The organism is Flavobacterium psychraerolatum, from assembly GCF_025960985.1.
In the GTDB taxonomy this organism is placed as follows: Bacteria; Bacteroidota; Bacteroidia; order Flavobacteriales; family Flavobacteriaceae; genus Flavobacterium.
Map to the genome: position 1 here is coordinate 115,343 of NZ_JAOQMX010000003.1, position 57,169 is coordinate 172,511.

Annotated in this window: 44 protein-coding genes, 1 tRNA gene and 1 pseudogene (1 of these 46 only partly in view); 21 read left to right on the top strand and 25 right to left on the bottom strand. The window is 34.7% G+C overall.

The window, feature by feature from the left end:
- Window positions 1–1,290 carry the start of an outer membrane protein assembly factor BamB family protein gene (locus tag M2326_RS02360; RefSeq protein ID WP_264617948.1) on the bottom strand. Its footprint begins 1,569 nt before the window's first position, so the window shows 1,290 of its 2,859 coding nt (coding positions 1–1,290); the start codon lies at window positions 1,288–1,290; its stop codon lies off the left edge, out of view.
- Window positions 1,291–1,755: 465 nt separating this feature from the next.
- A complete protein-coding gene (locus M2326_RS02365; protein ID WP_264617949.1) occupies window positions 1,756–3,093 on the bottom strand; it encodes a T9SS type A sorting domain-containing protein in 1,338 nt (445 codons plus the stop codon).
- Between the two features lie 1,132 nt (window positions 3,094–4,225).
- Between M2326_RS02365 and M2326_RS02370 the strand changes: the two genes are divergently transcribed.
- The 4 genes from M2326_RS02370 to M2326_RS02385 all read left to right on the top strand — a co-directional run bounded on the left by M2326_RS02370 (window position 4,226) and on the right by M2326_RS02385 (window position 10,425).
- Window positions 4,226–5,566 carry an N-6 DNA methylase gene (locus M2326_RS02370; RefSeq protein WP_264617950.1) on the top strand — a complete coding sequence of 447 codons (1,341 nt, stop codon included), beginning with the start codon at window positions 4,226–4,228 and terminating at the stop codon, window positions 5,564–5,566.
- Entirely contained in the window at window positions 5,563–8,043 is a 2,481-nt protein-coding gene (locus M2326_RS02375) for a type ISP restriction/modification enzyme (protein WP_264617951.1), read from the top strand. Before M2326_RS02370 ends, M2326_RS02375 begins: the two co-directional genes overlap by 4 nt.
- A 9-nt stretch (window positions 8,044–8,052) precedes the next feature.
- A complete protein-coding gene (locus M2326_RS02380) occupies window positions 8,053–8,862 on the top strand; it encodes a hypothetical protein (protein ID WP_264617952.1) in 810 nt (269 codons plus the stop codon).
- 291 nt (window positions 8,863–9,153) lie between these two features.
- A complete protein-coding gene (locus M2326_RS02385; RefSeq protein ID WP_264617953.1) occupies window positions 9,154–10,425 on the top strand; it encodes a HigA family addiction module antitoxin in 1,272 nt (423 codons plus the stop codon).
- 367 nt (window positions 10,426–10,792) lie between these two features.
- Here M2326_RS02385 and M2326_RS02390 read toward each other — a convergent pair.
- The 5 genes and pseudogenes from M2326_RS02390 to M2326_RS02410 form a co-directional block, all read right to left on the bottom strand.
- A tRNA-Ser gene (locus M2326_RS02390) sits at window positions 10,793–10,879 on the bottom strand.
- Window positions 10,880–11,156: 277 nt separating this feature from the next.
- Window positions 11,157–12,836 carry a hypothetical protein gene (locus M2326_RS02395; protein WP_264617954.1) on the bottom strand — a complete coding sequence of 560 codons (1,680 nt, stop codon included), beginning with the start codon at window positions 12,834–12,836 and terminating at the stop codon, window positions 11,157–11,159.
- Between the two features lie 17 nt (window positions 12,837–12,853).
- Window positions 12,854–14,602, bottom strand: coding sequence for a RagB/SusD family nutrient uptake outer membrane protein (locus M2326_RS02400; protein ID WP_264617955.1), 1,749 nt, complete (start codon window positions 14,600–14,602; stop codon window positions 12,854–12,856).
- A 3-nt stretch (window positions 14,603–14,605) separates the two neighbouring features.
- The gene (locus M2326_RS02405) at window positions 14,606–17,683 is read right to left on the bottom strand and encodes a SusC/RagA family TonB-linked outer membrane protein (protein WP_264617956.1); all 3,078 of its coding nucleotides are present in this window, start codon (window positions 17,681–17,683) and stop codon (window positions 14,606–14,608) included.
- 702 nt (window positions 17,684–18,385) lie between these two features.
- Window positions 18,386–19,415 (bottom strand): annotated as a pseudogene (locus M2326_RS02410) (asparaginase).
- A 291-nt stretch (window positions 19,416–19,706) separates the two neighbouring features.
- Between M2326_RS02410 and M2326_RS02415 the strand changes: the two are divergent.
- Window positions 19,707–20,927, top strand: a complete 1,221-nt coding sequence (locus M2326_RS02415; RefSeq protein WP_264617957.1) for an MFS transporter — start codon at window positions 19,707–19,709, stop codon at window positions 20,925–20,927.
- Between the two features lie 23 nt (window positions 20,928–20,950).
- On the opposite strand, the gene M2326_RS02420 is transcribed toward M2326_RS02415, so the two are convergent.
- The 5 genes from M2326_RS02420 to M2326_RS02440 form a co-directional block, all read right to left on the bottom strand.
- Complete coding sequence (locus M2326_RS02420) at window positions 20,951–21,982, bottom strand: asparaginase (protein ID WP_264617958.1); 1,032 nt, start codon at window positions 21,980–21,982, stop codon at window positions 20,951–20,953.
- On the bottom strand, window positions 21,966–23,108 hold the full coding sequence (locus M2326_RS02425) for a 1-acyl-sn-glycerol-3-phosphate acyltransferase (protein WP_264617959.1): 1,143 nt from the start codon (window positions 23,106–23,108) through the stop codon (window positions 21,966–21,968). The genes M2326_RS02420 and M2326_RS02425 overlap by 17 nt, the downstream gene beginning before the upstream one ends.
- Before the next feature lie 61 nt (window positions 23,109–23,169).
- Window positions 23,170–23,937 (bottom strand): TatD family hydrolase, encoded by a 768-nt coding sequence (locus M2326_RS02430; RefSeq protein WP_264617960.1) that lies wholly within the window; start codon window positions 23,935–23,937, stop codon window positions 23,170–23,172.
- 169 nt (window positions 23,938–24,106) lie between these two features.
- Entirely contained in the window at window positions 24,107–24,835 is a 729-nt protein-coding gene (locus tag M2326_RS02435) for a tetratricopeptide repeat protein (RefSeq protein ID WP_264617961.1), read from the bottom strand.
- A 7-nt stretch (window positions 24,836–24,842) separates the two neighbouring features.
- Window positions 24,843–25,421: an RNA polymerase sigma factor gene (locus tag M2326_RS02440; protein WP_264617962.1), complete on the bottom strand. Its 579-nt coding sequence runs from the start codon at window positions 25,419–25,421 to the stop codon at window positions 24,843–24,845.
- A 368-nt stretch (window positions 25,422–25,789) separates the two neighbouring features.
- Here M2326_RS02440 and M2326_RS02445 point away from each other — a divergent pair, with 368 nt between their 5' ends.
- From M2326_RS02445 to M2326_RS02455, 3 genes are all read left to right on the top strand, one after another.
- On the top strand, window positions 25,790–27,739 hold the full coding sequence (locus M2326_RS02445; RefSeq protein WP_264617963.1) for a DUF7849 domain-containing protein: 1,950 nt from the start codon (window positions 25,790–25,792) through the stop codon (window positions 27,737–27,739).
- A gap of 104 nt (window positions 27,740–27,843) precedes the next feature.
- Window positions 27,844–30,507: a CHAT domain-containing protein gene (locus tag M2326_RS02450; protein WP_264617964.1), complete on the top strand. Its 2,664-nt coding sequence runs from the start codon at window positions 27,844–27,846 to the stop codon at window positions 30,505–30,507.
- Window positions 30,452–30,886: a retropepsin-like aspartic protease gene (locus M2326_RS02455; protein ID WP_264617965.1), complete on the top strand. Its 435-nt coding sequence runs from the start codon at window positions 30,452–30,454 to the stop codon at window positions 30,884–30,886. The genes M2326_RS02450 and M2326_RS02455 overlap by 56 nt, the downstream gene beginning before the upstream one ends.
- Before the next feature lie 13 nt (window positions 30,887–30,899).
- Here the strand turns inward: M2326_RS02455 and M2326_RS02460 are convergent, their stop codons facing one another.
- The 8 genes from M2326_RS02460 to ureA are packed head-to-tail and all read right to left on the bottom strand — an operon-like array spanning window position 30,900 to window position 36,571.
- Window positions 30,900–31,598: a hypothetical protein gene (locus tag M2326_RS02460; RefSeq protein ID WP_264617966.1), complete on the bottom strand. Its 699-nt coding sequence runs from the start codon at window positions 31,596–31,598 to the stop codon at window positions 30,900–30,902.
- Window positions 31,585–32,364 carry an urease accessory protein UreD gene (locus M2326_RS02465; protein WP_264617967.1) on the bottom strand — a complete coding sequence of 260 codons (780 nt, stop codon included), beginning with the start codon at window positions 32,362–32,364 and terminating at the stop codon, window positions 31,585–31,587. Before M2326_RS02465 ends, M2326_RS02460 begins: the two co-directional genes overlap by 14 nt.
- Window positions 32,361–32,996, bottom strand: coding sequence for an urease accessory protein UreG (gene ureG, locus M2326_RS02470; protein ID WP_264617968.1), 636 nt, complete (start codon window positions 32,994–32,996; stop codon window positions 32,361–32,363). The genes M2326_RS02465 and ureG overlap by 4 nt, the downstream gene beginning before the upstream one ends.
- 9 nt (window positions 32,997–33,005) lie before the next feature.
- On the bottom strand, window positions 33,006–33,692 hold the full coding sequence (locus M2326_RS02475) for an urease accessory protein UreF (protein ID WP_264617969.1): 687 nt from the start codon (window positions 33,690–33,692) through the stop codon (window positions 33,006–33,008).
- On the bottom strand, window positions 33,692–34,183 hold the full coding sequence (locus M2326_RS02480; protein WP_264617970.1) for an urease accessory protein UreE: 492 nt from the start codon (window positions 34,181–34,183) through the stop codon (window positions 33,692–33,694). The genes M2326_RS02475 and M2326_RS02480 overlap by 1 nt, the downstream gene beginning before the upstream one ends.
- A complete protein-coding gene (ureC, locus tag M2326_RS02485) occupies window positions 34,184–35,899 on the bottom strand; it encodes an urease subunit alpha (RefSeq protein ID WP_264617971.1) in 1,716 nt (571 codons plus the stop codon).
- Window positions 35,900–35,915: 16 nt separating this feature from the next.
- The gene (locus tag M2326_RS02490) at window positions 35,916–36,272 is read right to left on the bottom strand and encodes an urease subunit beta (protein ID WP_264617972.1); all 357 of its coding nucleotides are present in this window, start codon (window positions 36,270–36,272) and stop codon (window positions 35,916–35,918) included.
- Window positions 36,269–36,571, bottom strand: coding sequence for an urease subunit gamma (ureA, locus tag M2326_RS02495; RefSeq protein ID WP_108739533.1), 303 nt, complete (start codon window positions 36,569–36,571; stop codon window positions 36,269–36,271). Before ureA ends, M2326_RS02490 begins: the two co-directional genes overlap by 4 nt.
- A 251-nt stretch (window positions 36,572–36,822) precedes the next feature.
- On the opposite strand from ureA, the gene urtA reads away from it, so the two are divergent.
- From urtA to M2326_RS02525, 6 genes are all read left to right on the top strand, one after another.
- Window positions 36,823–38,031, top strand: coding sequence for an urea ABC transporter substrate-binding protein (gene urtA / locus M2326_RS02500; protein ID WP_264617973.1), 1,209 nt, complete (start codon window positions 36,823–36,825; stop codon window positions 38,029–38,031).
- Between the two features lie 100 nt (window positions 38,032–38,131).
- Window positions 38,132–38,908: a hypothetical protein gene (locus M2326_RS02505; RefSeq protein ID WP_264617974.1), complete on the top strand. Its 777-nt coding sequence runs from the start codon at window positions 38,132–38,134 to the stop codon at window positions 38,906–38,908.
- A 70-nt stretch (window positions 38,909–38,978) separates the two neighbouring features.
- Window positions 38,979–39,869, top strand: coding sequence for an urea ABC transporter permease subunit UrtB (gene urtB, locus M2326_RS02510; protein WP_264617975.1), 891 nt, complete (start codon window positions 38,979–38,981; stop codon window positions 39,867–39,869).
- Between the two features lie 17 nt (window positions 39,870–39,886).
- Window positions 39,887–40,918, top strand: coding sequence for an urea ABC transporter permease subunit UrtC (gene urtC / locus M2326_RS02515; protein WP_264617976.1), 1,032 nt, complete (start codon window positions 39,887–39,889; stop codon window positions 40,916–40,918).
- Window positions 40,911–41,681 (top strand): ATP-binding cassette domain-containing protein, encoded by a 771-nt coding sequence (locus M2326_RS02520; RefSeq protein WP_264617977.1) that lies wholly within the window; start codon window positions 40,911–40,913, stop codon window positions 41,679–41,681. The genes urtC and M2326_RS02520 overlap by 8 nt, the downstream gene beginning before the upstream one ends.
- Before the next feature lie 57 nt (window positions 41,682–41,738).
- Entirely contained in the window at window positions 41,739–42,437 is a 699-nt protein-coding gene (locus M2326_RS02525) for an ATP-binding cassette domain-containing protein (RefSeq protein WP_264617978.1), read from the top strand.
- Between the two features lie 107 nt (window positions 42,438–42,544).
- Here M2326_RS02525 and odhB read toward each other — a convergent pair whose 3' ends face one another.
- The gene (odhB, locus tag M2326_RS02530) at window positions 42,545–43,762 is read right to left on the bottom strand and encodes a 2-oxoglutarate dehydrogenase complex dihydrolipoyllysine-residue succinyltransferase (RefSeq protein ID WP_264617979.1); all 1,218 of its coding nucleotides are present in this window, start codon (window positions 43,760–43,762) and stop codon (window positions 42,545–42,547) included.
- Window positions 43,763–43,848: 86 nt separating this feature from the next.
- Window positions 43,849–46,641: a 2-oxoglutarate dehydrogenase E1 component gene (locus M2326_RS02535; protein ID WP_264617980.1), complete on the bottom strand. Its 2,793-nt coding sequence runs from the start codon at window positions 46,639–46,641 to the stop codon at window positions 43,849–43,851.
- A 118-nt stretch (window positions 46,642–46,759) separates the two neighbouring features.
- Here M2326_RS02535 and M2326_RS02540 point away from each other — a divergent pair, with 118 nt between their 5' ends.
- Window positions 46,760–47,305, top strand: coding sequence for a hypothetical protein (locus M2326_RS02540; protein WP_264617981.1), 546 nt, complete (start codon window positions 46,760–46,762; stop codon window positions 47,303–47,305).
- A 494-nt stretch (window positions 47,306–47,799) separates the two neighbouring features.
- Here the strand turns inward: M2326_RS02540 and M2326_RS02545 are convergent, their stop codons facing one another.
- From M2326_RS02545 to M2326_RS02555, 3 genes are read right to left on the bottom strand one after another with little or no spacing between them, the layout of a single operon-like run.
- Window positions 47,800–48,156: a hypothetical protein gene (locus M2326_RS02545; RefSeq protein WP_264617982.1), complete on the bottom strand. Its 357-nt coding sequence runs from the start codon at window positions 48,154–48,156 to the stop codon at window positions 47,800–47,802.
- Window positions 48,153–48,887: a hypothetical protein gene (locus tag M2326_RS02550; protein ID WP_264617983.1), complete on the bottom strand. Its 735-nt coding sequence runs from the start codon at window positions 48,885–48,887 to the stop codon at window positions 48,153–48,155. The genes M2326_RS02545 and M2326_RS02550 overlap by 4 nt, the downstream gene beginning before the upstream one ends.
- A 4-nt stretch (window positions 48,888–48,891) precedes the next feature.
- Window positions 48,892–49,866, bottom strand: a complete 975-nt coding sequence (locus M2326_RS02555) for a polyprenyl synthetase family protein (protein WP_264617984.1) — start codon at window positions 49,864–49,866, stop codon at window positions 48,892–48,894.
- A gap of 192 nt (window positions 49,867–50,058) precedes the next feature.
- Here M2326_RS02555 and M2326_RS02560 point away from each other — a divergent pair, with 192 nt between their 5' ends.
- From M2326_RS02560 to M2326_RS02585, 6 genes are all read left to right on the top strand, one after another.
- Complete coding sequence (locus M2326_RS02560; RefSeq protein ID WP_264617985.1) at window positions 50,059–50,580, top strand: YceI family protein; 522 nt, start codon at window positions 50,059–50,061, stop codon at window positions 50,578–50,580.
- 14 nt (window positions 50,581–50,594) lie between these two features.
- Window positions 50,595–51,197: a TetR/AcrR family transcriptional regulator gene (locus tag M2326_RS02565; protein WP_264617986.1), complete on the top strand. Its 603-nt coding sequence runs from the start codon at window positions 50,595–50,597 to the stop codon at window positions 51,195–51,197.
- Entirely contained in the window at window positions 51,194–52,534 is a 1,341-nt protein-coding gene (locus tag M2326_RS02570) for a TolC family protein (protein ID WP_264617987.1), read from the top strand. The genes M2326_RS02565 and M2326_RS02570 overlap by 4 nt, the downstream gene beginning before the upstream one ends.
- A gap of 1 nt (window position 52,535) precedes the next feature.
- Complete coding sequence (locus M2326_RS02575; RefSeq protein WP_264617988.1) at window positions 52,536–53,603, top strand: efflux RND transporter periplasmic adaptor subunit; 1,068 nt, start codon at window positions 52,536–52,538, stop codon at window positions 53,601–53,603.
- 32 nt (window positions 53,604–53,635) lie between these two features.
- The gene (locus M2326_RS02580; RefSeq protein WP_264617989.1) at window positions 53,636–56,812 is read left to right on the top strand and encodes an efflux RND transporter permease subunit; all 3,177 of its coding nucleotides are present in this window, start codon (window positions 53,636–53,638) and stop codon (window positions 56,810–56,812) included.
- A gap of 106 nt (window positions 56,813–56,918) precedes the next feature.
- On the top strand, window positions 56,919–57,169 hold a 251-nt coding region (locus M2326_RS02585; RefSeq protein ID WP_264617990.1), incomplete at its 3' end, for a transposase.

Below are 57,169 nucleotides of genomic sequence, written 5' to 3' on the forward strand. Positions count from 1 at the left end.
CGACTCTTTTTGATAAGAAGGTTTTTCAAACTTTTTTAAATTATCTTTTATAACTTTGGTATTTGATAATATGTCTTGTATTTTTCCTAGAGGAATTAAATTCTCGAAATCTTTCTTCCATTTTTTGTTATTAAGATCAATAATCTGAATGGCACTACCTCCACTTTGAGCACTGGCTAAAATCATTTTATTTGAATTTCGATCCATGCACATATCATTAAAAGAGAAACGTGTAGGTACTACTTCTGCTGTATTATCTTTTTCTCCTACGTTATTGATAACGATGTCGCTTCCAAAAAGAGAAATATAAGCTTGCTTACCATTATTATTGAATACGTCTGTTTGAATGACACGATACATCCCTCTATTGAGTGATTCTTTATTTTTTACATTTTTAAAATCAACTGCTGTCAATTTTTTAGGATTTGCAATGTCAATTTTTATAAAGGTCATTCCTTTTGCTTGCGCGCCGGTACGTCCCATTAAAACTTCACTATTACCATCTAGATCCACATCGGCAATCTTTAGATCACCATAAGGACCATTCTTTTTTATTACTATCGTTTCATAAGGTAATTTGTCCAAAGGGTTGAAAAAATAAACCGTACCGTTACCACTCATACTGTTTTGAACTCCATGTACTACCAATATTTCTTTACCATTAGCCAATTTTGCAGGTCTCAAAAAATTGGTAATATGCAATCCGCTTGGAGGCAACTCCTTGGCAGCTTTACTGGAAGCCTTCTCTACCGAATACGTTTTGGAAGCTATTTCACTTACCAATTGGCCTTTTGGAGATACATAATAATAACTGTTGTCATAACCGCCACAAACGACATAGGCCTTGCCTTCTTTTTTAACCACACAAACCGAATACATAGGAGCTTCATTTTGTTTGAATTTCCATAGTAATTTTCCTTTGCTATTCAAACAATAAACAGCACCATCTGCATTTGCAACAAAAATTTCATCAATGCCATCGTTATCAATATCACCAGTCCATAAATCATGATTCATGAAACCAGATAATTTATTCTCCCATCTTATTTCGCCATCATAGCCTACAGCCAAGACGGTACCTTCATAACTCGTACAGGCCACATAAGTGCCTTTTTTATCTACAGCAGTACGTACTTTGGTGATCGTGTATTTAGTATCAATACTAATCACGCCCTCGTCTTTAATTGTATTTGCATATCCAATTAGGGTGCTACTTATTAATACTACCGACAAATAGATTTTCATTCGGACTAAACGGTTACTTTTCATTTGATTTTTTAATTTAATCATTGGTTATTTTGGTTAAAAGCTAGATAGCAGTTGTTTTTCACACTGCTTTTCTAGTAGCTATACCAAAATACGTCTTTTATAATGGATGCGCTGTGTGAATGGGTAAATGAAATGTCTGTCTAAGTATATTTATTGGATTTTATAAAAAACTTTATGATCGCAGCTATTATATATAAGTCCTACTGTCCGTTCGGGCAAAGTCAAGAACCATTAGTACACTTACTTTGCTCGATCTCACAAAAGACAGTTGACTATTATACATTTATAACCAACACAGTAGAATTGGATGTTTTTCAATCCAGAGTTATCAGCTAAAATTAGCCAGCAAGTACAATACAACAAAAAATGCTCCCTACAAGGAAGCATTTTTTACTTTAGAGTGAACTGTACTTCTAAAAAAAGCATAAAAAAACCGCCAAACTTACTAAAAAGTTTGACGGTTTTATAAATATATTTAAAAGGAAATTATTTAATTACCAATTTGGTAATTCCTGATTTTCCTTCTGAAGTTAATTTTAATAAATAAACTCCTGAGCTTAATCCTGAAACATTCAATTGATAATTTGCAGAAACAGCTTTATCTGCTAATACCTCTGCGCCTAATGTATTGTAAACTGAAATTAAACCACCATTTTTTGAAGTAACACTTACAAAAGTAGTAGCTGGATTAGGATACACTCCAAAACCTTCAATAGTACTTGTTTTCGTAGACAAATTCGCAGTAGTAGTGGCAGTTATATCATCAACATATATAACATCTCCAGCCATCAAATTGGTTACGGCAATTCCATATCTAAATTGAGCAGTTGAATAAGGTGCAGTAGGTGTGAAAGAAAAATTAACTTGTTCCCAAGATCCATCTGTTTTAGTCGTAGTTTTTGTATCAGAAAACGTAGATAATTCAGTTACAACTGTTGTAGTTCCTGTTCTACCTTGACCTTGAATATCGATTGTTGGAGATACTCCACCTGCTCTTACTACTTTAACCCAAATTGACGCCACAATAAAATCTGAAGTTGAAGCTGGAAGAGTATGTATATAATTGTTAAAAACAAAATGTGTAGGATCTGTAGTCGCAGGAGTAGCAACATAGGTATGCTTTAAGCTGTAAGATCCTGCATGTTTTTCTGCTGAACTAACAGCAACATTAGCATAACTTTGATTAGCAGGACTCCATGGGGCAACTGAACCACCTAAATCTTCAAAACCTGGATTTTGAACGATACCACTCATAGATGCAGGAGGAATTGATTCAATAAATTCAATATTATCTATATATAATGATCCTGTCTCAGCAGGTACATAACCAATTCTTAGAAGAATATCTAAATCATTTATGTTTGATGTCCAATTCGCAACACCTGTCATGTCTATGTATGCAGTTGTCCATGTACCAGAACCAACTAAACCAGTACTACTAGGTGTTATGGGAAAAATAGTATTAGTTATCGCTCCAGTGGCACTGTTACCTTGTACTCTAAATTGTGAAGCAAGTGTTTCATTTTTATACCTAATCTTAATATATTTTTTAACACTACCATCAATCCCTTGTGTTCCTGGCACTGGCAATGCCGTGTTGTAACCAAAGTTTGCATTATTACTAGCTCTTGTAAGTTGTAATGCTCCAGTACCTACTTCACCTCCTGTTGCGGAGTAAGAAACAACACCTGTACCTGCATTACCAAAACCTTCAGCCCATCCTTGTTGACCTCCAGTTCGAAAATTAAATAGCTGTGCCGACATACTTGTAGCTGCAAAAAGCACAACTGCAAATGTTAATTTTTTAAGTAATTCTGTTTTCATAATAATTTAATTTAGTTAATATTAATATTTTAAATAGTGTAATTCAAAAGTATACAATTACCGATACTTTATTGTCTTTATGGGTAAGTAATAGGTCTTTATGAGTAAAATATCAAGCTACAACTTATTCATACCATAAATATATAGTTAATTCTACTCACCACCAAAAGAATCTTATCAATGCATAGTATTATTTTACCCCATTGAATTTTATCTTTATTTTATTAGGATAAATACCTATATATAATCACACATAAAGTAATTTTAATTGTCAATCATTTTATATTTATCAAATTTCAATGGTCTTACTCCATCTCCAATTGTTTTCAAAATACAGGAAAACTCGAATCGCTTAATACTTTTCTTTTTGGTAAAGCAACTACCATAAAGTTACACTATTTTACACAATTTACCTAATTAAAACACGGACCACCAAGCTTATCGTTTTACTACACGATTCTATTACAAGTCTATTTTTACTTTAGTTACACTTCTGAATAAACTAAAAGGGCATTACCGTTTTCCTCCTCAAACAAATAAACTTTACCACTGTTTTTTAAATGCTACTTTTTTTCCGGTAACTATTTTTATTCTCTAAAACAAAAAAGGTTTTCCTAGCAGATGCCTATTTTAATTCGAAAAAAAGTAGAAAGCAAGCACTAAGAGAAATAGTTTTGCGCTCTTTTTGGATTATTCGAATTTAAAAAAAGACAGGACACTACGTAATTATAGAAACAGTAATACTATGAAAAATCTTAACACCAGAGAAACTTCGCTAAAATCATAGAAGTCAAAAGTGTAACCACTACATGTTATATGAATTAGGAAAATTAAAAAATCCCCTCCGTTTATTCGGCAACAATTCTCCATTACTGAAGTTATTTCTAGAAAATATTTTCTTCAATACTACCAATCCCATTTTTCAGCAATACAGTTCCTTTATAATCCTATTTTATTAATACACATCAAAACTTCGATTCACTTTATTTTTTTAGAAACTAAAATTTAATAAAGTATATTTGACTATCATAAGGACTTTATACAATACCACTTCACTATAAAGTTCACTACTTTACACTATCAATTGAAGCCTTTTAATTGAAGGGTAAACCATTAATTTCAACTTTTAACGATGACCATTCAGCAGTATATTACCAAAATAACTATTTTATTTCAAACAGGCAACGCACGTGAACACTCCTACCGTGGTGATTTACAAAATTTAATAATGGCCATTTTACCAGATGTTTTGGTAACCAATGAACCCGCACGCGTAGCCTGTGGTGCACCTGATTATGTATTGACACGCAAAGATATTCCTGTTGGCTATATTGAAGCCAAAGACATTGGCGTGGATTTGGGTAGTAAAACTCTAAAAGAACAATTTGATCGCTACAAATCAGGGCTATCCAATTTGATTTTTACAGATTATATGGACTTTCATTTTTATAAAGACGGTCAGTTAATCACAAAAATTGCCATTGCAAAATTAGACAATGGCAATATTATTCCGATTGAAGGTAATTTTAATGAGTTCACACACCTCATTCAAAATTTTGCCGAAGTCATTTCGCAATCCATCAAATCGCCAACGAAGCTAGCGCAAATGATGGCGGGAAAAGCACGGTTGATGGCTGATGTTATCGAAAAATCATTAAACCATGACGATGTTGAAAACACCCGATCACAATTAAAATCACAAATGCTATCGTTCCAGCAAATGTTGATTCATGATATTGACAACAAATCATTCTCGGATATTTACTCGCAAACCATTGCATATGGTATGTTTGCCGCGCGCTATCATGACCCTACTTTGCCTACTTTTTCTCGAATGGAAGCAGCGGAACTAATCCCGAAATCAAATCCATTTTTACGAAAATTATTCCAAGACATTGCGGGTTACGATCTTGATAGCCGTTTGGTGTGGATTGTAGATGAATTGGTCAGCATATTTCTGGCGACAGATGTGGCGCATATCATGAAAAACTTTGGTAAAAGCACCAAGCAAGAAGATCCCGTTGTGCATTTTTACGAAACCTTTTTGGGCGAATACAATCCTGCGCTACGCAAAGCACGTGGGGTTTGGTACACGCCGCAACCCGTGGTTAATTTCATCGTTCGTGCCGTAGATGATATTTTGAAAACCGAATTCAATTTGCCACAAGGTTTGGCAGATACTTCCAAAACCAAAATCAAAAAGAAAGCCGTTACCCAAACGGGCAAAGGCGCCAAATCGAAAATTATTGAAGTCGAAACTGAAATTGAAGTGCACAAAGTACAAATCCTAGATCCCGCCACAGGAACAGGAACGTTTTTGGCAGAAGTAGTGAAACACATTCACCAAAAATTTAAAGGACAACAAGGCATTTGGAGCAAATATGTAACCAATGATTTAATTCCGCGTTTGAATGGTTTTGAGTTATTAATGGCGAGTTATGCTATGGCACACTTAAAATGGACATGCTTTTGACTGAGACCGGTTACAAACCGACCACCCCGCCCGATGGGCACCCCTCCAAAGGAGGGGAAGAGCAAAGGTTGAAAATATTTTTGACCAATTCACTCGAAGAAGCCCATCCTGATACCCAAACCTTATTTAGTTCTTGGCTATCTGACGAAGCCGACCAAGCGAATGCAATTAAGCGTGATGCGCCTGTAATGGTGGTGATTGGGAATCCGCCGTATAGTGGAGAAAGTTCCAACAAAGGCGAATGGATTATGAACTTGATGGAGGATTACAAAAAAGAACCAGGAGGGAAAGAAAAATTAAAAGAACAAAACTCTAAATTTATAAATGACGATTATGTAAAATTTATGCGTTTCGGGCAACATTTTATTGATAAAAACGGAGAAGGAATTTTAGCTTTTATCAATCCTCATGGTTTTTTGGACAATTTCACTTTCAGAGGAATGAGATGGAACTTACTAAATAGTTTTGATAAAATCTATACAATTGATTTGCATGGAAATAGCAAGAAAAAAGAGGTTTGCCCTGACGGTTCTGTAGATCAAAACGTATTTGATATTATGCAAGGCGTTTCAATAAATCTGTTTATAAAAACTGGAAAAAAGAACAAAGAGGAGTTAGGAGAAGTTTTTCATTTCGATTTATTTGGAAAAAGAGAATCAAAATATGACTTCCTAATTAAAAATGGAATTAAAACAATTCCTTATAACAAAGTTAATCTAGAAGAACCAAACTATTTCTTTGCAGATAAAAAACTAAATGATTTTGAGGTTGAAAAAAGTACTTTTATAATTAATGATTTATTTCAAATTAAATCATTAGGATTATTAACAAAACGTGACAAACTAGCAATTGATTTTGATACTGAAAACTTAAAAACTAAACTTAATTATTTTTTCGACAAATCCAAATCAGTTGATGAAGTATGCAAAACATTTGATTTGGTAATTAAAGATAAGGACAAATGGGATGCTAATTTAGTCAGAAGCACTACAGACACAAGTAATATTGATGAAAAAATTCGTAAAGTTGAATATAGACCATTCGATAAAAGAAAAGTTTATTATGATTCACAAATTGTTGCAAGACCCAACACAAAGGTTCTAGGTAATTTTTCAAAAGATAATTACGCTTTAATTTCAGGAAAACAAGGACAAGCAGTAGGCAATATGGCTTGGAACTTAGCATTTATAAGTAATACAATAACAGACCAAAACATTTACTATCGTGGAGGAGGCACAGTTTTCCCACTCTACCTTTACCCTGAACCCAATTCCCAACAAAACCTATTAGAAACTTCTGAGCGAGTACCAAACTTAAACATGGAAATGGTCAAGAAATTTGCAGATGGTTTGGGTTTGAATTTTGTTGCCGAAAAAACCAGCCCACCCTACGGGCACCGCTCAAAAGGGGAATTCCAAAACGGAGAAATAGCACCCATCGATCTTCTTGATTATATCTATGCCGTTTTGCATTCGCCTACGTATCGTGAGACTTACAAAGAATTTTTGAAAATTGATTTTCCAAGAGTACCTTATCCAACCGATGTTACAAAATTTTGGGAGTTAGTTGTATTGGGTGGTCAATTGCGTCAGTTGCATTTACTAGAAAGCGAAACCGTAGAAAACTACATCACCGAATATCCCGAAGATGGCGATAATATTGTAGGAAAACCAAAATATGTCATTAGCAAGCCGCTCAATTCCCCTCCATTGGAGGGGTGCCCGAAGGGTGGGGTGGTAAATACAAACATCGAAACACCCCATTTCATCATAAAAAACACCACTATTTATCACAATACGATAACCGAACTTCCTTATAATCCAAAATTAAAACAAAGAGCAAAAGAACTTAGATATGCTGAAAATTTATCCGAAGTGTTATTCTGGATGCAGGTTCATAAAAATCATTTTTATAAAATAGATTTTGACAGACAGCGCATCATTGGTAATTACATTGTCGATTTTTATGTGAAAAAATTAGGACTAGTTGTTGAAATTGATGGCTCAAGTCATGATGGTAAAGAAAAATATGACGCGGAAAGAGAGCGATATTTGAATTCTTTAGGATTAAAAATCTTTAGAATACCCGTTGTTGATGTATTGCAAAACATGTTAAAAGCACTATCAGATTTAGAGCGTTTTATTATTGAACATTATAGTGTTTCATTAGATCATGAAAAACCACCCCGCCCTATGGGCACCCCTCCAATGGAGGGGAATTGTGATACTGACAGTACAGAGAATCACCAGCACCAAAATCTAGGTCGTGTTTACATCAACGAAACCCAATATTTTGATAAGGTACCCGAAACCGCTTGGAACTTCTATATTGGTGGCTACCAGCCCGCTCAAAAGTGGCTCAAAGACCGCAAGGAACGAGAATTATCATTTGAGGATATTTTGCATTATCAAAAAATGATTGTAGCGTTATTCGAGACCGATAGAATTATGAAGGAGATTGATAAAATTGAATTATAAAAAGAACTAATGGGCTGTGATATTTCTACACTAAGCAATCATAATTTAGACTTGTGTACTATCGAAGCCTTGGCAAATGACCTAGCCAATCGCCTTTGTTTTTCGGTAGAATACGGGTACTACAGCCATTCAAAATACGCAACATTACTAGGACATGAAACAAAAGATGATTTTATTTTATTAGGAACTATTGAAAAAAAACCATTTATAAGTAAATACAGGCTGACCTCTTGTAATTACCAACAAAGATTGCTTTTTGAAAAACATGGAGATGCATTGTTTCAAATGAGTGCGTATTGGAACTGGTATGAATCGACTGATGAAAAACCTTTGCCCGACCCAAAAAGTATTTCTGAAGAAGAACGAGAAATTGCCTTAGCAAATTATGATTTTGAGCCACTTTCAGTGAATGGTGAATACGATTACCTCACTATTTATGATGAAATAGTCGATATCGATTTTTACTACTATTCACGTTGGTGGACATTATGCGATACTATTCAAGAAAGAGATAGTTTTTACCACGGTCACTTTGATAAATTTCGCCTACAAAAAGCCAAATTGACAAAATTATTAGGGGGTGACAAATTGTATTATATCAATGATCAAAGCAACTTTTTGGAAGGAGTAGGACAAGGTTCAGAAGCTGAATTTACTTGGGAAGGAGTACAAAATCACATTCAAGAAAAATTGGGTGATTGTTTGATTTCTATTTCGAAATCTCTTTTAGATCAAAGGTATCAATTGAATATTAAACTACTGGACTATAAAAAGATTGGTTTTCTAGATGATTTTGAAGATATAAAAGATTGTTTGTAACCTTGTTTTAAGATCTTTCTATTGATTCTAATCGATTTTCACTTATTAATTCAATCTAAGGAATAAAATATTAAACACATGAATATTCACAAATACGTGAACAAATTGCGTGTTTGCAAAACCAATTATGGACATAAAATTTCAAAAAGAGTACTTATCCGACCTTTACCAAGGAATTGTAAAGCCGTATAAAGAATTCAAATCCAATCCCCAATTGGTTAAACAATATGTAAAAACGATTAATGTGTTGAAATCCGTCACTCGCATTGAACAGTTATATCAAATAAAAGTTTGCATTATGAAAAAAAAGAAGGCGACCTCAAAGGGGTCAGTGCCGTTTATGTCAATAAGCAGTACCGCGTTCTTTTTTATGAAGTAGCTTCTGCTTCAGATGATCTAAAAATCGATGTATTAGAAATCGAAGATTTAAGTAAACATTACGAAAAACAACAAAAGATGACGACGACAACTATAATTCCGTTAATTGCTACACACCCAGGCACTTTTTTGGTAGATGAAATTGAGGCAAACGACTATTCTCAAATAGAGTTTGCAAAACTAATAGGATTCAACCGCAGCCAACTCAATGAAATCATAAAAGGAAAAAGAAATATTAATGCCGAAACAGCATTGCTATTAGAAAAAGCCCTTGGCATTGATGCTGATTTTTGGCTTGAAATGCAAAAAAACTACGACTTAGACATAGCTCGTATCACAGAAAAAAATAAATTACGTTTAGAAGCAATAGAAATTTGGAATGTAATTAAGAATTTCATTCCTATTTCTTTTTTTAAGAAAGAAAAAATAATTTCAGGAGATCCATGTTTAGATATCGAGCGTGTTAAAACTGTTTACCACGTCTCAAACATAGACCAATTGGCGACTATGAGTGTGCAAAGTAATTTTGCAAGATTTAAAAAATCTACTAAGCTTCATGCAGATGTGGTAAATATTATGGGATGGGTTAAACTAGTGCAATTTAGAGCTAGTGAAACAAATGTAATTTCTTTTAATCAGGAAAGTAAAGAAGACTTAATTAAAACCTTAAAACATATTCTGTTCGAAAATAAAGATGTACTAATGAAAGTACAAAAATGTCTTTCAGAATATGGTATAAAGTTGATCTACCAAGAAAAAGGAGATAAAACACCAGTTGACGGTGTTTCTTTCTGGAGTGATGGAAACCCAGCAATTGGCATGACTTTGAGACAAAAAAGATTAGATAACTTTGCATTCACTTTATTTCATGAACTAGGGCATGTTTACGAGCACTTGGTCAACAACAATCAAGCAGAATTTATCGATCTTAACAGTAAAAATGAAGACGGTGATTATAAAAATTCTACCGAAGAGAAAGAAGCAAATCTTTTTGCGCAAAATGAATTAATCAATCCCGAAGATTGGAATCAATACAAGCGAGATAGTTATAAAATCAATCAAGATGAAGCGATAGTACCATTTTCAATGAGAATCAAAACACACCCAAGTATTGTGCGAGGAAGAGCTTGTTTCGAATTAGATGATTTTAAAACCTACACAACGATTGACAATGCAATTCACTAATTTAACGTTATAAAATTACAACTAGTAATAAAGTCATGTTAGCCAAACAGGAAAAAGTTAACACGTTGTACTACTCATGTTAAACAAATCAATAAAAAGTAACCTATTTAATATTGATAAACAATTTCTTTCCAATGTTACAAATTTGGGTGTAAAATTGGGTTTGAATAAAGTTTGATTAGAATTAAATACAATAATTAGAATAAATAGGATTAAGTCCGTTGATCCCACTAGGGCGTCTCACAAAGAAATCTTGCTTGACATTTGCATGCCTGAGCCTTTTTTGTTTTATAGCTTAGCCAAACTAAAAAGTTTGACACGCTTTAAAACAAAAAATGCTCCCCTTTCAGGAAGCATTATTTCTTTGCAGAGAGGAAGGGATTCGAACCCTCGATGCAGTTGCCCACATACTAGCTTTCCAGGCTAGCTCTTTCAACCACTCAGACACCTCTCTAATTGGGATTGCAAATAACTCAAAAAAAAACGAATTAGAAAAGCAAAAATGAGTTTTATATTTTTTTGATTACTAAAAAAAACACAACATTCTCTTTTTCAATACCAAAGACATATAAACCATGATGCAACTGGATTTTTTTTGTTCTAAGGACACTCATTTTATAACGAAACGCAGGATCACTTCTGCACTATTTCAATAATATACAACCATTGCTAAAAAAAAAGGTTGTAGTATCGCTAAGCAACACTACAACCTTTATTATTGGTATTGGATTTTAATTTCGATAATTAAGTTTCACCCATTTTAAATCATCCCAATATATACTTTGTCCCACTACTACTCCTGTATTATCAGCTGGTTCCATTGCGATTCTAAATTTAGTTCCCGAACTAATCGCAGCAGTTGTAATTTCTTTGGTCATTTGAACCCATTCTCCTGTTGGTATAGCAGATACATCCCAATTATCAACGGTAAATGTTGGTCCATCCAAAATAGTATTGAATTGTTGAATTGTATTTCCTGCTTCTACAAATACCCTAAAAGAAACGATATAAGTACCAGCTGGAATACCTTTTGGCTTAGAAAAATTGGTCCCTTGTAATTTCAATGACTCAACACCTCCCACTGGCACAGTGTACTGCATACTGGCTGTACCCTCATAGGCACGCGATGTTGTACGTTGGTAGATAGGATCGGCTGCACTACCATTACCATTTCCAACAAACCAACCCGACACAAAAGCTGCTTTGAAATTTCCAACCGATTTTTCGAACCCTGCAAAACTAGATTCCAAAACATTATTTCCCAATGCCATTTCAACAGGAATGGGTCTAAAGCTTTTTAAAACTCGATCATCAACAGAGAGAATCGTACCCGCAGCATAGGCCAAGGTCACGTTATCTGTATTAAATAATTCTTCTTTAAGAACTACTTTTATAATAGAAGGATCTACTGCATCTATAGCCACTTCGGCTACTGCTACATTTTGATCAAAACCCGCAGCCGTATTGGTCACGTGCACTACAAAATTGGTCGGAATATTATCTACTGAAACTGCTTCGCCAGTTACAGCAAATGAAATCACTTTCCCATCCAAAGTTGCTTTTCCATCTTGAACAAATGGTTTGGTTGATGGAATTACTTTTATCTTTAATGGAATTAATTTGGTTGCAGTGGCATCAGGAACACCGTCTCCAGTTCGATTAATATCCATTGAAGCCGTATAATCACCGGGTTTGTTATATTTAATGCTTGATGATTTTCCATTGCTCTCTTCGGGCTTACCTCCTACAGTAAACCAAGTTCTGGTGGTTGGCTCTCCTGTTGTTGACAAATCTTCAAAAACAAGTTCTTCACCTGCTTCTATCGTTACGGTTTTCCAAGTGGCCAACCCTTCTATGGTAGGCATTTGTGCTTCGGTAAGCGATAGAACTTCTACCAAAGTGGGATTATTAGGATCTATACTGTAATCGTACTTTGACACTTTGCAGGCTGGACTAATGGCTGCAAATACTTTTACGGTAAATACCTTTTCTACTACCCAATTATCACCTACTTTGATCCCACCTTCAACCTCGTATTTAAATTCATTTTTCAGCTTCACTTCATAATCACCTGCTTCTGTAAACAATACATTTACTGTATTATTAGTCGTTGTTTTTTGATTATTCGAAACAATAAATTTAGAAAAATCTGTCGTTAACGAAGAGAATTTACCTTCTAGAAAACGCCCAGATTCAGGAATACTCCATTCATGTACAACCGTATTCTGAGAGGCATCCAAGAAAGTAATAAAACTACCGACACCCAAAACGTAATCTGAGTCACTGAAACTCTGGCTGGTGTACCAACCAAAACTAGCATAATCATCAAATGGTGCTTCATAATTATTCTCACAACTTAGAGTCAAAAAGAAACCTAAAGTGACTAGAAATATATTTTTTATGTTTTTCATCTAATTTATTTTTTTGATTATTTCGAATTCTGATTATACAAAACCTCCGATATTGGCAAAGGCAAATAATCATTCAAACCTACATTGTAATTTGCGGCAGCTTCTTTAAATTCTTTTATTGTAATACTATTATCCGTTGGATCTGCACTCAAACCTTGCTGCAACAAACTTTTAGCACGTTTTGTCCCTTTATCTGTGGTATAGTCAATTAGATTAAAATCCAATTGCGCCAAATCTTGATACCTTTTTTTCGACACTCCCCATCTTCTCAAATCGATAGCGCGTTCGGCATATCCTTCACAACTTAACTCCAAAGGCCTTTCGACGTACATAATTTGATCCATTAATGTAGTCTCATCATATACCTCATCATTAAAATCATGCGCAGATCCATCACTTGTTCCCAACAAAACCAATCCCCAACGTTTACGAATTGTATTGATTAATTTGACAGCACCATCAATGTCACCTGTTTTGGTTAAACATTCGGCTTGCATCAAATACGCATCAGCCAAACGATATACCACTAGGTTTTTACCCGATTTCCATGCGGTTTCGAGAATATCTTCCTCCGAAGACACAATATCATGATTGGTAAATTTCTTGAAATAAGAAAAAGTAGTTCGCCCAAAATTAACCAACTCATTAGCCGTATCCGAATTGTAATATTTAGATTGTTCATCGTTTACCAATGCAACAAACTGCGCTGCTCTTAAGGGCACATTACGCAACTTCGTCCCCCCCGTACCATTGCTTACATAGTTTCGAGTATCTTGAGAATCCAACTCTTCACTTTGGTACGCATAAGTCAACCAAGCGGTAGGTACGATAGACGCCTGCCCTTTGATGGTTCCTGTAGGCGCAAACAATCTAGCAAATCGATTAAAGAAACTTTCTTCGTCAAAGGTCCCTTCTTGTGTTTGATGTGACGATGAATAGTTAATTTCTAGAATTGATTCTGTGTTAAAATCTCCTGCTTCTGTAAAAAGCATTTTGACATTTTCGCCTTCTAATAATTGATAACCATAACTTGGGTTATTAATTACATCGTTTAAATACAACTTAGCCTCAGTATATTCTTTGGTGTACAAATAACTTTTCCCTAAGATCATGGCAGCAGTTCCTGCGGTTACCCTAGATTTCTGATCAAATTTGGCAGGCAAATTTTTATAGGCATATATCAAATCATCTCTAAAAAAGGTAAGCACTTCTGCCGCCGTTGAAAGTTTTTTCGAAAATTCTTCTAATTTTTCAGGATTCGTATCTCTAATTATAATTTTACCTTGGTTGTAGTTGGAGTGCAAATAAAAATGCATCAGCCCTCTAAAAAAACGGGCTTGCCCCATTTGTTCCGACCATTTTTTTTGACTCTTCAACTCATCGTTCATTCCGTTCAATCCTTCGATTACTTGATTGGCTCTAAAAATTACTTGGTAGATCGCATTCCAGCTTTTTTCATAATCCTTTACATTATTATTATACGACTTAGTGTACCATGGCACCCCTAATTGATACGGCAAATTACGATCCTTCGGAAAACCCAAATCACTTCTCCAAGCTTCAAAATCAACCGAAAACAGGTAATTATTCAACATGGCTCCATACACAGAGGTAAGATTTGCATCGGACTCTGATAGGTTGGACCAATACGTTTCGGATGAAATTGTATTCGGGTTTGTTTCGTCTAGATAACTATCGGAGCATGATTGAAAAAAACCTGCGATGGCTACAAATCCTGCTATAAAATATATTTTTTTCTTCATCATGTTTTAAAATTTAAGTTTAACACCAATTGTGTACAGAGCAGATAATGGATACCTGGAAGCATCTACCCCTCTTCTTGCTACATTATTACCTCCTACTTCTGGATCAAAACCAGAGTATTTGGTTAATGTTAATGGATTTTGCGCCGACAGAAAAATTCTCAAATTTGAAATCCCTACAGAATTTACCACTTTTGAAGGAATCGAATATCCTACAGAAACAAGTTTCAATCTTATATAATCTCCACTCTCTAACCACTGATCGGTAAAACCTCTATAATTAAAACTACCACTCTTGTTGTCTCCATTATTCAATGGAATTTGAGAAGTTGGATTATCTGTTGTCCATTGATTAACTAAATCTTTATGGTTTCCTGTTGCATATGCTGCAGCTTTAGATCCATTCATAATTTCAGATCCTACCGTTCCGTACCAGTTCATGTAAAAATCGAAATTCTTGTAATCCCATTTCAAATTGAATCCGACTTCAAAATCTGATAATCCACTACCCAAATAATGTCTATCAGCCTCTGTAATATCGCCATCACCATTATAATCCACATAGATCAAATCTCCCAAAGCGGCATTAGCTCTAGCTGGAAATTTTTGATACGCTTCTAATTGCGCTTGGTTTTGTATTACTCCATTGGTTTGATACAAGAAAAAAGCACCTGCTTCATATCCTTGTGCCAAAGCAGTAACTACCGAAGCTGGATCTCCATTGAGCAAAGCTGAGTTGGAGTTATAAATCAAGTTAACATCTCCTGTCATTCTTGTAATCTCGTTGGTGTTTTTGGTAAAAGTTGCACTGATGTTAAAATTACTTTTCCCGATACGCTCACGTAATCGCGCTGACAATTCCAATCCTTTATTGGTCATATCCCCCACATTAAGTGTCAAAATAGGATCATAATAAGCTCCTGCGGACCCTGGTAAACGCACAGGAAACAACATGTCTTTTTTTCGTGTATCGTAATAATCAGCTGTTATATTCACCTTATTTTTAAACATCGAAATATCAAGTCCTATATTTTTCTGAATCGAAGTTTCCCATCTTACTTCAGCATTAGCAAATGATCGTACCGCAGCTCCATAATTCACATCAGTATCCGATTCACTAAAGATATAATCGCTACCAAAAGCCACATTGCTATTGTATTCATAAGGACTAAAGCTCTCATTCCCTACAGTACCGTAACTCATTCTTAATTTTAGATTATTGACTACTTTTTTATATTTTTTCCAGAAACCTTCATCTGAAATATTCCATGCACCTGAAGCAGATGGAAATACACCCCAACGGTAATCTTTGGCAAATTTTGAAGATCCATCTTTTCTAATGACTCCAGACAACAAATACTTCCCTTTATAATTGTACTGAAGTCTCCCCAAATACCCTAAAATTTTAGTATTAAAATTAAACCCGGATGAAACATCTGGATTAATCGTTGCACCATTCAACACCTCAATATTATTATTAATTACACCTTGTTTGTATGCTGTAAACTCTTCGCTAGTATTCTCATCCAAAGACATCGTCGCCAAAGCACCTACAGAATGATTACCAAATTTCTTTTTATAATTCAAACTACCATCCCAGGTCAAAGTAGTCCTTCTGGTAGAGGTTGCTTGCACAAAACTTTTGGTAGGGTCAACATCAGACACACCATCATCAAGATCTACCTCTATGTACTGAGGACTGAAGACGTTTCTGGTTTGATTGATTACTGCTGCTCCAAGACGTGTCACAAAATTCAAATCCTTGGTAATACTTCTAGTAATACTCAAATTTGTATTGATACGATCCAAATTGGATCGGTCTTTTCTCTTTAAGCTTAGTGCCAAATTATTCACAGAACCTCTTCCTAATGCATTGGTATATACCACATCTGAATCTAGTTCTACCTCTGGATAGTAAGAAGGTGTACGAATCGCATTGGTAATTAAACTATTATTGGCTCTCTGTTGTTTTTCTAAAGAGAAAGCTACACCTGCAGCAATTGTCCATTTATCATCATTATATGATGTATTGGCTCTACCATTATACCTCTTAAAACCTGAATTAATCACCAATCCGTCTTGACTAAAATAACCTCCAACTACGTTGTAAGAGAAATTTTTTGCACCACCCGATACGTTCAGTACATATTGATTGGTTTGTGCTCCATTAATTAACACTTTGTCATCAAAAGAGTTATCATTATTTAACCAATCAGGGTTTCTATGAGGTCCTGGATTTACTGCACCTGCCACATTATTTTTCAATAAGGCCAACTCATATGCTATTTTTTCATTTGTATTCATCAATGGCACTCCTTTACCTAAAATTTGAAAACCGCTTGATACATCCAAACTAATACTCACTTTTCCACTTTTACCCTTTTTGGTCGTAATCAAGATCACTCCCGCAGCACCCCTAGTTCCATAAACTGCTGCCGAAGCTGCATCTTTTAAAACATCTATAGTTTCAATTTCACTAGGACTCAACCTCGGATCTCCTTGTTGAGGTATACCATCAACCACAAACAATGGCGTATTGGTACCCCCCAAAGAAGATATCCCACGAATCTGGATACTTGAACTTTCTCCAGGTTCACCACTTACTGCGGTAACATTTACTCCAGCAATTTGCCCTTGTAATGAGGAGGCAATATCCTGATTAACAAACATATCAATATCCTTGGCTTTTACCTGCGAAACCGCACCTGTTAGCTCTTTTTTCTTTACTGTTCCATATCCAATTACAACAACTTCTTCCAATTCACTTAGTTGAGAACTCAACGCAACATTCAGTGTTGTACTTGTCACCTTAATATTTTGTGTTTGAAATCCTAAATAACTGAACCTGACAACATCCCCAATTTTGGCATTTATAAGATACTGCCCATCCAAATTAGAATTGGTAGCTTTTTTGGTTCCCTTAACCAAAATGGTAGCACCCGGTATAGGCAAACCATCCTCCGTGCTGCTAATAACTCCTTGAATAGTACTTTTTTGTGCCCAAATTGAAGATTGGCAACATAAAAAAGCAATTACCACAAGGACTATTAATTTTTGTGTTAAAAATTGTTTTTTGTTTTGCATATAACTGTTAGTTTTTTAATTCATCAAGTATTACTTTTAGTACTTGATTTTTGTATTTAATCTAATAAAATAGTGAAGATTCAAAATAAAAGTATTTTAATGCAATTACATTAAAATCTATTATTTTATAATTATAAATAGTAATTATAAAAAATTCAATTAAAAATTACATTATATACAATTTTTTGAGGTTTTAACAAAGTAAGTGAAAATATATGCTGAAGCAAAAAAAATACTTACCTTTTTCTAAGTCAAAATTAACCCAAGTAGTGATTTACGTAATTTAAAAGAACAAAACCTACAAAAAAAACCAAATTTAGGATTGTTAATTAATGTTAACTAAAAAACAAAAAAGTACTGTTTTTAAAAATTCCTACAAAAAAGAAGAAAAATAAAAAAAATAAAATTCTGAAATTGGCTAAATTTAGAAGAAAAAATAGGGAAATTAAATTGCCGAATAAAGATTGTGATTGGGTGAAAAAGGGAATATTTACTACTTTAAAGTTATATAGTTCAACCCAATCATTAAACCCAACTCTATATAAAAAAAAGACCTACAACCAGACTTAGTAAAGACTAAACTTGATTGTAGGCATACAATAAATACCCTCTTTTTTATGAAGTATAAAAACAGGATTACACGAGAGTAATTAAGAAACCATCATAGGGTTCAAAATTATTTAATAATAATAATATAGTAATTTAAACCATCTCACCACGTAGCGAAGTTTCTACTGCGTTTTTAAAACTGCGCATCGAAGTATTTTTACCCAGTAAGTACATTAATTTAGTAATTGCTGTCTCAGTTGTCATGTCTTTTCCAGAGATCACTCCAGCTGATTTCATTTGATACTAATCTCACAATGACCCATTTGCACACTCCCAACTGAACATTGGGTAACATTAATAACATACATTCCTTTTTGAATGACTTCTTGCATCAATTGTACAAACCAATCTACAGTAATAGCATTACCAGACCCATAAGTCTCTAGAGCCCCCCCTCTGAGTGTTGGAATAGCAAAAATAGCCGTTACTACTGTTTGAGAAATTCCTGGGAATAATTTTATGATGACCACATTGGTATCCAATGTATATTGCACTTTCAATAACTCATTATTGGATACACTTGGCAAAAGTAATTGTGCATTCCATTTCAAATGTACGCCTGACTTTACCAAACAAGGATAATTAGGAGAATTAAAAGCTTGAAAATGTTCTGCATTTACTTTGGTTGTACGGTTGCCTCGGTAAAATTTATATTCAAAAAAAAGACACAATTCTTGAACAACGGGCAATCCATTTTCTCTTAAAGAAGAAATTTGGATTACAGTAATCAAATTTTCTTTGGTATCGGTACGCAAATCTCCAATAGGCAATTGTAAACCTGTGAAAATAATTGGCTTTGCTAAATTTTCAAACATAAAACTCAATGCAGATGCCGTATATACCATGGTATCTGACACATGAAGCACAACAAATCCATCAAATTTGGCGTAATTGTTTCGATTATCGAAGCCAAAATACCCCAATTTTCTGGATTCATGTTGGATGAATCAATGGACTCATCATAGGAAATGGTTCGTATAGCACAATCAAGCAACTTAAGTTCGGAAACTTGTTGCAAGAGTTGTCCGAAATCAAAAGCGATTAATGCGCCTGTTTCAAAATCTTTACTCATACCGATCGTTCCACCAGTATATATTAAAACTATTTTACTTTTGGACTGCATTTTGATATTTATGCCAGTTCAAAACTGGGTTAACATACCTATTCGATAAACTCTAGTAGCATACAAAACTCATATCTTCAATTTACAGCCACATATTTATCTGTATTAATTGAATAAAAACGCACAAAGAACTCCTGCTAAAGCATTCTAGCTCCCTATTATAATGGTTTTTTCGCGAAAATAAACTTGTAAAACAGCTAAATCGATTCATTCTATCTGGCAAAATAATGAAAACCTTTAACTTTTTTAATGAATTCATAATTCCGACCTTTGTAGCAAATACACAATACCATGTTTAAAGCATTAGAATCTAGAAATTTTAAAATATTTTTTTACGGCCAATCTATATCCGTCATTGGGACATGGCTGCAAAAGACTGCCGTGAGTTGGATGGTGTACAGCATTACCAATTCAGTTTTTTTATTAGGACTAGTAATGTTTTTCAGTATGATACCGTCGCTTTTTTTATCGCCATTGGCTGGTAGTTTCTTAAAAAAGTATGACAGACACAGAACCATGATAGTTTTACAATTTATGGCCATGTTCCAAGCGGGATTAATGGCACTAGTTTTTTACACCAAAACTTATAATATTGAATTAATCATGGGATTGAGCTTGTTTCAAGGTGTCATTAATTCTTTTGACATGATCTGCAGGCAAACCATGATGGTTGAGATTGTTGATAACAAAGACAATCTAGCCAATGCTGTAGCATTAAATACAAGCTTGAGCAACTTTGCACGTATTGCAGGGCCAGCATTAGCAGGTATACTTTTGCATCGATTTGGCGCAGATGTATGCTTTGTTGGGAATTTCTTGAGTTACCTTCCGGTTTTGTGTTCCTTGTTTATGATGCGTTTAACCTACCAACCAAAATCAAATCACAAAATAAAAATTTATGAAGACTTTATAGAAGGACTAGATTACGTGAAAGAAGAAGCCAACATGGGGAAAATGTTACTCTTATTACTATGCAGTAGTTTGTTTGTAACCTCGTTTATCACCTTACTACCTGTTTTTGCCAAAGACATCTTCAGTGGTAATGCGCAAACTTTTAGTTGGTTCGAAAGCTCGGCTGGAATTGGATCTCTTTTGTCAGCCATCTATTTGACCAATTTAAAACAAGGAACAGATGTGACCAAAATTACCCTTGCTGCTACGCTGCTATTGGGTAGTAGTATGATTTTACTATCGTTTGCACCAAATCTATCTGTTGCGCTCGTGTGTACAACGCTGTGCGGGCTTGGTATGATGGCACAAACATCCTCTATAAATATTTATATTCAATTAAAGAGTTCTTCACATATGCGCTCCCGCAGTATCAGCTATTTTATCATGGCCTATCAAGGTATGTTGCCTATTGGAAGTCTACTTATTGGAATTCTATCCCACAATATAGGTACAAGGCTTACCGTAACGCTACAGGGAATCCTCTGTATCATAGCCGCAATTGTCTTTTTGATATTCAAAAATAAGGAGAAGGTGGCAACTCCAGCAGTAGAAATAGAGTAGTAAAGCAATTGTAAATTGATAGACTACTCTGTCAACTCGCCACGAAGTGATTTCTCGAAGATTAATTTAAAATCAGCCTTTGTGTGATCTTGACCAAGCAGGTACATTAACTTTGTAATGGCAGCCTCGGTGGTTATATCTTTACCTGAAATAACACCACAATTTTTAAGTTCAGTACTCGTTTCATACTGGCCCATCATCACGCTGCCGGCAGAACATTGGGTCACATTGATGACATGCAAACCATCAGAGATTGCCTTCTGAATCAAACTCAAAAACCATTCTTCAGTTGGCGCATTACCAGAGCCATAGGTTTCTAGAACAATTCCTTTTAAGTTTTTTATCGAAAGCATAGCTGCTAACACAACTTCGCTTATTCCTGGAAACAATTTCAGAATGACTACATTGGTATCCAAAGTATATTGGACATGCAATTTTTGCTCAAAATCGGCTTTAAGCAATAATGATAAATTAGTTTTTAAATGCACCCCAGACTCCACCAAACAAGGATAATTAGGTGAATTAAAAGCCTGAAAATGTTCTGCGTTTACTTTGGTTGTACGGTTGCCACGGTACAATTTATATTCAAAATATAAACAAACTTCTTGCACTATACTCCTACCGTTCTCACGCAAAGACGCCACTTGAATAGCGGTGATTAAATTCTCTTTGGCATCGGTACGCAAATCACCTATTGGCAACTGCGAGCCAGTTAGAATTACGGGTTTTGAAAGATTTTCAAACATAAAGCTTAAAGCCGAAGCGGTATAAGCCATCGTGTCAGATCCATGAAGGACCACAAAACCATCAAATTGAGTATAATTTTTTTCAATTGTGGCCGCCAAACTACCCAAGATTTCGGGATTCATGTTGGAGGAGTCAATAGGTTTTTCAAAAGATACCGTCTCAATATCGCATTCAAGCAATTTGAGCTCTGGAACATGTTGCAAAAGTTGACCAAAATTAAAAGCAACCAAAGCACCCGTTTCAAAATCTTTACTCATACCGATGGTTCCACCAGTATAGATCAGTAAAATTTTAGCTTTGGACTGCATCTTTATATTTTAAACTATTAACGACCGGATTGGCATACATATTTAAAAAACTCTGTAATGCAACAGGGTTCTCTTTATCAATACGTTTCTCCATACGGCGCTCAAAAAGCATTTTTTGATCCTCAGTATACAAACTAGCAAAAGTATTGCTATTGTTTAACAAATCGTACCCAATATAATTGGTAGGCCATAATTTGTAATTGCTCAAGATAGAATCATCTATAGCTTGGGCGATGGCTTGTACCTGTTTGTTAGTATTATCGTTTTCGGTAGCGATTACATCAATAGTATCGTTCAAAACATCTCCTATATGAATGTGGATGTGCTTTTTTTGTCCCAAAGCACCACTTAGAATGGTCATAAAATCTTCATTTGCATCCTTTACATATACTTCATTGTTCGCTTCCGCTAATATTTGCGGCATTTTCAAGGCATCTGTTGGATCGTATTCGTAGGATATAGACACAGGAACAATCTTAATTTTCTTAAAATAGTCCATTAGATTTTCTTCATCAGATCCCATGGCTAGCATTTTCAAAATACCAGGATTTGTCATGTCATTTCCATCTTTGGTTCTTCCTTCACGCTGTGCGATCCAAACCGAACGATTTTCATGATTTAATAAATGACCAATATATTCTGACAATGTCTTGGAACTTTGCAGCATCTCGCGTGGACTCAATCCTCGTTGTACCAAAAAATTGCGGTTGAGTTTTGCCAAATTCATTAAAAATGATTTTTTGACCAAGTTATCACCAATGGCCGAAGCGGTCATTACCAAACCGTACTCAAACAAAGAAGCATTTAATAAAGTAGTGTCTAATAAAATATCTCGGTGGTTCGAAATAAACAAATAAGACTCGCCTTTTTCTAGTTTTTCAAAACCAGAAGTTGTAAGACCTTCCGAACTTTTTTTCAATAAAGTTTGTACCGATTGGTAGATGAAATTACATTGAAAATCACGTATCGAATGTGTTTTTGAAAGCAAGCCTCTCCAAGCTCCATCCTCATCATCAGGGAAAGAGAAATCCATTAGAGATTTCATCATCGGATGGTAAAGTAATTTCTTGAAGACTTCGTTTACCTCCGAATCATAAAAAGGTCGAATTGCGTCGAATTTTTGCATTATAGTTTTTTTAGTCAAAGCAAAAGAACAAAAAAAAAGTTAAACAAAACTGATTTATAGTTTAAATCCCAAAAATAGCTTTAGAATTTTCTGTAGTTTTTAAAGCAATTTCATCAACAGAAACTCCATATATGTCGGCTATTTTCTGAGCAACATTTACAACATAACTACTTTCGTTGCGTTTTCCACGATATGGAATGGGAGCCAAATAAGGTGAATCTGTTTCTAAGACAATATGTTGCAAATCAATTTGATGTAAAAACTGATCTATTTTTCCATTTTTAAAAGTCACTACTCCACCTATTCCCAATTTCATATTATACGATATTGCCTGAAGTGCTTGTTCATAAGTCCCCGTAAAACAGTGAAATATACCAAACAATTCATCGGACTTTTCTTCCTCTAAAACAGCAAAAACTTCATCAAAAGCATCACGACAATGAATTACGATAGGTAACTGATATTGTTTGGCCAACTGTATTTGCGTTCGAAAAGCATCTTGTTGTTCGGCCAAATGGGTTTTATCCCAATACAAATCAATACCGATTTCGCCAATCGCATAGAATTCTCGTTTTGCTAATTCTTCTTTTACATGTTGCAACTCCTCTTGATAGTTTTCCTTTACATAGGTAGGATGTAATCCCATCATCAAGAACACATTATCTGGATTTGATTTTTCCAAATCATACATTGCAGCCGTTTGACTAGAGTCAATTGCAGGAATAAAAAATCTAGAAACGCCAGCATCAATAGCACGCTGAATCATCTCGTTTCGATCTTCATTGAATTCTTCTGAGTATAAATGGGTATGGGTGTCGGTGAATATCATTGATGTACTTTAAGATTGTAAAATTACATTTTTAGAAAGAGATGGCAAACTACTGTAGCATTCTCTACATAAAATTTTAGTTAAATAAAAAAACCATTAAGAAACAAAGCTTCATCTCGACTTGATGAACTTCATTTCTTAACGGTTTAACATATTAATTTGTGGAATACTAATTCTCTAACTTACCTATTAGAGACTGCACAATGTCATAATCTTCATAATCCTCTGTAATCGTTTTTAAAGTAGCCTCACAACTTTCATAATCTTTTTGTTTTAATTGTAATAAAGCTAAACTCCAACTCGCTTTGTTTTTATAAATCGAAGTTCCCGATCGAATCGTCTCAAAAATGACACTAGCCTCTTTCAATCGATCCAATTCCATTAAGGAAATCCCATAGTACAATTGAATTTCAGGACTTGATTTATCTTTTAATATAATTTCAAACTGTACTGTTGCCTCTTGGTAGTTTTTAGCATTAAAGGCCTCTTGTGCCAATTTTAAATTAGCATTTACGTCCCCTCTTTCTACAAAATAAGCATTTTCATAGTGGTTAAAATCTTTAAATTTTAGATTTGATGCTTGCATTAGAAACCAAACACCCAATAAAACGGCTACCGATGCAGCAACAGAATAAAACCAAGGTCTTAGCGATTTCACTTTGGGCTCATCCATTTTTCTGCATTCGTAAGCGATTTTAGAAATCTTTTGACGGAAAGCCAATCTTTGTTTTTCGATACTAAATTTTTGTTTCAACTGAAAGTTGACTTCGTTAAAATTTTCAAATTCAGAAGCCATAACAACATCTCTTTTCAATTTATTTTCAAACGTTTCTTTTTCGGCATCCGACAATTCCCCTTGTAGGTATTGATCGAATAAAATATAATTTTCCTCACTCATGGTTCAGTTATTTTAAGGATTGATACTGACTAGAATCTTGAATCCATTTGGTTAATTGCCCTGTACACAATGATTTTTTCTTTCGAACATAACCATAAGTGACCTGGAGCTTTTCAGCCACTTCTTCCATCGATTTAAGAACAAAGCTCAACTTAAGCACCTCTTGACATTTTTCTCCTAATTTTTTAAACATGGCGTCAAAAAGTTGTTGTTTCTCCTCAAATTCCTCAGTTTGAGTGACCAAACCTTCACTGTCTTCATTACTAGATCCATAATCATCGGCAATTGTTACCCCTTTATTTGAATTTTTTTTCAGTTCATTGAGCCACTTCCTTTTACATAACAAAAAAAAATAGGCATCAAACGGACAAGTCAAGGTTAACTTTTCAGCCTTGGCCTGATCAAATAACAAAATAAGCACTTCTTGGACCACATCTTGCGCTTGGTCATGGTCGCCAGAGTTGTTTTGAATATAATGAATTACTTTGGGTACAAATTTCTTATAGATGGACTCAATAACTGCCGAATTATTCGATGCCAATCCTTCAATATACATTTGGTCAGGATGTGTTGCTGATGAAGCCATATAATTTATTTTGACTGTTAAAGTTAATAAAAAATCTTAATTCGAGGGGCAATAATTATAAATAAAAAACCATATTCATATGTAAATCAATAATTTACCCTAGTAAAAATCATATACATGAAAAATAAATTCAAAATATTCAAACATTTTTTTACTAGTAGAATTTGGAAAATTATTGTGAGATAAAATAAATCACTATAATACCAATCACAATAAAAAAATTAACAAATTAACTCAAAGGTAACAAAATGCAACCCAGATGATAGATTCGAGTAACAAATGAAACAAAAAATCTAATTTTTCAAAAAAGCGGTGAGTCAATCACCGCTTTTTGCTATTTTTATAATTCTTAACCAAACCATTTGATTATGAAACCATTATTCCTTCTCTTTTACTTTTCTGCATTTTTTACTTACGGACAATCCAAAGTTAAAGACACCATCACTCGAAGAGCCATCATTGGTTACCTTCAAACAGGAAATGAAGTCAATTTCAAACCAACGTTACCCCCTTTAATTCCAATCTCAGGAGCTCCAAAACCTAGCTTTTCCTATCTATGGGAAATGGGTGACGGAACCTATAGCAAAGAAGCCGAACCTAAACATATGTACAAAAACAAAGGTACCTACACCACCCGATTGGCTGTAACCAACAATTATGACAATGGAAAACCTCCTGCCACAAGACCCAAAAAAGTAGTTATAAACGACATTAGCACGCCCGAAAATGGTATGATCGCTTCTAATGTTAATCCTAGTAGTTTTGCACTTCAAAAAAACTGTGACCCTATCCCAGAAGAAGAAATGGTCGTAATTATGAGTTATCAAAATACTGAAAACTATGTTTCCAACGGTAAACTTTATCTTTTTTATAACGAAACTCAATTCAAAAACGACAATTTTGATTTAATTGATTTCCGCACTCATACAGGTGAGCGAGAAGTAACAGAAAATACTTTTGCAGTTGCCAATGACAATAATAGCAGTAATCGGTTTCTAGCCTCGAATGAAACCTACAAACCTATTGAAAAACAAAGAACTACCACAAATGAACTTGACTTAGAAACCACTTTAGCAATAGCCAAAAAAGAATACAACCAAGTCCATATTCTAGAAATGGATGAAATGAATCCCAATGAACTACGCAATGTGTTTTATACCTTCAGGACCACACCCGAGATGCTCAAAGACACTAGTGCAACAGTCACCATGCGAGGAGTTTTTGTACCCAATAGAAGCTACAAAAATCATAAAGTAAAAAACTTAGAGATGGAAATCGTAACTTCTCACGATCCCAACAAAATGGGCTCTAACGGTAGCCTTATCAATTACCGCTTAGTGCGTTTCAAAAGGATAGATTTTAAAACTCGTTTTCAAAATAACGGAGAAGGACCTGCGAGAATAATTCGCCTAGAAACTGACATACCTGAAATGTTTGACAAAAAGACCTTCAAAATTGAAAACATGTATCCTAAATGTCCAATTTGTCCAAAAGATTTTATTCCAACTACTAGTTGTTTGGATACCATCATCAAGCAAAAACAAATTTTCTTTACTTTCAAAAACATCTATTTGCCTGGAAGTACTCAAAAAAATGTACACGAAAAAGACAGTACCAAAGGTTTTGTGAAATATTCCATGAAATTCAATAAGGACTTTCATAAGGTAAATACCAAAAGTAGAACAGCTATTATTTTTGACAAAAACGAACCCATCATAACTAATTATGCCACTACCCGATTCTTACCCGGAATTTCAATTGGTGCAAAAGCAGGATATAATTATTACCCTGACTTAAAGAAAGCAACAAGTTATTTTTATGGAGCAACGATTTCGCCATTCAAATCGTACCGCTTCTATTGGCAAGCCGAGTTGTTAAACAGCTTTACCAATTATGACTCAGAAACCAGTATCAATGAGAAAACTATTCGAAATGCAGCGACTGGAGACCAATTACAGCGTACTATCACTACAACAACAAACAATATGGTAAACATTGAGGTTCCAGTGTTGATACGCTATAACATAAATAATTTTATCGGCATTGGCGCTGGGTTACAAGCAAACATAAATTCCTCTTCAAAACAAGAGCAAAATTCAAAAACAGAAATATATGAAAATGAAAAAGCCTCTTTTTTAATTAGTACTAAAGAAGAAAGAGTAAAATCAAGCAAGAGCTTTACCGATGTTAAAACTGGATTACTTTTTGACCTTACAATTGGAGCGGCGCGAATTGGTCCAAGTTTAGGAGCTCGTTATGTGATGAACTTCAAAAAAAACTTTAATTATTTACAGTTTTATGGGATTTGGAAGTTTTAATTTTACAATGCAAACGATACAAGAGAAAAGGAAAATTCACTAACTTTTCTTCCTCAAAAAAAGCTTTGCGATTCTTTATGTATTCTTAGCTAAATAAACATTTTATGAAAAACATTTCTCTCGTCCTTATCCTCTTTTCAACGTTGATTATATTTGGACAACCTTCCGTCCATTTAGAAGATTCTATCTATAAAACAATAGATAATTTTACAGCGCAACCTTCGGAAAGTGGGCTAAAAGAATTATCACAAATAGACCGTGACTTTTGGAAGACGAAAAGACCTAAAACGAAAGAAGAATTATTAGCAATCGTAATTTTAAATTGCAATAAAGGATACTACGAAATGAAATTGGGACAAAACCAATCAGCCATTGAAAGCTACGAAAAAGCCTGGGACACTTTCGGTAGAAACCAATTAGCACAATACGACATCATAGAATATGCATTGAAGCCATTAGGCAACTTATACACGATGCAAGGCGACTATGACAATGCCGAAAACACCATAAAACAATACTATTACATTGCTTCTAAGGAGAGAAATAAATCTCAAAAATTGGCAGCCATACTCAATTTATCCAACGTTTATCAAAGCGCTGGAAAAACAGACTTAGCCATTGAACTATTACAAAAAACACTTCAGACTGAAAAATTAACTAAAACTGAAAAGGGAATTATAATTAACAATCTGGGAAACAACTATATGTTGAACTATAGTTTGGCAACAACAGGAAATGCAGCTCGGTTCAAAAAAATAGAGTCTACCTATTTGTATGCTATTCAATTATTACAAGGAGATGAGAACCAAAACAATAAATTAGCGAACTGCTACCGAAATCTAGCCACTCTTTACACCCAAAGACGAAATTTCGAAATTGCCAATGACTATTTTGCGAAAGCAAAAAAACTATTCTTCACCTCAGCTAATCAAGATTCTCGACAAATTGCTAGATTGTATTATGAAGAAGCTTCACTGGTTTTCGAACAACAAAAATATGCTGAAGCATCTACTTTAATTAGCTCAGTTTTCAAAATTTTAATACCCAATTATTCCAGTGCAAAAAGCATTCTACCGCAGTCCAAATCTCTGTATTCAGAAACTGTTTTGCTAGACGCATTAGATTTGCAAGCAGCCATTTTTAGTATCGAAAATAAACCTAAAAAAGCACTGGAAGCGTATACTCTTTCTGCTTATATCGAAGATTTATTTTCTAATTTATTAATCTACGAAAATTCGAAAATAATTAACCAAACTCGCGTTCGACTGCGTACTGAAAAATGTATTGCACTCTATGACTTATTGTTCCAAAAAGAAAAGAATCAAGCTTATATCGAACAAGCTTTTCAACTGGCCGAGAAAACAAAATCAACAGTCTTAAAAAGCTATTTACAGAAAAATAAAATCGCTACAAGAGAAGAAAAACTACACATTGAACAATTGCAAAATTGGACTGTTGAAATTACCAAAGAACAACAAAAAGGGAATAAAGCTGATATTACCAAAATCAGCCATGCCATTGAAAAACAAAATGAGCTTGTCCTGTCTTTGAAAAAAATTCAGTCCATAAACACTTCAACTGAAAACCTAAACACCGACTTGAATCTAGTCTTTGAAAAACTCAAAAATGAAAGAACAGTTTTAATCAATTATTTTTCTGGTGCAGAGAAGACTTATTCTTTTACTTTTCAAGATGAAACTATCCTATTAAAATCCTATAAAAATGAAACTAACAAAACGATTGTCACGAATTTTTTAAACTATTTCAAAGAGTCGGATGCTATTTCAAAAGACCCAAAAGGATACAATCATCAAGGTAAAATAGTTTATGATTTATTGCAGTTTTCAAAACTAAAGAAAGAAAAAAACCTCGTCATTATCCCTGATGGGTTATTAAATTTTCTTCCGTTCGAAGCATTAATTACAGCAGAGACGACGACAACAAATTTTAGCCAAATGAAATATTTGGTTAATGATTATGCCATTGGATTCAACAACTCGGTTACATTTTATCTAAATGAAGTTGAACTCGAAAAACCTAAAAAAAATGTACTTGGTATTTTTCCAGTATTCGAAAAAACAAATTATGCTTTGGATTTCTCTAAAAAAGAAATGGCTTCAATAAAAAGTAAGTTTGATGGACAATTTTTCGAAAATGAAAATGCCACTTTTGCTAATTTCAAATCGAATGCGAGTAGTCATACCATTTTACATTTATCCACTCATGCTAGTGCAGGTGACATTGATACTCCCGCAAGTATTAAATTTTTCGACCAAGAAATAGTATATTCAGAATTGTATCAATTGAATATCAATCCCGAATTGGTTGTATTGAGTGCGTGTGAAACCGGTATAGGAAAACTTTATAAATCTGAGGGTGCGATGAGTATCGCTAGAGGATTTCAGTTTGCAGGAGCTAGGAATTTATTGTTTTCATTGTGGAAAGTCAATGATTTTACGACTTCAGTTTTTATGAATTATTTTTACCAACATTGTAAAGATGGAAATTCGTACTGGGAGGCTAATCACAATGCCAAATTAGATTTCATAAAAGATAAAACGATTTCTAATGCTAAAAAATCACCTTATTATTGGAGTGCTTTTGTATATTATGGAAGTTGTACTGCTGGAGAAGAAACTATTAATTATACTTTTTACATTTTGGGATTTATAACTGTAATTGGTTTACTTTTGGCTTTCATTGGTTATAAAAATGGAAAAATTACAAGAAATCCTAAAAGAGGAAAAATACAAAAAGATAAAATTTAAGATTACCAAAACCCAACATTTATTGATTAAAGCAAAAATCAATGGGGTTAAAGGTAATTTCATATTAGATACAGGCGCTTCCAATAGTTGTATTGGTTTTGAAAGTATCGAACTTTTTCAAGTAGACGCGCAGGATTCCAAAACAAAGGCTTCTGGAGCCGGAGCCACAGGTATGTTGACCCAAATATCGGCTAAAAACAAACTGCAACTTGGAACTTGGAAAACAAAAGTTGATTTGGTTATTTTTGATTTATCACATGTCAATGACGCTTTAATTCAATACAAATCCAAATCAATTCATGGAATTATAGGTGCTGATATACTACTAAAAGGTAAAGGCATTATTGATTATTACAATCATTATTTGTATTTGCAATAGATAGCACATTCAATTACCACTCCAAAAACACCATTCCGAAGCCACAAACGATGATGGATATCCCACTGAATAATTCAATGTATTTTTCGAATCCTTTGTAATTGATAAAACGAGAGCCGAAAAACCCCATTAAAACCATAAACATCATGGTGAAAATAGTGGTAAAAGTATATAAAAAGATCAACATCCCAACTTCCGAAAAAGTATAATTAATAGCCGGATAAATGATTAGTGGAATCATAGGTTCGCTAGGTCCCAAGGCAAAAATAAAAAACATCACCCAAGGCGTTACTTTGTAACGTTTGTTACCCGCAATACTTTGTCCGTGTTTGTGTTCAAAAACATAAATATCGCCTTCATCTGAGGTATCGAAATGTTTGTGGGTCTTATTATTTTTTAAATTAACCAAGGCATAAATCACGTAACCGACTCCAAAAAGTAATAAAAACCAGGAAGCGTAGCCTCCACGAATCTCTTCGATATGGAAGACTTTGGTCACTGTCCATCCCAGAAATATTCCGATTACACCAAGTACAACCGAACTTAATACATGAGCAAACCCGCAGAGAAAAGTCCACAAAAGGGTCTTTTTCAAACTCCATTGTTTGGATCTTGATAGGACAATAAAAGGCAAATAATGATCTGGCCCGCTCAAAGTATGAATCGCACTAATGGATAAAACCGTAAAACAAAGTAAATTAAAGTCGACCATTTTTTATAATCTGAGTTAATTGTTTCATTAGAGTTAGTAATTTCTCGGCCTTAAATTCTAATATTTTAATAGACAATCCGTTGGTCGCAGTTTCAGAAATACCAAACGTACATTCTTTATCTTCCAAGAAGGCATCCAATTGCTTTTTCAAAACTGGAACATCACAAGCATCATCAATGTAAACTAAACTAAGTTGATGCGTAAATCCTTCATATTGTCCAATATTTAGTGGGTTTCGCTTGGTTGGATTCAAAAATAAATTTTCGAAATAAACGAGTTTTTCCTCTTGGAAAATTTTAGTCAAACTTTGAAATTGGGTAAACTGAAAAATTTCGTCTTTTAATTTTCGTCCACAAGTGAAAATTTCACCCCAAATAACAGCAGCGTTTTTTTCTAAACAAATGGTATTTACACTTTTAAAATTGGAATCTTTATGTGGCACAGTAGGTTGTGGCAAATAGGAAAGAAAAGCATTTTCCTTTACCACAACATTCGTTTTTTGAACCGCGCTGTTTTCCATGGTAAACAACCTTTGAAAAGACTGTGTAGTCATCTCTACTTGGCAGTTCTCGGCAATCAAATAATCAAAACTCAATTCGTCATTATCCAAAACGCCGGGAGAAGAACTCATCAACATTAATTCTAACAGCGGATTCTTCTTGTCCTCTCTTACCTCAACTACTTTAAAAGGTGTAGAACAAAAAACAGATTTCAATTCCGTTATGCCTCGTTTTTCAACTGATTCTATAGTAACCTTTGAAATCATCGGTGCAAATTTGGTTCTAGTACATTTTCTAAAAGAGCATATTTTTGAATCCAACCAATCACATCATCCAAGCCATCTCTCTTCATCAAATTGGTAAAAACAAACGGTCTTCCGTTACGCATTTTTCGGGCATCGCGCTCCATTACTCCCAAATCGGCATTCACATAAGGCGCCAAATCTATTTTGTTAATCATCAACAAATCACTGCGGGTAATTCCGGGACCGCCTTTTCTAGGAATTTTTTCGCCTTGAGCGACATCAATGACAAATATGGTTAAGTCGGCCAAATCGGGACTAAAGGTAGCCGACAGATTATCTCCCCCACTTTCGATAAAAATAATTTCGATATCAGAAAAACGCTCTGCCATTTCTTCAACGGCTTCGAGATTCATACTTGCGTCCTCGCGAATGGCAGTATGCGGGCAACCTCCCGTTTCGACTCCGATAATTCGCTCTTTGGGTAACAAACTATTTTTGGTCAAAAACTCGGCGTCTTCTTGTGTATAAATATCATTGGTAATTACACCCAATGAATATTGAGAAGCAAGTTCTCGTGTCAACTTTTCGATAAGAGCTGTTTTTCCTGAACCTACGGGTCCAGCTACTCCTATTTTTATATATTTTCTGCTCATTTTTTTAATTTAAGACATGTATAATCTAGAATATAAATTTTCGTGTTCCATCGCTCTAATGTCAAAAGCCGCCGAACTGCAACCCAATAAATCCATATCGGGCTGCATTGCTTTTTGTGCCAATTGTGCCAAACTAGGCAACAATTTAAACAATAGCAATTGTCCAGAATCTTGACTTAGCGGAATCAGTTTAACTGCATTGGTAATGTATCCGATGGTAACATTATAGAAAAAACCTTCGAGTGCTTCTTTCTTTTCAATTTTTAGTTCGAAAGCATAAATGGCATACAAGATACAGTAATGACCATTAAGCTCTTTGTTTTTTATGGCTAAAGCAACCTTTTGGGTAAAATCGGTTTGAATTAAAGGGTTGAATATTTTCTGTAAACGAACCCCCAATTTTTGGCTGGCCGTTCTTATTTCTTTCGGTAATTTGGACGCATTGCACAGCGCATCCATTTCGATTATTTGTTGCCAATCACCGTTTTCGCAGGCATCATACACCAAACTGATAAAAGAAGCTTCGTTATACAACACACTATGATGTAGCATTTCGTTTAAGAACAATTCGACCTCATCTGTTGATTTTACAATCTCTTTTTGGGTATAAGTCTCTAGCCCATACGAATGCGAAAAACCTCCAATAGGCAAAGTAGGATCTGAAAGGTGTAATAAATTCAATAATGAATTGGTCATTATTTTTGAGTTAGATTCATAATTTTAGAAAACAAACTATCGCTTTCTACATGAGGAGCGACAGAGGTTTTGAGCGGAGTCAGCAAGGCTCGTTCTTCCTGACGAATTTCGAATCCCATGGCGAGTAATTGTCGGAACAATGGTTTTTCAAAAGGAACCAATAGCGCATCATTATCATAAAACAAAGGCAAATGTTTGTTGCCTATTTCGTAACAAATAGATGCCGTTTCAAAATTGTTTTTGGGTACAATCACCAAGCAATCACAAGGAAGGATATTAATTGTATAATTGTTGTCTTCATCTTGAAATAGAATATCTCCGTGCTTTAAGTTCGGGTTTTCATTTAGAAACTTTAGCCGGAACTCCTTACCATCTCTGGCGCGTTTGTGCTGGATTCTTTTATTCGATTCGAACCATTCAATATCTACCGCAACAGAAATTCTCTCTTTGGGGCAAGTATCTTCTGGTTTAATTTTTTCTGTAATAATCATCTAAAATAAAAAATAACGTTGTGCCATGGGAAGTTCTGACAAAGGTTCACAAGTAATGTGTACTCCATCTACACTTACTTTGTAATTCTCTGGATTGACTTCGATATTTGGCGTTTTATCGTTGTGTATTAAATCTTTTTTACCAATGTTTCTGCAGTTTTCAACCGGCAAAATCATTTTGTTTAATTGGTACTTTTCAATGGTTTTATTTTCGACCGAAATTTTCGAAACAAAAGTAACACAGGTTTTGTGCAACGCTTTTCCATAAGCTCCAAACATCGGGCGATAAATTACCGGTTGCGGAGTCGGGATAGAAGCATTTGGATCTCCCATTCTTCCTGCGATGATCATTCCACCTTTGATGATTAATTCTGGTTTTACCCCAAATAAAGCAGGTTTCCACAATACTAAATCAGCCAGTTTTCCAGCTTCGATAGAACCTACATGTTTTGAAATTCCGTGTGAAATTGCAGGGTTGATAGTGTATTTAGCGATATAACGTTTCACTCTAAAGTTATCGTTTTGATTGGCTTCGTCTTCCTCAAGAAATCCACGTTGAATTTTATTTTTATGAGCCGTTTGCCACGTCCTGATGATTACTTCACTCACCCTTCCCATAGCTTGAGAATCACTACTCATCATACTAAAGACTCCCATATCGTGCAAAATATCTTCGGCAGCAATGGTTTCTGGTCGAATTCTAGAATCAGCAAAAGCTACGTCTTCGGGCACCGATTTGTCCAAATGATGACACACCATAAGCATATCCAAATGTTCATCAATTGTATTAATAGTAAACGGTCGGGTTGGGTTGGTACTTGATGGCAACACATTTGGGTACATGGCCGATTTTATAATATCGGGAGCATGACCACCACCAGCACCTTCGGTATGAAAAGTATGAATTACTCTTCCGTCGATGGCATTGATTGTATCTTCAAGAAATCCACTTTCATTAAGTGTATCTGTATGTATCGCAACTTGAATATCGTATTCGTCTGCAATTTTCAACGAAGCATCTATAGTGGCAGGTGTTGCTCCCCAATCTTCATGGATTTTTAACCCCAAAGCTCCTGCTTCGATTTGTTCTACCAAAGGAGCTGTTGTGGAACAATTCCCTTTTCCAAAAAAACCTAAATTCATTGGGAAAGCTTCGGCACTTTCTAGCATTTTTTGAATATTCCAAGCTCCAGGAGTTACCGTTGTAGCGTTGGTTCCGTCAGCAGGACCAGTACCACCACCAATCATGGTCGTGACACCACTATATAAAGCGTGATCGATTTGCTGTGGACAGATAAAATGAATATGCGTATCAATTCCTCCCGCGGTAACAATCATTCCTGCTCCCGAATGCACTTCGGTAGAAGCGCCAATAATCATGTTGTCGGAAATTCCGTCCATAGTGTCTGGATTTCCAGCTCTACCTACACCTACAATTTTTCCGTCTTTGATTCCGATATCTCCTTTTACAATTCCCCAATGATCGATAACGATACAATTGGTGATTACAAAATCCAACACCCCTTCATGACGCATTGCTCGTGCAGATTGTGCCATACCATCACGAATGGTTTTTCCTCCACCAAATTTGGATTCTTCGCCATAAACAGCAAAATCCTTTTCGATTTCGATAAACAATTCGGTATCGGCCAATCTTACTTTATCTCCAACTGTTGGGCCGAACATGTTGGCATATTTTATTCTATTAATTTCCATGCTCTTTGAGTATCCTTTATTTTAGAAATTCTTTTAGTTTTTGTTCAATACTGTCACGATTAGCATCTGTGATGGTTGTATCTACTAAATTATTAAAACCATAAACGGTTTTATCACCACTCATTTCTACTAGTTCTACTTCTTTTTCTTCACCTGGTTCAAATCGTACTGCCGTTCCAGCTGCAATATTCAATCGCATTCCTAATGTAGGCATTCGATCAAAACTCATTTGTTTGTTTACTTCAAAAAAATGATAATGCGAACCTATTTGCACAGGACGATCACCTTTATTAATCACTTCAATAGAAATAGTTCTTTTGTTGACATTAATTTCTATTGGTTCTGTTCTAAGTATGTATTCACCTGGTATCATTTGATAGGATTATGTACGGTTACTAATTTGGTTCCATCAGGAAAAGTGGCTTCTATTTGTATATCGTGTATCATTTCTGGAATTCCTTCCATCACATCTTCCCTAGTTAGGATAGTTGTTCCGTACTGCATGAGCTCGGCGACGGTCTTTCCGTCACGAACAGCTTCTAATAAGTCTGCACTTATTAATGCTATAGCTTCAGGGTAATTCAATTTCAAACCTCTATTTTTTCTTTTAAGAGCAACTTCTCCAGCAGTATAGAGAAGTAATTTTTCGATTTCTTTCGGATTTAAATGCATTTTAAAGAGTATTAGTATACAAACATAAAGTAATTATTAGTTGAAATAGGAATGAAAACCTAAACATTTCAAAAAAAATAACCAAAAATGGCAATCTAACAATAAAATAGATACATAGAAATAAATTCCTAAATAACAAGGGGTGACTTTTATTTATAATACAATTCTAAAAACTTACCCCATAAAAATTAGGGGGTATCGTTCTAAAAAAATACTTTTGACAAACAATTAACAATTTAAAACAGATAAACATGAAAAAATTAATAGTAGGATTTGCAGCATTATTACTCATTACAGCATGCAAAAAAAAGGAAGAATCGGTAGCCGATGCGAACTCTGTAAAAGTTGGTATTCTACACTCTTTATCTGGGACAATGGCTATTTCTGAAACAGATTGTAAAAATGCAACCTTGTTAGCAATTGAAGAAATAAATGCAGCCGGTGGAGTATTAGGAAAACAAATTGACCCTATTACTGAAGATGGTGCCTCTGACTGGCCAACTTTTACTGAAAAAGCAACAAAATTAATAGATCAAGACGAAGTGAAAGCCGTTTTTGGATGCTGGACTTCTTCTAGTAGAAAAGCAGTACTTCCTGTTTTCGAATCAAAAAATAATCTTTTATTCTATCCGGTACAATATGAAGGAATGGAAGCTTCAAAAAATGTAATCTATACAGGAGCAGCTCCCAACCAACAAATTCTTCCAGCAGTTGACTATATGATTAAGGAAGGAAAAAAGAAATTTTTCTTAGTTGGATCTGATTATGTTTTCCCAAGAACAGCAAACAAAATTATCAAAGCAAAATTAAAATTGGCAGGATTTGAAATTGTAGGTGAAGAATATGCTCCTCTAGGACACACAGACTTTACTTCAATCGTTCAAAAAATAAAAAGCTCTGGTGCTGATGCAGTTCTAAATACAATTAACGGAGACAGTAATATTGGATTCTTTAAACAAATGAAATCTAATGGACTAGTTGCCCCTGCAGTAACATGTATGTCATTCTCTATTGCTGAAGTAGAATTGAAAGGTATTGGAATTGACATTATGAATGGTCAATTAACAGCTTGGAATTACTTCATGAGTATGCCAGGTGCAGCTAACGAAAAATTCATCAAAGCATACCAAGCGAAATACGGTGCAGACAAAGTTACTGATGACCCAATTGAAGCAGCTTATTTTGGAGTGTACTTATGGGCAGCAGCAGTTGAAAAAGCAAAATCATTTGATCCAATGGAAGTTCAAAAAGCAATCGGAGGAGTTAGTTATGATGCTCCAGAAGGAACTGTATCGATTGACCCTGTTACAAACCATACTATTAAAAACTTCATGATCGGTAAAGCGAATGACAAAGGACAATTTGACATCGTATACCAATCTGAAGGTATGATAAAAGCAGATCCTTTCCCTAGTATTGCCACTGATAAAAGAGTTATCTCTCCAGGTGTAATAAAATAATCACCACTGTATACAGCCGGTTAATTGTTAATGAAACTTATACCTTCATAATTAATCGGCTTACTAAACATCTTACTTACAATTTATTAAATAGACGGTTATGAAAAAAATCATTTTCACACTACTCACAGGGTTAATGACTACCCTTATTTTTGCTCAAGATTCAGGAAAATTTGACTTAACAGCCTCACTTCACAATCAATGGTACTGGAGAGGATATGCCGTTGGGCCAGATCCAATTATTGCTGCTCAAGCAAGCTTTAAATACAAAGGTCTAGAAGTAGGAACTTGGAATGGATACGGATTGGCAGGAATTTGGAAAGATGTTGATTTATATGTTTCATATACCACTAAATCTGGAATTAGCTTTGCTCTTTGGGATATATATAACTATAGTGACTATACCGCTTCTCCAAGTTATGCCGCGTATGGAGATCACACTCAATCTAATTATTTTAATTATGGAAAAGGAACGAGACACTTCTTTGACTTATCGGTTGCTTATACATTACCAAAGACAAATTTAAACCTATTCCTTTCTACCATAATTGCTGGTAGAGATAGAAATGCAGATAATTCACAACGATATTCTTCTTATTTCAAAGCATCATATGATTTCACATTAGAGAATAATGTAACCGTAAGTCCCTATCTATCTTATGGTTTTGCTTTGGATAGCGATGGTGGAGGAACTTTTTGGCAATGGACAAACAAAGCTGTTGCTGATGCTAAAACGTCTGGATTTAATGAAGTAGGAATCAATATTAGCAAACCTATTAAAATAACAGATACCTACAGTGTCAAAGCCAATGCAGGAGTAGTAGCCAGCCCACTTAATCACACTATGACTGGATTATTGGGAGTAACATTATTTTAATTTCAATCCTTAAGGATATTGAATAATTAATTTTTGATTATTCAATATCCTTTATAACAACATTTAAAACATGGAGTTTTTACCATTTATATTCAACGGACTAAGTATTAGTTCAATATTACTACTGACAGCAATAGGACTAAGTATTGTTTTTGGAATGATGGGTGTTATTAACTTTGCCCATGGAGAATTCATCATGATTGGTTGCTATAGCAGCTATATAGTAAGTCTTGTTCTTGGACGCGAAGGAACTTGGTTAACCTTAGGGGTAGCCTTTATTCTTTCCTTCTTTTTATCTTTCGGAATAGGTTTTTTAGTCGAAAGATTTATAATTAAAAGGTTATATGCTCGACCTCTAGACAGTATTTTGGCAACATGGGGAGTGAGTTTAATTTTACAACAATTAGCACGAAATATTTTTGGTTCTAATAATGTTGATGCACCGATGCCAAAGATATTAAACGAAGGATGGAAAATATCAAAAGATATCACTTTACCTTATAATCGAATTTTAATCATTTTTATTTCTATACTCGTTTGTTTGTTTGTTTATTACTTCATGTATAAAACACCAAAAGGAAGAATACTTCAATCCGTAATGCAAAATCGCTCTATGGCTTCTTGCATTGGAATTAATACCAAAAAAGCAGATTCATTTACCTTCTCATTTGGATGTGGACTTGCAGGAATTGCAGGGATCTGCATCTCAATGTTGGGTTCGATAGGCCCTTCAACAGGTCAAAACTACATTATTGATACCTTTTTGGTCGTAATTCTAGGAGGAATTGGAGGATTAAGAGGATCTATTCTAGGTGCCTTATTAATCGGAATGTGTAATCCATTTATCGAATACTACACCACATCAAGCATGGCAAAAGTTATTATATTGGTAATGGTATTAGTCACTTTACAATACAAACCACAAGGATTATCTCCTATGAAAGATAGAACTATTGATTAATTTATTCAATTACTAAAATGAAACAAAAAACAATATACACCCTAATAATACTGTCACTCATACTGATACCACTCTTTCTCTTTTCTGAGTTTAGACTTTCTTTGTTGAGTAAATTCCTTGTATTTTCAATAGTTGCTATATCTGTAAATCTATTATGGGGATACACGGGAATATTAAGTCTTGGTCACGGAGTTTATTTCGCACTCGGCGGTTATGCGATGGCCATGTACATGAAATTACAAGCACAACCGCTACCCGATTTTATGGAATGGTCAGGTATTGAAGTTTTACCTTGGTTCTGGGCTCCTTTTAAATATTTCCCTTCTACATTGGCAATGATTATTATTTTACCCGTTACCTTAGCCTTACTTGTCGGGATACCACTTTTCAAATCGGGTACAAAAGGAGTTTATTTCACGATTATCAGTCAAGCAATAACACTTATAATGTCTATTCTATTTGTAGGGTCACAAAGTTTCACCGGAGGATCAAATGGAATTACTGGTTTTGATGGTTTATTCGGACTCGCATTACACGATCCAATGCTAATAAAAATACTGTACTTACTAGTTGTAGCTGTATTGATTGGAATTTATTTCGTTAGTAAATTCATGCTTAAATCGCACGGAGGAACTATCATCCAAGCCATTAGAGACCGTGAAACAAGATTGCGTTTCTTAGGATACAAAACGGACTCTTTCAAAATAATTACATTAGCAACTTCTGCTGCGATTTGCGGAATTGCAGGAGCATTATTCGTACCAATTGTTGGAATTATTTCTCCTTCGATTATGAGTATCTTAATGTCGACCGAGTTTGTAATTTGGGTTGCTATTGGAGGAAGAGCAACATTATTAGGTCCTATTGTAGGAGCGCTATTAATCAATTATGCCAAAACAACTTTTTCTGAATCAATGCCAGAATACTGGTGGTACTTTTATGGATTTTTATTCATAGCGGCTACTATTATTGTACCAAAAGGAATTGTGGGGACATTAATGGAAAAAAAATGGTTTACCAACACATTTAACAAACTTAAAAATGAGTAGATTTCGTCAAATAATACCAAACCCTATCATTAGTTTAAGAGATGTTGAAGTAGATTTTGATGGGTACAAAGCACTAAACAACATCACTATCGATTTTCCTTTCAAAGGAGTTCAGTTTATCATTGGTCCAAATGGAGCAGGTAAAACTACCATATTAGATGCTATTTGCGGCCGCGTAAAAACCTCCAAAGGAATTATCGTTTATAAATCTGAAATAGAAATACAGAACAAAAAACCAGAAAGTATTGTTCACTTAGGAATCAGTCGTAAGTTTCAAAACCCAACTATTTTCAATACGCAAACCGTTTTTGAAAACATGAAATTGGCCTTAATAACTGGAAAAAACACATTATGGTATCTCTTTAGCTCAAAAATCACACAAGAACAACACGACATTATAGATGAGACTTTAGAGAAACTGAATTTATTAGAAGTCAAACACGCCATTAGCGGTTCCTTATCTCACGGTCAAAAGCAGTGGCTGGAAATAGCTATGTCCATTATCAACAAACCTGAATTACTATTGGTAGACGAACCCATCGCGGGAATGTCACCCAATGAAAGAGACAAAACTGGTGAACTTCTAACCCAAATTGCACAAGAAAGAACTGTTTTTGTAGTTGAACACGATATGAAGTTCGTTAGCAATTTTTCTACTTCCGTATTAGTAATGCACGAAGGACGAATCATTGATAACGGAACGTTTGACAAAATAGTCAACAATCAAGAAGTCATCGAAATTTATTTGGGACGACAAAAGTAAACAGCGAACTTTTTTTCGAATGTTCTCCTAAAAATTCATCCACATAATTCAATAAACATGTTTGAAATAAAAAACTTGACCGCTGGATATTCTTCAGAAACCTCAGCCATTCACGACATCAATATAACCATACCCAAGAACGAAATTTGTTCTATTATTGGAAGTAATGGAGCTGGAAAAACCACGCTTCTTAAAGGAATAATGGGACTATTACCTTCTAAGTCTGGAGAGATTATTTTTGATGGTACAGATATTTCCAATTTTGATTCGGAAGCCATTTCTCAACTAGGCATTGGCTACGTTCCTCAAGGTAGAATGATTTTTCCTTACTTAACTGTTGAAGAAAATCTTTTACTAGGATGCGAAGTCCGAAAAATGAACTTAAAAAAAGCACTCGAAATCGGATACGATTACTTTCCCGACCTAAAGGGAATTAGTAAACGAAAAGGTGGAATGTTAAGCGGTGGACAACAACAACAATTAGCCATCGCTAGAATGCTTGTCATTGAACCCAAAATGATTTTACTAGACGAGCCTGCCGAAGGAATTCAACCCAACGTAGTACAAGAAATTGGAAGAATACTCCAAAAAGTAACCTCAGAATTAAATGTATCGGTACTTCTAGTCGAACAATTTGTTGGCTTTGCACTTGATTTATCACACTCCTATTATTTCCTGCAAGGTGGAGAAATCACCAAAAACGGACGAATAACTGAGGAAAATAAAGCTCAAATCATAGACAGTATTAAACTGTAAGCAAAGAATCAACTTTACTGGAAAATACAAATTACTAATTCATCCTAACAAAAAATCCCAAATTCGGTTAAATGAATTTGGGATTTTTTATGTTTAAAAGTGTTGAATTATAGTTCCAATGCTTTTTTAGGATTGTTATCCAACAATAATTCTAATGGATTTTCTAGCGCTTCTTTAACCGCTACCAAGAAACCAACAGATTCTTTACCATCAATAATTCTGTGGTCATAAGAAAGTGCCACATACATCATTGGGTGAATTTCAACCTTACCGTTTACAGCAATCGGACGCTCAATAATATTGTGCATACCTAAGATTCCTGATTGAGGAGGGTTAATAATTGGAGTAGACAACATTGATCCAAATACACCACCGTTAGTGATTGTAAATGTACCACCTGTCATATCATCAACAGTGATTTGTCCGTCACGTGCTTTGATAGCCAATCTTTTGATTTCAGCTTCAATTCCACGGAAAGTTAAATTCTCTGCGTTACGCACTACAGGAACCATCAAACCTTTTGGTCCAGAAACTGCGATAGAGATATCTGCAAAATCAAATGCGATTTTGTGATCACCATCCATCATAGAATTTACATCCGGATACAATTGCAATGCTCTAGTTACCGCTTTGGTAAAGAAAGACATGTATCCAAGACCAACACCACCGTGTTTTGCTTTGAAGGTATCTTTGTATTCGTTACGAATAGTATTAATAGGTGTCATGTTTACTTCGTTAAACGTAGTCAACATTGCTGTTTCGTTTTTAGCCGCTACTAGACGCTCTGCTACTTTACGACGCAACATAGACAATTTAGTACGCTCTTGTCCACGGCTTCCACCTGTTGGAGTTCCCATTGACGGTACTGCATTTACTGCATCATCTTTAGTAATTCTCCCTCCTTTTCCAGTTCCTGAAACTGTCGCTGGAGCAATATTTTTTTCGTCTAATATTTTCTTAGCTGCTGGAGACGGAGTCCCTGTAGCGTAATTTGCTGCTGGTGCCGCAACTGGTGCTGGTGCAGAAGCTGCTTTTGGTGCTTCAGCAACTGGTGCTGCCGCTGCTGGAGCCGAGTTTGCTGGCTGAGCCGCAGCTGTATCAATAAGACAAACAACTGAACCTACTGCTACTGCATCACCTTCTTCTGCTTTTAGGGTAATAATACCACTAGCCTCTGCAGGCAATTCTAATGTCGCTTTATCTGAATCTACTTCAGCAATCGCTTGATCTTTTTCAACATAGTCACCATCTTGTACTAACCAAGTGGCAATTTCAACTTCTTTTATAGATTCCCCTGGTGATGGGACTTTCATTTCTAAAATCATCTTCTTTTTTGTTTAAAGTTTAAATTGTTTAAAGTTTCAAATGCTTAACATAAAGCCTGAAACTTTAAACTTGAAACAATTTTTTTTTATCTAAATAAATTTTTATCAAATACCATTTTAATAGCATCCGCATGACGGCGTTTTGCTCTAGTGTAGCTTCCTGCTGCTGGAGCAGAGTATGCTTTTAATGATGCTAATCTCCATTTCACTAAATTAAAATTAACCAACATATACGAATAGGCCCCCATGTTTTTAGGCTCTTCTTGTGCCCAAACATAATCCTCAACGTTTGGATATTGTGCTATAATCGCTTTCAATTGTTCCACAGGTAAAGGGAATAATTGTTCGATACGAACAATTGCAACATCAGTACGACCGCTCGTTTCTCTTTCTGCAGTTAAGTCATAATAGAATTTACCCGTACAGAAAACTAATGATTTTATGTCTTTTTTATTCAACACAACATCATCAATCGTCTCTTGAAAACTTCCAGAAGTAAAATCTTCAATTGGCGAAGTACATCTTGGATCACGTAACAAACTCTTTGGAGTAAATACTACAAGGGGTTTGCGGAAAGTAGTTTTCATTTGTCTTCTCAACAAGTGAAAAAAGTTAGCTGGAGTAGTACAATCTGCAACGTACATGTTATGACGTGCACACAATTGTAAGTAACGCTCCATACGTGCAGAAGAGTGCTCAGCACCTTGACCTTCATACCCATGAGGCAATAACAATACAATTCCGTTCTGTGTATTCCATTTATCTTCTCCACAAGAGATGTATTGGTCAATCATAATCTGTGCACCATTAGAGAAATCTCCAAATTGTGCTTCCCAGATCGTTAAGGTTTTTGGATTTGCCAAAGCATAACCATAGTCAAAACCTAAAACACCATACTCAGATAAAAATGAATTATAAATACGAAATTTCCCTTTAGCATTAACCAAATTTTTGATTAACGTAACTTTTTCTTCAGAATCTTCTACTTTTACTACAGCATGACGGTGAGAAAATGTACCACGCTCTACGTCTTGCCCAGAAATACGAACACTAAAACCTTCTTGAAGCAATGAACCATAAGCTAAATGCTCAGCCATTCCCCAATCTAGTTTATTAGTATCAAAAAACATTGTTTTTCTGTCGTTAATCAACTTCTGTATTTTACTGATAAACTTCTTATCGGCTGGCAAATTACAAACGGCATTAGCCACTTCAGTCAAACCCTCAATAGAATAAGCAGTATCTACTTTTGTCAACATTCCTTCAGTAGAAACTTGTTTAAATCCTTCCCATTCATCACTCATGAAGGGAGTGATTACTGTCAATTCTTTTTTACGAGAGGCTTCCAAGTTTTGATCTAAGTCATCTTTGTATTCTTTCTCTATTGTTTTTACCAAATTAGCATCAATAACACCTTCTGACAATAATTTCTCTGCATAAATCTCTCTAGGATTATTATGCTTAGCAATAATTTTATATAATAATGGTTGTGTAAAACGAGGCTCATCACCTTCATTATGACCGTATTTTCTATAGCCTAATAGGTCAATAAATACATCACGACCAAATTGCATTCTAAAGTCTAATGCAAATTGCATGGCATGAACCACAGATTCAGCATCATCTGCATTCACATGCAATACCGGCGACAAAGTTACTTTAGCCACATCTGTACAATACGTGGATGAACGAGCATCAAGGTAATTGGTTGTAAATCCAACTTGATTATTGATTACAATATGGATTGTTCCACCAGTCTTGTAGCCTTCCAATTGTGCCATTTGAATGATTTCATAAAGAATACCTTGTCCTGCAATTGCAGCATCACCATGAACGGCAATTGGTAAAACTTTAGAAAAATCATCTTCATAATATTTATCTTGTTTTGCTCTTGTAATTCCTTCAATAACTGCACCAACAGTTTCAAGGTGTGAAGGGTTTGGAGCCAAATTGATATTAATATTTTTACCCGAACGTGTGATTTTATCAGCTGTTACACCTAAATGATATTTCACATCACCGTCAAAATATTCTTGATCATAATCTTTCCCATCAAATTCCCCAAAAATATCTTGAGTCGATTTTCCGAAAATATTAGCCAAAACATTCAAACGACCACGATGAGCCATTCCCATTACAAACTGCTCTACTCCTTGTTCAGCTGCTCTTTCTATCAAAGCGTCCAAAGCTGGAATAATAGTTTCTCCTCCTTCAAGTGAGAAACGTTTTTGACCCACATATTTAGTATGTAAGAAATTCTCAAAAGAAACCGCTTGGTTCAATTTACTTAGAATTCTTTTTTTCTCTTCTGAACTAAAAGTAGGTTGATTCTCATTCAAGCTCAATTTATCTTGAATCCATTGAACAATTTCTGGTTTACGAATGTACGTGTACTCAACACCAATGTGCTGGCAATATACTTTTGTTAAATGGTCGATAATTTGAGACAAAGATGACGGCTGTAGACCCAATACTTTTGCCGCATCAAAAACGGTATTCAAGTCCGATGCTGCAAGACCGAAAGTTTCTAAATCTAAATTAGGAGTAAAAGACCTGCGCTCTCTTACAGGATTTGTTTTGGTAAACAAATGTCCTCTAGAACGGTATCCGTCAATTAACTTTAAAACTTTAAACTCTGTTTGAAGTTGCTCTGAAATCTTACTATTATCAACAGAAACCGAAGCTCCAGAGGGAACAGAAGTTGTTGAAACGTTATATTGAACTGGGTTTTCCTCGTTATAACTTTCCATCCCAAAGTCGAAACCTTGGAAAAAACTTCTCCAGCTCGGCTCTACGCTATCTGGGTTCTCTAAATATTGATCGTATAGTTGCGCGAAAAATTCGCTATGTGCTGCGTTTAAAAATGAAAACCTATCCATAATGTTAGTGAATATACTTTTTGTTAAATAGTTCAGCAAAAATACAATAATCAATTATAACTGAATCCTTTTTTTAAGTACTTTTACATATAGATTTGTTAAAAAAAACTATAATTCGATGAAAAATATGCACCGTTCAAGCTTTTTAGACTTTTATTTAATTTTGACCGCCGTTTTTATTACCGTTTCAATGAGCGCACAATTCCAAAATAAAAACAGTAATTTACCTAGTGATTTTTGGGATAATGTACAATTTGGAGGTGGCGTAGGATTAAGTCTTGGCTCTGGTTATACCGACATTTCGATCTCTCCTTCTGCTATCTACAACGTCAATCACTATTTTTCTGTAGGATTGGGCGCTCAATATACATATACAAAACTCAAAAACTCATATAGTTCTAATCTATACGGTGGTAGCATAATCACTTTATTCAACCCCTTACCAGAGATCCAACTTTCGGCAGAATTAGAACAACTTCGTGTGAATGTAACTGGTGTTTCACCTAATAATTTCAAAAATAATTTTTGGAATACAGGTTTATTTATAGGTGCAGGATACCGTAGCAACAATGCAACCGTTGGAGTACGATACAATGTACTATACAAAGAAAATAGCCTAGCGTACAACACTGCTTTTATGCCATTTGTTCGATTTTATTTTTAGTAGTAAAAAAATTTATTTGATTTAGTTATCAAATAATCCAATCCTACACACAAAAAAAGAGCTAATTAGATATTCCTTAATTTTAGATAGAAAAGTAACCAAATTAAATAGCACACTCTAAATACACTATTCTTAAAAGTAAAAATTGGAATTAGCAAAATTTAATTTGCACAAATTATAAGCCCCTACAAAATACTTAAAAAAGTAGGAAATTTGATAATATATCGATTTAATAATCTTGATGTAGAATTAGCAAAATAATTAAAGAAGTTTAAGCAAAATTCAGTGAACGTCACCAAAAATTAGCAGAGATGAAAATTGCCAATTTAATGTTTTTTTTTATGCTTAAATAGAGCTAAAAGTTATAATACAGCAAAAGATAGCAATTGCTCTTAGCTTTTCTTAAAAAGCAAATATCTTATACTATACTTCATTTAGCTATAGTATATACCAACCAAAAGCAAGATCACACACACTAGATCTTGATAATTAGCCTAGCGATATTTATTACGAAACCAAACTTTTTGCCATTCTCTTTTTAGAATTAAGAATGCAACATCTTCGGCCAAAACAACTAAATCAGAACCATCCAGTGCTTTGATTTTTTCTTCGGATACATCTATAATATACAAAAGATTTAAGTATTCAGCAAATTTGTATTGGATCATGCGATAGATCTTTTCGTGCAACTGAATCTTGAGTTCTTCAGGCACAATACTTCTAGGAAAGTCTATCCCTTCGTTTGCCAAATTAAAATCTTTATTAATCTGCTCAATCAAAGCAAGGTATAAAGAGTCTTGTGTTGCTTCTTGAAGCAATAATTCTACCGAAATCGGAGCGATGAAATTCATTTTACTTTGTTTTTTTTATTATCCCAAGCTTTTACAATTTTGGCTAACAAACTGTCACCACCAGCGTAGAAAAAAACAGCTCCCATTGGTGGATTTGAAGCCGGAATATATCCAAAAATATTGGGTACCCAAGCCCAACATTTAAAATAGGTCCCAACCAATTCAATGAATATAACACATAGCGCAATAAAACAATATAAATTTTGCCATTGTTTCCTTTTTAAGAGCCAAAAGAATCCTATTCCAAAAAATAATGAAAAATAATCTTGTAGAAAGATTCCAACACCCAAAAACAATAGTGCAAAAAACAGAAGGAAATATTTCCTGAGATGCAACTCTTTTGCGTAGGCCCATTTAGTATATGCATATACATAACCCGAAGCATACACTATAGCATGACCAAGAGGCACATAAAATGGAATCATTTCGGTACGATAATCATACATACCGAGCAACTTACAAAAAATAAGTTCCCCTATATAAGACAGCCCAACCATGACCAACATTAATTTCCGTAACTGCTTATGGGCTACATAATAAAAACCTGAAAAATAAGCAATAGCCATCACATTGGTAAGCTGTCTACCGTCAAAATAGTGTTCGGCAAAAGAAACTGAATCGATTCCTAGTGCCAAAATAGTAAAAAATGGAAAACATAAAGCAAAAACTAATTGCCAATTTGTTGTAGAAACAACCTCCGCTTCTAAAAAATGTGGAACACTTTTATTCATCAAATTATGCTTTTCTTTTCATCAAATTTTCACCAAAGGTTCTCAATATCGTTTTTTTATCCAGCTCGATATTCATTTTTTCTAAGGTTTTGAATGCTCTCAAGGTATACTCTTCGATTGCTTCTTGCGTGATCTTATCACCCGTTGATCGAATGAAAACTGACTTAACTTGTTCTATTTTAACCGTATTATTTTCTGGAGACGAAGAGAACAATTCTAATAATTGCGCCTTATCCTGAGGATTTGCTGCTGCAAGGGACTTTAGGTACAAATAAGTTTTTTTATTTTCGATTATATCTCCACCAACTTGTTTTCCAAACGTCTCTGGATTACCAAAAGCATCCAAATAATCATCTTGCAATTGGAATGCTAAACCCAAATTGAGTCCGAATTCATAAATTAAATCGGCATTTTCTTGAGTAGTATTAGCGATAATAGCCCCCATTTTCATGGCTGCAGCAACTAAAACTGCTGTTTTGTACTCAATCATTTTTAAATATTCTGGAATGGTTACATCGGTGCGTGTTTCAAAATCTACATCCCACTGCTGCCCTTCGCAAACTTCAAGTGCTGTTTTACTAAACAACTTGGCTAAATCTCTAAAAACTGCAGGTTCATATTGCTCAAAATATTGATAAGCCAAAATTAGCATCGCGTCTCCAGAAAGGATTCCTGTGTTGATATCCCATTTTTCATGAACCGTTTGATTGCCACGTCGCAAAGGAGCATCATCCATAATATCATCATGAACTAATGAAAAATTATGAAAAACTTCTACAGCCATTGCTGCAGCCAAAGCTTCTTTGCAATCTACATTAAAAACCTCGGCAGTCATCAATGTTAATATGGGACGCATCCTCTTCCCTCCTAACTTCAGGATGTATTGAATAGGGTCATAAAGGTTTTTAGGCTCTTTATCAACGGATTGACTCTCTAAATAATTAAGAAAAATTTCCTGATACTGCGAAATAGAATGCATAAAAAATAATTTTCGGCTAATTTACAGTATTCACACTGGATTACAAACACCACTCACGAATGAAATGTTAAAAAACCGTAAATACATTGGAAACTATTTTGGTGTTTAAAGTTTCCTTATTACATTTGCCAAAAAATTAACATTTCAAAATCGTCCTTAAAAACTTTTTAAGAACTAAAAAAAAATATTGCTATGGAAACAAAATGGACTATAGATTCAGATCAATCAGATGTATTAATAAAAATTAAACATTCAATTATAGCATACATCTCTGGAGCTACCAATAAATTCAAGGGCAATGTGGATTTAAAAAATGATAGTATAGAAAATGCTTGTATCGAATTTTCGTTAGACGTTAATTCTAAAGAAAACAAAATGGAGCAATTCGACACCTATTTAAAAATAAATGATTTTATAGAAACAGAACAATACCCAGTAATCAATTTCAAATCCACTTCTTTTCAAAAGGTCAATCAAAACATTAACTTCTTAAAAGGAAATCTAACAGTAAAAGACATCACTAGAGTCATTGAATTTGATACGGCATTTTTGGGGTATAATTTTTATAATGGGGTTCGAAAAGCTTCATTTGAAGTAAAAGGAACCATTAATAGAAGAGATTTTAATTTAAAAACCAATTCGATTTTCCAAAAAGACGGCATTATGATGGGACAAGATTTGCTCATCGAAGCCAATCTAGAATTCACTGCATAAACATTGAAAAAACAATGAAAGAGAAAATAATAAAAAAAGCAGGCGAACTATTTTTAAAACTTGGTTTTAAAAGCATCACTATGGATGATATCGCTTGTGAAATGTGTATCTCAAAAAAAACAATTTACAAATATTTCTGCAACAAAGAACTGTTAGTTGAAGAAAGTACAAATTTTATGCACAAAGAAGTGCATGAAACCATTAATACTATATTGAGCATGAAACTTAATGCTATCGAGGAAAATTTTAAAATCCGCGAAAAGTTCAGTGAGATGTTTCAATCATCCGTAGATTCTTCACCAATATACCAACTGAAGAAACATTATCCAGATATTTACAGTAAAGTGGTTCTTCGTGAAATTACAGAATGCACAATGTGGTTTAGAGATAATATCACAAGAGGAATAGAAAGTGGTTTATACAGAAAGGAACTCGATATTGAGGCTTATGTCCAGTTTTATTATACCTTAATATTCAGTCTTCATGAAAATACAAGCTCAGAAAAAGAAGCACAGCGATTGGAATTACAGGCTTTAGAATACCATACTCGAGCAATGTCCACTGATACTGGAATAATAGAACTAGAAAAACAACTACAAAACCCTAATACCAAATGAAAAAACTAATAATACTAACATTCTTAACTTTTGCCATAACAGCAAAATCACAGGAAACAACAAAATTAACGCTGAAAGATGCGATTAAATATGCCTTAGAAAATAAGGCCGATGCAAAAAAAGCAAAATTGAAAGTCGAAAATAGCGAATATCAAATTAATGAAGTTCGCTCGAGAGCCTTACCTCAAATTGCAGCAACGGGTACATTAAACTACAATCCAGTACTGCAAACAACAGTCCTTAACGGAAATTATTTTGGAGCACCTGGAACAACAATCCAAGCGAATTTTGGGCAAAAATGGAGTTCAACTGCTGGTGTTTCGTTAACACAAACTTTGTTCGACCAATCTGTTTTCACTGGTTTGAAAGCCGCTAGAACAACTCGAGAATTTTACCAAATTAACGACCAATTAACCGAAGAGCAAGTAATTGAAAGAGTCGCAAACAATTACTATCAAGTATATGTACTACGTCAAAAATTAGCATTATTAGAAAGCACCTTAGCAACAACAACCAAAGTTCGCGATATTGTAAAAGGACAATATGACAACGGATTGGCAAAAAGAATTGATTTGGATCGAATGACCGTCAACTTATCCAACATCAACACTCAAAAACAACAAATAACCAATGCGATACAATTACAAGAAAATGCATTAAAATTCTACATCGGAATGTCAATTGACACTCCAATCGAGATTCCGCAATCTGATTTTGAAGTGACGCCTGCTGCTATTTCATCGGCTCCAAACGCATCCAACCGTTCTGAGTTTTTGTTACTCAAGAAACAAGAAGAGCTATTAGAATTTCAAAAAAAATCGGTGATTGCAGGGTATTACCCAACACTTTCCCTATCTGCAAGCTATAATTATATTGGTCAAGGAGCTCAGATGCCTTGGTTCGAAAAACCTTCAAATAGCGTTTATTGGTCTGATTTCTCAGCAATTGGATTGAATTTGAGAGTTCCAATATTTGCAGGATTTGGTACAAAAGCAAAAGTAGACCAAGCCGACGTACAGCTAAGGTCCCTTAAAGAAGATATAAGCGACACACAACTAGCGCTAGATTTAGACTATAAAAATGCAAAAACTCAAATTGAGAACAGCATCATAACCATTCAAAATCAAAAAGAAAACATGAAATTAGCAGATGAAATTAGAAAAAACATCAATAATAACTTCATGCAAGGACTAGCATCATTAACCGACTTGCTAGACGCAGAAAACGCTTCTACACAAGCACAAAACAATTACACTGCAGCAATATTGGATTATAAATTGGCAGAAATAAAACTTATCAAATCAAAAGGTGAACTAAAATCATTAATAAACAACTAACATGAAGAAAATAATAACTACCGTACTTATCATTGTTGCTGCTCTGGCATTAATAGGATATATTTTAACGAAGAATAAAAAAGAAAACGAAGAGAAAATTGCTATTGTAGCCGAGAAAAATGCTAGCGTATCTGTAAAAGTAGCTACCGTAAATACAGAGGAAGTCAATTTGGATTTTGTAGCCAATGGGAACTTTGAAGCTAAACAAGAATTGCTTTTGACAGCTGAAAAATCTGGAAAAATAACTAATATACTTGTCAAAGAAGGTGATCGTGTAAGTGTAGGACAAACTTTGGCAATCATGAGAGGTGATGCAATAAACATCAATGCACAAGCTGCTGAAGCAACTTATCAAAATGCAAAAACAGATTACAGTCGTTTTGAAAACGCATATAAAACAGGTGGTGTAACCAAACAACAGTTGGACCAATCAAAAGTAATGATGACTAATGCTGAAGCGAATTACAGACAAGCCAAAATTAATATTGGTGATACTAGAATTAAAGCTCCAATAAGCGGAATTATCAATAAAAAATTCATCGAACTAGGTTCTATGCTGACTTCTATGCCTTCTACAAATTTGTTTGAAATTGTGAATACAAGTAAATTAAAACTGATTGTAGCGGTAAATGAATCTCAAGTAGCGAGTTTAAAAGTTGGCAACAACATTGCAGTATCGTCAAATGTATACCCTGGAAAAGAATTTCCGGGTAAGATTACTTTTATTGCACCAAAAGCAGACGGTACTTTAAACTTTCCTGTAGAAATCGAAATATCAAACAATACCAACAATGATCTAAAAGCAGGAATGTATGGTACTGCTTTGTTCAAATCGGCTCAACAAACACAATCATTAAAGGTAGTCCCAAGAAATGCTTTTGTAGGTAGCGTAAACAGTAATCAAGTATTTGTTGCAGTAAATGGTATTGCAAAGTTGAAAAAAGTTACTGCTGGAAGAATTTTAGGTGATCAAGTTGAAATCCTAGATGGTTTATCAGATGGAGAAATTGTCATTACAACAGGTCAAATCAACCTTCAAGATGGTAATGCAATAGAAGTTATTAAATAAGTTCCTTCTAATAATCAACAGATAAAAAACATATGAAATTAGCAGAAATATCCATAAAACGTCCCTCGTTAGTAATTGTATTATTTACAATTCTAATTCTAGGGGGAATATTCAGTTATAGTCAATTAGGCTATGAATTGATTCCAAAATTTGAGACCAATGTAATCACCGTCTCTACAGTCTACCCTGGTGCATCACCAAGTGAGATCGAAAACACCGTTACCAAAAAAATAGAGGATGCAATTTCGTCTTTAGAAAATATAAAAAAAATTGATTCTAAGTCATACGAAAGCCTTTCTATTGTATCGATAACATTGACATCAAATGCCAATGTTGACAACTCCATGAACGATGCTCAGCGAAAAATCAATGCCGTATTGAGCGACTTACCAGATGATGCTGACCCACCGTCATTAACCAAATTCTCTTTGAGTGATTTACCAATTATGACCATTGGTGCCAATGGAAAAATGGATGAAGCCGAATTTTTTGATTTAATTGACAAAAAAATTGCACCCGTTTTATCTCGTGTACAAGGGGTAGCACAAGTAAACATTATTGGTGGACAAGAACGTGAGATTCAAGTGAATCTTGATGCTACCAAAATGCAAGGTTATGGATTATCGGTACCACAAGTACAACAAATTATTTTGAGTTCCAATCTTGATTTCCCTACAGGAAACATTCAAACTCGTGAACAAAAAATATTAATTCGATTGGCAGGTAAGTACAAGAATGTCGACGAATTAAGAAACTTGATTATTTCTTCAAAAAACGGAGTTCAAATTCGTTTACAAGATATTGCAGACGTTCAAGATACTCAAAAAATTGCTGAAAAAATTGCTCGTATCGATGAAAAAAGTGCCATCGTATTACAAATTGTAAAACAATCAGATGCAAATGCTGTTGCCGTGAGTGAGCAATTGGTAAAAACGATTGCTGTACTAGAAGCAGACTACAAAACAAATGATGTTAAATTACAAATTGCAAAAGACAGTACGGTTTTCACACTTGAAGCGGCCGATTCTGTATTACATGATTTACTAATTGCAGTAATCTTGGTCGCCTTGGTAATGTTATTTTTCTTGCATAGTATTAGAAACTCATTGATTGTAATGGTTTCCATTCCTGCGTCATTAATCGCAACTTTCATCGGAATTTACCTTTTAGGGTACACCTTGAACTTAATGAGTTTATTAGGACTATCGCTAGTAGTAGGAATATTGGTCGATGATGCCATTGTAGTACTAGAAAATATTTATAGACACATGGAAATGGGTAAGAACCGTATTCGTGCTTCCTATGATGGAACGGCCGAAATTGGTGGAACGGTAACTTCGATTACATTGGTAATTGTGGTAGTATTTTTACCAATCGCCATGAGTAGTGGTTTGGTGTCAAATATTATTACACAGTTTTGTATGACAGTGGTGATTTCGACTTTATTATCCTTATTAGCATCATTTACTATTATTCCTTGGTTATCATCTCGTTTTGGAAAACTTGAACATATTGAAGGTAAAAACCTCTTTGGAAGAGTGATTCTTGGTTTCGAAAGTTACTTAACTCGTTTTACCAATTGGATTACTGAAATCTTACTATGGTGTTTGAATCATTATATCAGAACTATTTTAGTCGTATTGGTATTATTCTTCTCTTCTACCATGGGATTAGTGGGTGGTGGTTTTATTGGTGGTGAATTCTTTGCCGCATCCGATAGTGGTGAATTTTTGGTTCAAATCGAGATGCCAAAAGATGCCTCATTAGAACAGACTAACTTCATGACTCAAAAAGCAGAAGCTTTTTTAAAAACACAAGAATACGTTCACAGTCAAATTACGACCGTTGGACAAACTTCTGAAGGAATGGGAGGTACACAAGCAACTGCTTACAAAGCTGAGATTGATGTAAAAATGATCGAACAATCAGAACGTACAGATGATGCGTCTGTCTACGCTGCAAGAATCAAGCGTAAACTAGAAAAAGTTTTAGTTGGTGCTAAAGTAAAAACGGTTCCAGTAGGAATTCTTGGTACTGCAGAGGATGCGAAATTGGGATTAATTGTTACCGGCCCAAATGTGGAAAGCGCCATGAAATTTGCCAAATTAGCAGAAGCTGAATTACGCAAAATACCTGGAACTACAGAGATTAAATTGACCGTTGAAGACGGGAATCCTGAGATTAATGTACAAGTAGATCGCGATAAAATGTCTGCTCTTGGATTGACTTTGCAAACTGTTGGGATGACCATGCAAACGGCTTATAGTGGAAATACTGATGGTAAGTACCGCGCAGGTGAATATGAATATGATATTAACATCAAATACAATGCTTTTGACAGAAAAAACATTACTGATGTAAGTAATTTAATCTTTATCAATGACATGGGACAACAAATTAAATTATCCCAATTTGCTGCGATTACCGAAGGTTCTGGTCCAAGTAAATTAGAGCGAAGAGACAAAACGGCTTCTGTTACTGTGCAAGGTCAAAACATTGGAGTTTCTGCTGGAGCTGTTGTTACGCAATGGCAAGAGAAATTGGATAAATTAGAGAAACCAACTGGTGTAAATTACATTTGGGGGGGAGATCAAGAAAATCAGTCCGAAGGATTTGGTACTTTAGGAATTGCATTGTTGGCGGCGATTGTTTTAGTCTACCTTGTAATGGTTGGGTTATATGATAGTTTTATCCACCCGTTTGTGGTATTATTTGCTATACCGCTATCTTTTATTGGAGCAATGTTAGCCTTGGCTTTGACCAACAATTCATTAAATATCTTTACCATTTTGGGTATCATTATGCTTATTGGACTGGTTTGTAAAAATGCCATCATGCTTGTAGATTACACCAATCAACGACGTAAAGCTGGTGAAAGCATTAGAACTGCATTAATTCAGGCAAATCATGCTCGTTTGCGACCTATATTGATGACGACTATCGCCATGGTATTTGGTATGTTCCCTATTGCGTTGGCATCTGGAGCTGGAGCTGGATGGAAAAATGGACTTGCTTGGGTTATCATTGGAGGTTTAATCAGTTCATTATTCCTTACTTTAATTATCGTTCCTGTAATTTATGAAATCATGGAAAAAATAGTAGCAAAATTCTCTAAAGGAGATAAAATTGATTACGAAGCAGAAATGGTTTCCGATTATGTTCATAAAGAACTTAACGAAGATGGTATTAATCCAGAACACAATATGTAATTTTCGTTTTAAAATGCAAAAAAAGCCGCCTCAATTTATTTGAGGCGGCTTTTTTATTATATCAAAATGTCCCGTCCTGAAATAGCGATACACAAAAAGTATCCTTATGGAAAAACATGAAGAAACACGCTATGTTAAGCGTACGCAAAAAGATTACTCAATGTCTTTTAAATTACAAATTGTTCAAGAAATTGAACGAGGAATTACTACTATTTCTCAAGTTAAAAAAGAATACGGGATTCAGTCTCGGGCTACTATTGTGCAATGGTTACGAAAATTTGGTAACTTTGATTGGGAAAACCAAACACCATTCACTATGTCAAAGGGACCAGAACAAAAGATAATGGAGCTTGAAGC

Bases quoted from the DNA above. Each gene is read 5' to 3' on its own strand.
- M2326_RS02395 (WP_264617954.1), bottom strand. From the start codon at position 12,836: ATGAAAAACATAAAAAATATATTTCTAGTCACTTTAGGTTTCTTTTTG.
- ureC (WP_264617971.1), bottom strand. From the start codon at position 35,899: ATGGAAATTAATAGAATAAAATATGCCAACATGTTCGGCCCAACAGTT.
- M2326_RS02560 (WP_264617985.1), top strand. From the start codon at position 50,059: ATGGAAACAAAATGGACTATAGATTCAGATCAATCAGATGTATTAATA.
- M2326_RS02405 (WP_264617956.1), bottom strand. From the start codon at position 17,683: ATGCAAAACAAAAAACAATTTTTAACACAAAAATTAATAGTCCTTGTG.
- M2326_RS02450 (WP_264617964.1), top strand. From the start codon at position 27,844: ATGAAAAACATTTCTCTCGTCCTTATCCTCTTTTCAACGTTGATTATA.
- odhB (WP_264617979.1), bottom strand. From the start codon at position 43,762: ATGATTTTAGAAATGAAAGTCCCATCACCAGGGGAATCTATAAAAGAA.
- urtB (WP_264617975.1), top strand. From the start codon at position 38,979: ATGGAGTTTTTACCATTTATATTCAACGGACTAAGTATTAGTTCAATA.
- M2326_RS02380 (WP_264617952.1), top strand. From the start codon at position 8,053: ATGGGCTGTGATATTTCTACACTAAGCAATCATAATTTAGACTTGTGT.
- ureG (WP_264617968.1), bottom strand. From the start codon at position 32,996: ATGAGCAGAAAATATATAAAAATAGGAGTAGCTGGACCCGTAGGTTCA.
- urtA (WP_264617973.1), top strand. From the start codon at position 36,823: ATGAAAAAATTAATAGTAGGATTTGCAGCATTATTACTCATTACAGCA.
- M2326_RS02565 (WP_264617986.1), top strand. From the start codon at position 50,595: ATGAAAGAGAAAATAATAAAAAAAGCAGGCGAACTATTTTTAAAACTT.
- M2326_RS02370 (WP_264617950.1), top strand. From the start codon at position 4,226: ATGACCATTCAGCAGTATATTACCAAAATAACTATTTTATTTCAAACA.
- M2326_RS02505 (WP_264617974.1), top strand. From the start codon at position 38,132: ATGAAAAAAATCATTTTCACACTACTCACAGGGTTAATGACTACCCTT.
- M2326_RS02545 (WP_264617982.1), bottom strand. From the start codon at position 48,156: ATGAATTTCATCGCTCCGATTTCGGTAGAATTATTGCTTCAAGAAGCA.
- M2326_RS02520 (WP_264617977.1), top strand. From the start codon at position 40,911: ATGAGTAGATTTCGTCAAATAATACCAAACCCTATCATTAGTTTAAGA.
- M2326_RS02430 (WP_264617960.1), bottom strand. From the start codon at position 23,937: ATGATATTCACCGACACCCATACCCATTTATACTCAGAAGAATTCAAT.
- M2326_RS02440 (WP_264617962.1), bottom strand. From the start codon at position 25,421: ATGGCTTCATCAGCAACACATCCTGACCAAATGTATATTGAAGGATTG.
- M2326_RS02550 (WP_264617983.1), bottom strand. From the start codon at position 48,887: ATGAATAAAAGTGTTCCACATTTTTTAGAAGCGGAGGTTGTTTCTACA.
- M2326_RS02555 (WP_264617984.1), bottom strand. From the start codon at position 49,866: ATGCATTCTATTTCGCAGTATCAGGAAATTTTTCTTAATTATTTAGAG.
- M2326_RS02460 (WP_264617966.1), bottom strand. From the start codon at position 31,598: ATGGTCGACTTTAATTTACTTTGTTTTACGGTTTTATCCATTAGTGCG.
- M2326_RS02570 (WP_264617987.1), top strand. From the start codon at position 51,194: ATGAAAAAACTAATAATACTAACATTCTTAACTTTTGCCATAACAGCA.
- M2326_RS02365 (WP_264617949.1), bottom strand. From the start codon at position 3,093: ATGAAAACAGAATTACTTAAAAAATTAACATTTGCAGTTGTGCTTTTT.
- M2326_RS02455 (WP_264617965.1), top strand. From the start codon at position 30,452: ATGGAAAAATTACAAGAAATCCTAAAAGAGGAAAAATACAAAAAGATA.
- M2326_RS02475 (WP_264617969.1), bottom strand. From the start codon at position 33,692: ATGACCAATTCATTATTGAATTTATTACACCTTTCAGATCCTACTTTG.
- M2326_RS02420 (WP_264617958.1), bottom strand. From the start codon at position 21,982: ATGCAGTCCAAAGCTAAAATTTTACTGATCTATACTGGTGGAACCATC.
- urtC (WP_264617976.1), top strand. From the start codon at position 39,887: ATGAAACAAAAAACAATATACACCCTAATAATACTGTCACTCATACTG.
- M2326_RS02490 (WP_264617972.1), bottom strand. From the start codon at position 36,272: ATGATACCAGGTGAATACATACTTAGAACAGAACCAATAGAAATTAAT.
- M2326_RS02575 (WP_264617988.1), top strand. From the start codon at position 52,536: ATGAAGAAAATAATAACTACCGTACTTATCATTGTTGCTGCTCTGGCA.
- M2326_RS02465 (WP_264617967.1), bottom strand. From the start codon at position 32,364: ATGATTTCAAAGGTTACTATAGAATCAGTTGAAAAACGAGGCATAACG.
- M2326_RS02400 (WP_264617955.1), bottom strand. From the start codon at position 14,602: ATGATGAAGAAAAAAATATATTTTATAGCAGGATTTGTAGCCATCGCA.
- M2326_RS02425 (WP_264617959.1), bottom strand. From the start codon at position 23,108: ATGCAAAAATTCGACGCAATTCGACCTTTTTATGATTCGGAGGTAAAC.
- M2326_RS02535 (WP_264617980.1), bottom strand. From the start codon at position 46,641: ATGGATAGGTTTTCATTTTTAAACGCAGCACATAGCGAATTTTTCGCG.
- M2326_RS02525 (WP_264617978.1), top strand. From the start codon at position 41,739: ATGTTTGAAATAAAAAACTTGACCGCTGGATATTCTTCAGAAACCTCA.
- M2326_RS02480 (WP_264617970.1), bottom strand. From the start codon at position 34,183: ATGATTATTACAGAAAAAATTAAACCAGAAGATACTTGCCCCAAAGAG.
- M2326_RS02415 (WP_264617957.1), top strand. From the start codon at position 19,707: ATGTTTAAAGCATTAGAATCTAGAAATTTTAAAATATTTTTTTACGGC.
- M2326_RS02435 (WP_264617961.1), bottom strand. From the start codon at position 24,835: ATGAGTGAGGAAAATTATATTTTATTCGATCAATACCTACAAGGGGAA.
- ureA (WP_108739533.1), bottom strand. From the start codon at position 36,571: ATGCATTTAAATCCGAAAGAAATCGAAAAATTACTTCTCTATACTGCT.
- M2326_RS02580 (WP_264617989.1), top strand. From the start codon at position 53,636: ATGAAATTAGCAGAAATATCCATAAAACGTCCCTCGTTAGTAATTGTA.
- M2326_RS02445 (WP_264617963.1), top strand. From the start codon at position 25,790: ATGAAACCATTATTCCTTCTCTTTTACTTTTCTGCATTTTTTACTTAC.
- M2326_RS02540 (WP_264617981.1), top strand. From the start codon at position 46,760: ATGAAAAATATGCACCGTTCAAGCTTTTTAGACTTTTATTTAATTTTG.